57 protein-coding genes and 2 pseudogenes (2 of these 59 running past the window's edge) are annotated in these 54352 nt (G+C 69.5%); 24 read left to right on the top strand and 35 right to left on the bottom strand.

Features of this window, described 5'->3' with window-relative positions:
- The 3 genes in view from ACTWPT_RS14105 to ACTWPT_RS14095 are tightly spaced (at most 25 nt apart) and all read right to left on the bottom strand, a layout consistent with a single transcriptional unit that may run on beyond the window.
- Positions 1-230, bottom strand: the 5' portion of a protein-coding gene (locus ACTWPT_RS14105) for a glycoside hydrolase family 3 protein (protein WP_443177794.1). The gene continues 1255 nt to the left of window position 1, outside the view; 230 of the gene's 1485 nt are visible here — the first part of the coding sequence; it begins with the start codon at positions 228-230; its stop codon lies off the left edge, out of view.
- A gap of 25 nt (positions 231-255) precedes the next feature.
- Positions 256-1620, bottom strand: a complete 1365-nt coding sequence (locus ACTWPT_RS14100) for an alkaline phosphatase D family protein (protein WP_443177793.1) — start codon at positions 1618-1620, stop codon at positions 256-258.
- Positions 1621-1624: 4 nt separating this feature from the next.
- Complete coding sequence (locus ACTWPT_RS14095; RefSeq protein WP_443177792.1) at positions 1625-2788, bottom strand: acetyl-CoA C-acetyltransferase; 1164 nt, start codon at positions 2786-2788, stop codon at positions 1625-1627.
- Between the two features lie 97 nt (positions 2789-2885).
- On the opposite strand from ACTWPT_RS14095, the gene ACTWPT_RS14090 reads away from it, so the two are divergent.
- On the top strand, positions 2886-3554 hold the full coding sequence (locus tag ACTWPT_RS14090; protein ID WP_443177791.1) for a TetR/AcrR family transcriptional regulator: 669 nt from the start codon (positions 2886-2888) through the stop codon (positions 3552-3554).
- Complete coding sequence (locus ACTWPT_RS14085; protein ID WP_443177790.1) at positions 3551-4231, top strand: DNA alkylation repair protein; 681 nt, start codon at positions 3551-3553, stop codon at positions 4229-4231. Before ACTWPT_RS14090 ends, ACTWPT_RS14085 begins: the two co-directional genes overlap by 4 nt.
- Here ACTWPT_RS14085 and ACTWPT_RS14080 read toward each other — a convergent pair.
- A complete protein-coding gene (locus ACTWPT_RS14080; RefSeq protein ID WP_443177789.1) occupies positions 4224-5072 on the bottom strand; it encodes a LysR family transcriptional regulator in 849 nt (282 codons plus the stop codon). The two genes, ACTWPT_RS14085 and ACTWPT_RS14080, sit on opposite strands and share 8 nt — an antisense overlap.
- A 79-nt stretch (positions 5073-5151) precedes the next feature.
- Between ACTWPT_RS14080 and metE the strand changes: the two genes are divergently transcribed.
- Positions 5152-7299 carry a 5-methyltetrahydropteroyltriglutamate--homocysteine S-methyltransferase gene (gene metE, locus ACTWPT_RS14075; RefSeq protein ID WP_443177788.1) on the top strand — a complete coding sequence of 716 codons (2148 nt, stop codon included), beginning with the start codon at positions 5152-5154 and terminating at the stop codon, positions 7297-7299.
- Here the strand turns inward: metE and ACTWPT_RS14070 are convergent.
- The 7 genes from ACTWPT_RS14070 to ACTWPT_RS14040 form a co-directional block, all read right to left on the bottom strand.
- Positions 7290-7841, bottom strand: coding sequence for a GNAT family N-acetyltransferase (locus ACTWPT_RS14070; RefSeq protein WP_443177787.1), 552 nt, complete (start codon positions 7839-7841; stop codon positions 7290-7292). The genes metE and ACTWPT_RS14070 overlap by 10 nt on opposite strands.
- Before the next feature lie 60 nt (positions 7842-7901).
- Positions 7902-8159, bottom strand: a complete 258-nt coding sequence (locus ACTWPT_RS14065) for a hypothetical protein (RefSeq protein WP_443177786.1) — start codon at positions 8157-8159, stop codon at positions 7902-7904.
- An 80-nt stretch (positions 8160-8239) separates the two neighbouring features.
- Positions 8240-9157, bottom strand: coding sequence for a carbohydrate ABC transporter permease (locus ACTWPT_RS14060; protein ID WP_443177785.1), 918 nt, complete (start codon positions 9155-9157; stop codon positions 8240-8242).
- On the bottom strand, positions 9157-10068 hold the full coding sequence (locus tag ACTWPT_RS14055) for a carbohydrate ABC transporter permease (protein ID WP_443177784.1): 912 nt from the start codon (positions 10066-10068) through the stop codon (positions 9157-9159). The genes ACTWPT_RS14060 and ACTWPT_RS14055 overlap by 1 nt, the downstream gene beginning before the upstream one ends.
- Positions 10068-11480 (bottom strand): N-acetylglucosamine/diacetylchitobiose ABC transporter substrate-binding protein, encoded by a 1413-nt coding sequence (gene ngcE, locus ACTWPT_RS14050; protein ID WP_443177783.1) that lies wholly within the window; start codon positions 11478-11480, stop codon positions 10068-10070. The genes ACTWPT_RS14055 and ngcE overlap by 1 nt, the downstream gene beginning before the upstream one ends.
- Positions 11481-11497: 17 nt before the next feature.
- Complete coding sequence (locus tag ACTWPT_RS14045; protein ID WP_443177782.1) at positions 11498-12232, bottom strand: sugar isomerase domain-containing protein; 735 nt, start codon at positions 12230-12232, stop codon at positions 11498-11500.
- On the bottom strand, positions 12233-13102 hold the full coding sequence (locus ACTWPT_RS14040; RefSeq protein ID WP_443177781.1) for a MurR/RpiR family transcriptional regulator: 870 nt from the start codon (positions 13100-13102) through the stop codon (positions 12233-12235). It lies immediately after the preceding gene.
- Positions 13103-13181: 79 nt separating this feature from the next.
- Here ACTWPT_RS14040 and ACTWPT_RS14035 point away from each other — a divergent pair, with 79 nt between their 5' ends.
- Complete coding sequence (locus ACTWPT_RS14035; protein ID WP_443177780.1) at positions 13182-14210, top strand: N-acetylglucosamine kinase; 1029 nt, start codon at positions 13182-13184, stop codon at positions 14208-14210.
- Here ACTWPT_RS14035 and ACTWPT_RS14030 read toward each other — a convergent pair.
- The 8 genes from ACTWPT_RS14030 to ACTWPT_RS13995 form a co-directional block, all read right to left on the bottom strand.
- Complete coding sequence (locus ACTWPT_RS14030; protein ID WP_443177779.1) at positions 14207-15106, bottom strand: hypothetical protein; 900 nt, start codon at positions 15104-15106, stop codon at positions 14207-14209. The genes ACTWPT_RS14035 and ACTWPT_RS14030 overlap by 4 nt on opposite strands.
- The gene (locus ACTWPT_RS14025; protein ID WP_443177778.1) at positions 15103-15636 is read right to left on the bottom strand and encodes an RNA polymerase sigma factor; all 534 of its coding nucleotides are present in this window, start codon (positions 15634-15636) and stop codon (positions 15103-15105) included. Before ACTWPT_RS14025 ends, ACTWPT_RS14030 begins: the two co-directional genes overlap by 4 nt.
- 85 nt (positions 15637-15721) lie before the next feature.
- Positions 15722-16540 carry a carbohydrate ABC transporter permease gene (locus tag ACTWPT_RS14020; RefSeq protein WP_443177777.1) on the bottom strand — a complete coding sequence of 273 codons (819 nt, stop codon included), beginning with the start codon at positions 16538-16540 and terminating at the stop codon, positions 15722-15724.
- The gene (locus ACTWPT_RS14015) at positions 16537-17421 is read right to left on the bottom strand and encodes a carbohydrate ABC transporter permease (RefSeq protein ID WP_443177776.1); all 885 of its coding nucleotides are present in this window, start codon (positions 17419-17421) and stop codon (positions 16537-16539) included. The genes ACTWPT_RS14020 and ACTWPT_RS14015 overlap by 4 nt, the downstream gene beginning before the upstream one ends.
- Complete coding sequence (locus ACTWPT_RS14010) at positions 17422-18678, bottom strand: extracellular solute-binding protein (protein WP_443177775.1); 1257 nt, start codon at positions 18676-18678, stop codon at positions 17422-17424. It lies immediately after the preceding gene.
- 56 nt (positions 18679-18734) lie between these two features.
- Positions 18735-20090 carry a cellulose binding domain-containing protein gene (locus tag ACTWPT_RS14005; protein ID WP_443177774.1) on the bottom strand — a complete coding sequence of 452 codons (1356 nt, stop codon included), beginning with the start codon at positions 20088-20090 and terminating at the stop codon, positions 18735-18737.
- Positions 20091-20173: 83 nt separating this feature from the next.
- A complete protein-coding gene (locus ACTWPT_RS14000) occupies positions 20174-20920 on the bottom strand; it encodes a sugar isomerase domain-containing protein (RefSeq protein WP_443177773.1) in 747 nt (248 codons plus the stop codon).
- Positions 20917-21786 carry a MurR/RpiR family transcriptional regulator gene (locus ACTWPT_RS13995; protein ID WP_443177772.1) on the bottom strand — a complete coding sequence of 290 codons (870 nt, stop codon included), beginning with the start codon at positions 21784-21786 and terminating at the stop codon, positions 20917-20919. Before ACTWPT_RS13995 ends, ACTWPT_RS14000 begins: the two co-directional genes overlap by 4 nt.
- A gap of 60 nt (positions 21787-21846) precedes the next feature.
- On the opposite strand from ACTWPT_RS13995, the gene ACTWPT_RS13990 reads away from it, so the two are divergent.
- Entirely contained in the window at positions 21847-22857 is a 1011-nt protein-coding gene (locus tag ACTWPT_RS13990; RefSeq protein ID WP_443177771.1) for an N-acetylglucosamine kinase, read from the top strand.
- A 4-nt stretch (positions 22858-22861) separates the two neighbouring features.
- Here the strand turns inward: ACTWPT_RS13990 and ACTWPT_RS13985 are convergent, their stop codons facing one another.
- Positions 22862-23935 carry a thiolase C-terminal domain-containing protein gene (locus ACTWPT_RS13985; RefSeq protein WP_443177770.1) on the bottom strand — a complete coding sequence of 358 codons (1074 nt, stop codon included), beginning with the start codon at positions 23933-23935 and terminating at the stop codon, positions 22862-22864.
- Between the two features lie 138 nt (positions 23936-24073).
- On the opposite strand from ACTWPT_RS13985, the gene ACTWPT_RS13980 reads away from it, so the two are divergent.
- Positions 24074-24922 carry a LysR family transcriptional regulator gene (locus ACTWPT_RS13980; protein ID WP_443177769.1) on the top strand — a complete coding sequence of 283 codons (849 nt, stop codon included), beginning with the start codon at positions 24074-24076 and terminating at the stop codon, positions 24920-24922.
- Between the two features lie 15 nt (positions 24923-24937).
- Positions 24938-25555, top strand: a complete 618-nt coding sequence (locus ACTWPT_RS13975) for a MerR family transcriptional regulator (RefSeq protein WP_443177768.1) — start codon at positions 24938-24940, stop codon at positions 25553-25555.
- Positions 25556-25592: 37 nt separating this feature from the next.
- On the opposite strand, the gene ACTWPT_RS13970 is transcribed toward ACTWPT_RS13975, so the two are convergent.
- Complete coding sequence (locus ACTWPT_RS13970) at positions 25593-26480, bottom strand: hypothetical protein (protein ID WP_443177767.1); 888 nt, start codon at positions 26478-26480, stop codon at positions 25593-25595.
- Positions 26481-26553: 73 nt separating this feature from the next.
- On the opposite strand from ACTWPT_RS13970, the gene ACTWPT_RS13965 reads away from it, so the two are divergent.
- A complete protein-coding gene (locus ACTWPT_RS13965; protein WP_443177766.1) occupies positions 26554-26967 on the top strand; it encodes a TIGR03668 family PPOX class F420-dependent oxidoreductase in 414 nt (137 codons plus the stop codon).
- On the opposite strand, the gene ACTWPT_RS13960 is transcribed toward ACTWPT_RS13965, so the two are convergent.
- On the bottom strand, positions 26957-27631 hold the full coding sequence (locus ACTWPT_RS13960) for a ThuA domain-containing protein (RefSeq protein WP_443177765.1): 675 nt from the start codon (positions 27629-27631) through the stop codon (positions 26957-26959). The genes ACTWPT_RS13965 and ACTWPT_RS13960 overlap by 11 nt on opposite strands.
- Before the next feature lie 156 nt (positions 27632-27787).
- Here ACTWPT_RS13960 and ACTWPT_RS13955 point away from each other — a divergent pair, with 156 nt between their 5' ends.
- From ACTWPT_RS13955 to ACTWPT_RS13945, 3 genes are read left to right on the top strand one after another with little or no spacing between them, the layout of a single operon-like run.
- The gene (locus tag ACTWPT_RS13955) at positions 27788-27988 is read left to right on the top strand and encodes a hypothetical protein (protein ID WP_443177764.1); all 201 of its coding nucleotides are present in this window, start codon (positions 27788-27790) and stop codon (positions 27986-27988) included.
- Positions 27989-28006: 18 nt separating this feature from the next.
- Positions 28007-28852, top strand: a complete 846-nt coding sequence (locus ACTWPT_RS13950) for an RNA polymerase sigma-70 factor (RefSeq protein WP_443177763.1) — start codon at positions 28007-28009, stop codon at positions 28850-28852.
- A 25-nt stretch (positions 28853-28877) separates the two neighbouring features.
- The gene (locus ACTWPT_RS13945) at positions 28878-29639 is read left to right on the top strand and encodes an SDR family oxidoreductase (RefSeq protein ID WP_327584601.1); all 762 of its coding nucleotides are present in this window, start codon (positions 28878-28880) and stop codon (positions 29637-29639) included.
- Here ACTWPT_RS13945 and ACTWPT_RS13940 read toward each other — a convergent pair.
- Positions 29629-30201 (bottom strand): TetR/AcrR family transcriptional regulator, encoded by a 573-nt coding sequence (locus tag ACTWPT_RS13940; protein ID WP_443177762.1) that lies wholly within the window; start codon positions 30199-30201, stop codon positions 29629-29631. The genes ACTWPT_RS13945 and ACTWPT_RS13940 overlap by 11 nt on opposite strands.
- An 84-nt stretch (positions 30202-30285) precedes the next feature.
- Between ACTWPT_RS13940 and ACTWPT_RS13935 the strand changes: the two genes are divergently transcribed.
- Positions 30286-31935 (top strand): FAD-dependent oxidoreductase, encoded by a 1650-nt coding sequence (locus tag ACTWPT_RS13935; RefSeq protein ID WP_443177761.1) that lies wholly within the window; start codon positions 30286-30288, stop codon positions 31933-31935.
- A complete protein-coding gene (locus tag ACTWPT_RS13930; RefSeq protein WP_443177760.1) occupies positions 31932-33359 on the top strand; it encodes an ATP-binding protein in 1428 nt (475 codons plus the stop codon). Before ACTWPT_RS13935 ends, ACTWPT_RS13930 begins: the two co-directional genes overlap by 4 nt.
- 67 nt (positions 33360-33426) lie before the next feature.
- Here the strand turns inward: ACTWPT_RS13930 and ACTWPT_RS13925 are convergent, their stop codons facing one another.
- The 3 genes from ACTWPT_RS13925 to ACTWPT_RS13915 are packed head-to-tail and all read right to left on the bottom strand — an operon-like array spanning position 33427 to position 35333.
- Positions 33427-33810: a PPOX class F420-dependent oxidoreductase gene (locus ACTWPT_RS13925; protein ID WP_443177759.1), complete on the bottom strand. Its 384-nt coding sequence runs from the start codon at positions 33808-33810 to the stop codon at positions 33427-33429.
- Between the two features lie 12 nt (positions 33811-33822).
- Positions 33823-34743 carry an NAD-dependent epimerase/dehydratase family protein gene (locus ACTWPT_RS13920; RefSeq protein ID WP_443177758.1) on the bottom strand — a complete coding sequence of 307 codons (921 nt, stop codon included), beginning with the start codon at positions 34741-34743 and terminating at the stop codon, positions 33823-33825.
- Entirely contained in the window at positions 34740-35333 is a 594-nt protein-coding gene (locus tag ACTWPT_RS13915; protein ID WP_443177757.1) for a dihydrofolate reductase family protein, read from the bottom strand. The genes ACTWPT_RS13920 and ACTWPT_RS13915 overlap by 4 nt, the downstream gene beginning before the upstream one ends.
- A 90-nt stretch (positions 35334-35423) precedes the next feature.
- Between ACTWPT_RS13915 and ACTWPT_RS13910 the strand changes: the two genes are divergently transcribed.
- The gene (locus tag ACTWPT_RS13910) at positions 35424-35876 is read left to right on the top strand and encodes a winged helix-turn-helix transcriptional regulator (protein WP_443177756.1); all 453 of its coding nucleotides are present in this window, start codon (positions 35424-35426) and stop codon (positions 35874-35876) included.
- Between the two features lie 127 nt (positions 35877-36003).
- Here ACTWPT_RS13910 and ACTWPT_RS13905 read toward each other — a convergent pair whose 3' ends face one another.
- Positions 36004-36498 carry a hypothetical protein gene (locus tag ACTWPT_RS13905; RefSeq protein WP_443177755.1) on the bottom strand — a complete coding sequence of 165 codons (495 nt, stop codon included), beginning with the start codon at positions 36496-36498 and terminating at the stop codon, positions 36004-36006.
- 100 nt (positions 36499-36598) lie between these two features.
- Here ACTWPT_RS13905 and ACTWPT_RS13900 point away from each other — a divergent pair, with 100 nt between their 5' ends.
- The 3 genes and pseudogenes from ACTWPT_RS13900 to ACTWPT_RS13890 all read left to right on the top strand — a co-directional run bounded on the left by ACTWPT_RS13900 (position 36599) and on the right by ACTWPT_RS13890 (position 38944).
- On the top strand, positions 36599-36955 hold the full coding sequence (locus tag ACTWPT_RS13900) for a TetR/AcrR family transcriptional regulator (RefSeq protein ID WP_443177754.1): 357 nt from the start codon (positions 36599-36601) through the stop codon (positions 36953-36955).
- Positions 36956-37502: 547 nt separating this feature from the next.
- A pseudogene (locus tag ACTWPT_RS13895) lies at positions 37503-37791 on the top strand (AbgT family transporter).
- A 19-nt stretch (positions 37792-37810) separates the two neighbouring features.
- Complete coding sequence (locus tag ACTWPT_RS13890) at positions 37811-38944, top strand: M20 family metallopeptidase (protein WP_443177753.1); 1134 nt, start codon at positions 37811-37813, stop codon at positions 38942-38944.
- A 134-nt stretch (positions 38945-39078) separates the two neighbouring features.
- Here ACTWPT_RS13890 and ACTWPT_RS13885 read toward each other — a convergent pair whose 3' ends face one another.
- On the bottom strand, positions 39079-40095 hold the full coding sequence (locus tag ACTWPT_RS13885; protein WP_443177752.1) for an ROK family transcriptional regulator: 1017 nt from the start codon (positions 40093-40095) through the stop codon (positions 39079-39081).
- A gap of 73 nt (positions 40096-40168) precedes the next feature.
- Here ACTWPT_RS13885 and ACTWPT_RS13880 point away from each other — a divergent pair, with 73 nt between their 5' ends.
- Positions 40169-41407: an MFS transporter gene (locus tag ACTWPT_RS13880; RefSeq protein ID WP_443177751.1), complete on the top strand. Its 1239-nt coding sequence runs from the start codon at positions 40169-40171 to the stop codon at positions 41405-41407.
- 68 nt (positions 41408-41475) lie between these two features.
- Here the strand turns inward: ACTWPT_RS13880 and ACTWPT_RS13875 are convergent, their stop codons facing one another.
- Both ACTWPT_RS13875 and ACTWPT_RS13870 read right to left on the bottom strand, forming a co-directional pair.
- Positions 41476-42516, bottom strand: a complete 1041-nt coding sequence (locus ACTWPT_RS13875; protein ID WP_443177750.1) for a trypsin-like serine peptidase — start codon at positions 42514-42516, stop codon at positions 41476-41478.
- A gap of 450 nt (positions 42517-42966) precedes the next feature.
- Positions 42967-43629 carry a class I SAM-dependent methyltransferase gene (locus ACTWPT_RS13870; RefSeq protein WP_443177749.1) on the bottom strand — a complete coding sequence of 221 codons (663 nt, stop codon included), beginning with the start codon at positions 43627-43629 and terminating at the stop codon, positions 42967-42969.
- Between the two features lie 103 nt (positions 43630-43732).
- Between ACTWPT_RS13870 and ACTWPT_RS13865 the strand changes: the two are divergent.
- Positions 43733-43825, top strand: a pseudogene (locus ACTWPT_RS13865) (MerR family transcriptional regulator); the annotation flags it as partial.
- A 123-nt stretch (positions 43826-43948) separates the two neighbouring features.
- On the opposite strand, the gene hisD reads toward ACTWPT_RS13865, so the two are convergent.
- Positions 43949-45310: a histidinol dehydrogenase gene (gene hisD / locus ACTWPT_RS13860; RefSeq protein ID WP_443177748.1), complete on the bottom strand. Its 1362-nt coding sequence runs from the start codon at positions 45308-45310 to the stop codon at positions 43949-43951.
- A 103-nt stretch (positions 45311-45413) separates the two neighbouring features.
- Between hisD and ACTWPT_RS13855 the strand changes: the two genes are divergently transcribed.
- On the top strand, positions 45414-46061 hold the full coding sequence (locus ACTWPT_RS13855; RefSeq protein ID WP_443177747.1) for a TetR/AcrR family transcriptional regulator: 648 nt from the start codon (positions 45414-45416) through the stop codon (positions 46059-46061).
- A 188-nt stretch (positions 46062-46249) separates the two neighbouring features.
- Here the strand turns inward: ACTWPT_RS13855 and ACTWPT_RS13850 are convergent, their stop codons facing one another.
- A complete protein-coding gene (locus ACTWPT_RS13850) occupies positions 46250-46540 on the bottom strand; it encodes a VOC family protein (protein WP_443177746.1) in 291 nt (96 codons plus the stop codon).
- Positions 46541-46721: 181 nt separating this feature from the next.
- Between ACTWPT_RS13850 and ACTWPT_RS13845 the strand changes: the two genes are divergently transcribed.
- Together ACTWPT_RS13845 and ACTWPT_RS13840 are read left to right on the top strand one after the other, a co-directional pair.
- Complete coding sequence (locus tag ACTWPT_RS13845; protein WP_443177745.1) at positions 46722-47780, top strand: LLM class flavin-dependent oxidoreductase; 1059 nt, start codon at positions 46722-46724, stop codon at positions 47778-47780.
- Between the two features lie 2 nt (positions 47781-47782).
- Positions 47783-49351 (top strand): AMP-binding protein, encoded by a 1569-nt coding sequence (locus tag ACTWPT_RS13840; protein ID WP_443177744.1) that lies wholly within the window; start codon positions 47783-47785, stop codon positions 49349-49351.
- On the opposite strand, the gene ACTWPT_RS13835 is transcribed toward ACTWPT_RS13840, so the two are convergent.
- The gene (locus tag ACTWPT_RS13835) at positions 49336-49944 is read right to left on the bottom strand and encodes a TetR/AcrR family transcriptional regulator (protein ID WP_443177743.1); all 609 of its coding nucleotides are present in this window, start codon (positions 49942-49944) and stop codon (positions 49336-49338) included. The two genes, ACTWPT_RS13840 and ACTWPT_RS13835, sit on opposite strands and share 16 nt — an antisense overlap.
- A gap of 91 nt (positions 49945-50035) precedes the next feature.
- Between ACTWPT_RS13835 and ACTWPT_RS13830 the strand changes: the two genes are divergently transcribed.
- On the top strand, positions 50036-51175 hold the full coding sequence (locus ACTWPT_RS13830; protein WP_443177742.1) for a cytochrome P450: 1140 nt from the start codon (positions 50036-50038) through the stop codon (positions 51173-51175).
- Here the strand turns inward: ACTWPT_RS13830 and ACTWPT_RS13825 are convergent.
- Together ACTWPT_RS13825 and ACTWPT_RS13820 are read right to left on the bottom strand one after the other, a co-directional pair.
- Positions 51162-52313: a phosphatidylinositol-specific phospholipase C1-like protein gene (locus ACTWPT_RS13825; protein ID WP_443177741.1), complete on the bottom strand. Its 1152-nt coding sequence runs from the start codon at positions 52311-52313 to the stop codon at positions 51162-51164. The genes ACTWPT_RS13830 and ACTWPT_RS13825 overlap by 14 nt on opposite strands.
- 74 nt (positions 52314-52387) lie before the next feature.
- Positions 52388-53296, bottom strand: a complete 909-nt coding sequence (locus ACTWPT_RS13820; protein ID WP_443177740.1) for a cyclase family protein — start codon at positions 53294-53296, stop codon at positions 52388-52390.
- A gap of 29 nt (positions 53297-53325) precedes the next feature.
- Between ACTWPT_RS13820 and ACTWPT_RS13815 the strand changes: the two genes are divergently transcribed.
- Positions 53326-54352: the 5' portion of a serine hydrolase domain-containing protein gene (locus ACTWPT_RS13815; RefSeq protein WP_443177739.1), read on the top strand. Its footprint extends 188 nt past the window's final position; the window shows 1027 of its 1215 coding nt (coding positions 1-1027); its start codon is at positions 53326-53328; its stop codon lies beyond the right edge, outside the window.

Here is a 54352-nt window from a genome sequence, read left to right as displayed (position 1 = left end):
ACCTCGCCGGACTCCTCGTCGGTGCCGACGAGCACCGAGGGGTTCTCGGCACGCAGCGCGGCAGTCAGCCGGGCCACCTGGTCGGGGCCGGCGATGTTGCGGGAGAACAGCACCACGCCCGCCAGCCCGTCGCCGAGTCGGCGACGGAGCCAGTCGGGGGGCGTCTGTCCCGCGAAACCGGGGAAGAGGACGGCGTCGGCGAGGCGAAGCAGGTCACCGCTCTGGGGCATGCCCGCAATCTAATAGGAAAGTTTCCTATTTGCTAGGGGTATTTTCTGACGTCAGCCCGTCTCCCTTCGTGAGGAACTCCGCCACCGTCCGTATCGGTGCTCCTCTCCTGTCCACGAAGTCCACCGCACGCACCGCCACCCGCAGCTCGTCGGGGCCGGCGACGCACGACAGATAACCCCGGCGGTCGTCGAAGAACTTCAGGTGGGGGTTCGCGGCCAGCACGGCGGCGCCGTCGGTCTGTGGCGGCCGGCTGCTGATCGAGCTGCCCACGAACTCCACCCCTACCGTGGCCGACGCCGGATCGAGGAAGTCCGCCTTGAGCTCGCCCGCCCAGAAGTCGTGCACGTCCCCGCTGAAGACGACCAGCCCGGACGCGTTCGCGGCCAGGATGCGGGCCCGCTCGGCCTGGTGACCGTCCCAGGAGTCCGGGCGCAGGTTGGGCGGCGGACCGGGAACGAAGCGGCGGGCGAAGAACAGCGGCTGCACCAGCACCCGCCACCTGACCGGGCTGGTGAGCAGCCGGGACATCAACCACTGCTCCTGCGCGGCTCCGAGCATGGTGCCGGCGTCACGGTGCTGGCGTACGTCCAGGACCACGAAGTCGGCGACCAGCCCGTACGTCCGCCGCCGGTACATCTGCAGGTGCCCGTCCTGCGGCCGCACCCTGAGCGGCTGGTTCTCGTAGTAGGCCTGGTAAGCGGCACCCCTGCGGCGCAGGAACGCGGCCGACCCGTCGCCCCTGCCCCGGTAGTTGTCGAGTACCTCATGATCGTCCCACGTCGGCACCCAGGGCGCGGCGGCATGCGCGGCCTGCAGGTCGGGGTCGGTCCGGTAGCGGGCGTAGCGCAGGCGGTACTCGTGCAACCTGCTGATCTCGCCGGGCACCGGCCCCAGCGGCCGCACGACGGTGGCGGCCTGGCGCGACTCGTAGATGTAGTCGCCGACGTGGAAGACGACGTCGGGCCGCTCGTCGGCCAGATGCCGGTACGCGGTGTAGAAGCCGTGCTCGTACCGCTGGCAGTTGACGATCGCGAACCGCACGGGCCGCGCGGCGGCCGGGTCGTCCGCGGTCCGGGTGCGCCCGACGGGACTCAGGTTGCCGCCGGCCCTGAAGCGGTAGAAGTAGTCGGCGCCCGGCTTGAGCCCGGCCACCCTGACGTGCACGCTGTGCGCCCAGGTCGGCAGCGCCTGGATCGTCCCCTGGCGCAGGCCCTGGGTGAAGCGTTCGTCCTCGGCGAGTTGCCAGCGCACCTCGACGGCCCGCGGGGCCATGCCGCCGGGCCGCAGGGGGTCGGCGTTGAGTGGATCGAGGGCCAATCGGGTCCAGAGAACCACGCCGTCGGGCATCGGTTCGCCGGAGGCGACACCCAGGGTGAACGGGTTTGCCATACCGTCATGGTGACGCACCGAGCCGTTCGATGACGGTGACGTTCGCCTGTCCGCCGCCCTCGCACATGGTCTGCAGACCGTATCGGCCGCCGGTCCGCTCCAGCTCGTGCAGCAGCTTGACGGCCAGCACGGCGCCGGTCGCGCCGAGCGGGTGGCCCAGCGCGATCGCGCCGCCGTTCGGGTTCACCCTGGCCGGGTCGGCGCCGGTCTCCTTCAGCCAGGCCAGCACGACCGAGGCGAACGCCTCGTTGATCTCGATGGCGTCGAAGTCGTCGATCGACATGCCGGTCATGCCGAGTGCGTGGACGGTGGCGGGGATCGGGGCGTCGAGCATCGTGATCGGGTCCGCGCCGCGGGCCGACAGGTGGTGCACGCGGGCACGCGGGGTCAGGCCGTGCTCGCGTACGGCCCGGGGCGAGGCGATGAGCAGGGCGGCGGCGCCGTCGGAGATCTGCGAGGCCAGCGCGGCCGTCAGCCGGCCGTCCTCGACCAGGGGCTTGAGCGCGGCCATCTTGTCGAGCGTGGTGTCCCTGCGCGGGCCCTCGTCCGCGGCGACGCCTTCGCAGGGAACGATCTCCCGCCGGAAATATCCGGCGTCGATGGCGTGCAGGGCCCGCCGGTGCGACTCGTACGCGTACCGTTCCATCTCCTCCCGCGAGATGTCCCAGTGCGCGGCGATCCGCTCGGCGCCGGTGAACTGGGAGACCTCCTGCGTGCCGTACCGCTCGACCCAGCCCTTCGAGCCCCCGAAGGGGGTCTCGTGCCCGAGCGCGCGCCCGGCCAGCATCGCGGACGAGATCGGGATCATGCTCATGTTCTGCAGGCCGCCCGCGACCACCAGGTCGCTGGTGCCCGACAACACGGCCTGGGCGGCGAAGTGCAGTGCCTGCTGCGAGGAGCCGCACTGGCGGTCGACCGTGACGCCGGGCACCTCCTCGGGCAGCCCGGCGGCCAGCCAGCAGGTGCGGGCGACGTCGCCGGCCTGCGGCCCGATCGTGTCCACGCAGCCGAAGATCACATCCTCCACGGCCGACGGGTCGGCGCCCGTGCCGTCCATCAACTCCCTGAGCACGTGCGCCCCGAGATCGGCGGGGTGAATCCTGGCCAGGCCGCCGTTCCTGCGCCCGACGGGGGTGCGGACGGCGCCGACGATGTACGCCTCGCTCATCCTCGAATCGTAGCAAGCGCTTGGTCTCATCTGGAATGCCCGATGAGCTGGGCCGGTTAGGTGAGCAAGCGATTGTCCGTGGGCTCATAATGGTGACGTGACCACGCGAAAGAACTCCGGCACTGCCGCACCGGCGAAGCGCCAGCGCGCGACCTCCACCGGGTCGGCGTCCGAGCGCCGCGACCACCTCGTCAAGCTCGCCGCGGAGCTCTTCGCGCGCAAGGGCTTCCAGGCCACGACAGTACGCGAGATCGCCGACGAGGCGGGCATTCTCTCCGGGAGCCTCTACCACCACTTCGACTCCAAGGAGACGATCGTCGACGAGGTGCTGTCCACCTTCCTCGACGACCTCATCGCCCGCTACCGCGCCGCGGTCGAGACCAGCTCCGACCCGCGCACCGTGTTGTCGGAGATGGTCCGCATCGGGTTCGGCACACTGGAGCCGCACCGGGCCGCGATCACCGTCATGCAGAACGACTGGAACTACCTGCGGCAGTTCGAGCGCTTCAACTACCTCGTCAAGGCCGAGGACGAGGTCGAGCAGATCTGGGTGGCGCAGATCAAGGCCGGCCAGGCCGCCGGGCAGTTCCGCTCCGACGTCGACCCCAAGCTGACCTACCGCATGATCCGCGACACGATCTGGGTGGCGGTCCGCTGGTTCCGCCCCGGCGGCAGGCTCAACACGGGCGGGCTGGCCGAGCACTACATCACCGTGTTGTTCGATGGTCTCGCCACGGGCGAGCGCTCTACGCAGCGCAACGGATGAGCCTGGGTAAGGCGGTCCGGCTGGCGCTGCAGGCGGCGGCCGAGCCGGACAAGGCGCAGACGATGCGGGCGTACATGAAGTCCCCCATGCCGTTCCTGGGCGTCCAGGCGGTGCCCCGGCGGGTCGCGCTCAAACGGGTGTTCGCCGACCACCCTCTCGAGAGTGCGCCGGAGTGGCGGCGGGCCGTGTTGTCGCTCTGGCGCGAGGCCGAATACCGCGAGGAGCGGTACGCCGCCATCGAGTTGTCCGGATACCACCTCTATCGCAGCTTCCAGACCCTCTACACGGTGCCGATGTACGAGGAGATGATCGTCACGGGTGCCTGGTGGGATCTGGTGGACGAGCTGGCCACGCACCGGATGGGCGGGCTGCTGGCCGCATACCCGGACTCGATGCGGCCGCTCATGCTGGAGTGGGCGCACGATGCGGACCTGTGGAAACGCCGTACCGCGATCCTGTGCCAGAACCGGTTCAAGGGCCGCACGGACACGGCCTTGCTATACGCGTGCATCGAGCCGAGCCTGTCGGACAACGACTTCTTCGCCCGCAAGGCGATCGGGTGGGCGTTACGCGAATACGCCAAGACCAGGCCGAGCGAGGTCATCCGCTACGTGAAGGCCAAGGGCATCACGGGCCTGAGCCGCCGCGAGGCGCTGAAGAACCTGCCGGTCACCTAGTCCACAACGCGTCCTGGACCGCCTGGACCAGGGCCATCAGTTCGGGCGTGACCTGGTCCTTCGACCAGGCCAGCGCGTACGTGATGCGCAGGTCGCCCGCGTCCAGCGGCACGAAACGCACGTCGTCCCGCCTGATCGCCCGCACCAGCAGCTGCGGGATCGGCAGCAGGCCCGCGCCGGCGGCCACCAGGTCGAGTGCCGCGGCGAAGTCGTCGTCGGCCACCATGCGGGAGCGGCCGGGCAGGCCGGTCCACGGGCGGGTGCTCGGTGTGAGGAGGACCTGGCCGGCCAGGTCGGAGGCGGTGACCTTCTGAGCGGACGCCAGCCGGTGGACGGCGGGGACGGCGAGGTGGTCGACGGTCACGTGGAACCTGGCCGCCGTGACGAACTGGGCGGGCGCCGGAGTGGCCAGGATCGCGGCCGAGACCTCGCCGGCCGCGAGCGCCTGCGCGGCCGCGGCCCGTCCGGCCACCCGCAGCTCCACGCCGATCGGCGGATTGCGTCCCGCGAGGCGCCGGACGATCCGCGCCGCCAGTGTGCCGACGAGCGGTGGATAAGCAAGGTGAATACTCGGGCGGGCGAGCCTGGCCGCCTCGGCGGTGAACACCCTGGCCGATTCGAGCATCTGCTCCGCGTACGGCAGCAGCGCCTTGCCCTCGGCGGTGAGTCGCACCTCGCGGGCGGTGCGCTCGAAGAGCTTGACGCCGATGGCGCGTTCGAGGCGGGTGATGGCCTGGCTCATGGCAGGCTGCGACATGCCCAGGTCGGCGGCGGCGGCCGAGAAGCTGAGCCGGTCCGCGACCCGCGTGAAGCAGTGGATCTCCCTGAGCATAAGCAGCATCAATACATGGTGCACGACTCTGCGGGTACTCGGCACGATCACAACGATCTGTCGTCCCACGTCACAGGGAGTTGAGAAGATGTCGCCGTTCCCCAAGTCCACCGTGCTCGGATACCCGAGGATCGGGCCGCGGAGGGAGCTGAAGCGGGCGCTGGAGTCGTACTGGGACGGGCGTTCGAGCCGGGCCGAGCTCGACCGGGTTGGCGCCGGGATCCGGGAGCGGACCTGGCGCAGGCTGGCCGAGCTCGGTCTTGAGGGGCTGCCGTCGAACACGTTCTCGCTGTACGACCAGGTGCTGGACACGGCCGTGCTGCTCGGCGCGGTGCCCGAGCGGTATCACGCGGCCGAGGACCCTTACTTCGCGATGGCCCGCGGCACCGAGGGGCTGGCGCCGCTGCGGATGACGAAGTGGTTCGACACGAACTACCACTACATCGTCCCGGAGATCGGTCCTGACACCGTGTTCAAGCTGGACGCGGGCAAGCCGCTGGGCGAGGTGCGGGAGGCGCGGGCGCTCGGCTACGAGACGCGGCCGGTGGTGATCGGGCCCGTGACGTTCCTGCTGCTCGCCGGCGCGCTGGAGCGGCTGGACGACGTGCTGGGCTGCTACGAGGAGCTGCTCGGCGCGCTGGCCGCCGAGGGCGTCGCGTGGGTGCAGCTGGACGAGCCGGCGCTGGTGGCGGACCGGACGGCGGATGAGCTGGCCGCGGTGCGGACCGCTTACGAGCGGCTGGGAGCGGTGGGCGAGCGGCCGGGGTTGTTCGTGGCGTCCTACTTCGGTGATCTCGGGGAGGCGCTGCCGGTGCTGGCCGGCACGCCTGTGGAGGCCATCGGGGTCGACCTGGTGCGAGGCCGGGTCCCGGTCGTCGATCTGACCGGGAAGACCGTGGTCGCGGGTGTGGTGTCCGGGCGGGACGTGTGGCGGACCTCGCCTGAGCGGGCGCTGGCCGCGCTCGGCTCCGTACGGGCCTCGCAGGTGACGGTGAGCACCGCGTGCTCGCTCCTGCACGTGCCCTACGACGTGGAGGCCGAGCCGGAGCTGGATGCGACGCTGAGGTCGCGGCTGGCGTTCGCGGAGCAGAAGGTGGCCGAGGTCGTCGCGCTCGCGGCCGCCGATTTCCACGGGCCGGCGCCGGCCGAGCACTCGGTGGCGCTGGCGGGGCCGGTCATCGCGGAGGGGCGCAGCCCGTACGCGGTGCGGGCGGCGGCGCAGGCCGAGCACCTGCGGTTGCCGCCGCTGCCGATCACCACGATCGGGTCGTTCCCGCAGACCGGCGAGCTGCGCGCGGCCCGGGCGGCGGTGACGGCGGGCACGCTGACGCAGGAGGAGTACGAGCGGCGGGTCGAGGCCGAGATCGAACACGTCATCCGGGTGCAGGAGCGGCTCGGGCTCGACGTCCTCGTGCACGGCGAGCCGGAGCGCAACGACATGGTGCAGTACTTCGCCGAGCACCTCGACGGCTTCGCGGTCACCAGGAACGGCTGGGTCCAGTCCTACGGCTCGCGCTGCACCCGGCCGCCGATCCTGCACGGCGACGTCGGCCGGCCCGAGCCGATGACGGTGCGGTGGGCCACGTACGCGCAGTCGCTCACGGACAGAACGGTCAAGGGCATGCTCACCGGGCCGGTCACGATCGTGGCCTGGTCGTTCCTCCGCGACGACCTGCCGTTGCGCGACGTGGTGTTCCAGGTGGCGGACGCGGTGCGGGAGGAGGTCCGCGATCTGGAGGCGGCCGGGGTGTCGATCGTCCAGGTGGATGAGCCGGCGCTGCGTGAGCTGCTGCCGCTGCGCCGGGCCGCGCAGGACGAATACCTGGAGTGGGCGGTCGCGGCGTACCGGCGGGCCACCTCAGGGGCGGGGGATCGCACCCAGATTCACACTCACCTGTGCTACTCCGACGCCGACCAGATCCTGGCCGCCATCGACGGGCTGGACGCGGACGTGACCACGATCGAGTCCGCCCGGTCGGGGGCGCGGATCCTGGGGGCGGTGGAGTCGTTCGGGCGCGGGCTCGGGCCGGGCGTGTACGACATCCACTCGCCGCGGGTGCCGGGGGCCGAGGAGGTCGAGGACCTGCTGCGCCGGACGGTGCGGGCGCTGCCGGTCGAGCGGGTCTGGGTCAATCCGGACTGCGGGCTGAAGACGCGGACGTACGAGCAGGTGGAGGCGGCCCTGGCCAACGTGGTCACCGCCACCCGCAGGCTGCGTGCCGAGCTTCAGGCGTAACGCTCGGTGAACTCCTCGATCGTCATGCCGAACAGCACCTCGTCGTCATAGTGACCGGCGTGGTAGTGGCTCCTGCGCCGGCGGCCTTCCTCGACGAAGCCCAGCCGCTGGTGCAGGGCCAGTGACGCCTCGTTGGAGGCGTAGACCCACGCCTCGGCCTTCTGGAAGCGGCGCTCAAAGAACATGTAGCGCAGCAGGATCACGATGGCGTCGCCGGCGTAGCCCTTGCGCTGGTGCGGGGTGCCGACGCTGATCCCGTAGGCGAAGGTGCCGTGTTCGCGGGCGGTCCCGTGCGTGTTGAGCGACCCGACCGGGGCGTTGCCGTCCCTGGTGGCGATCACCAGCCTGAATTCGTCGAGATCCTTTTCCCGCTCGGCCTCCTCCGCGGCCCACTTCTTGGCGTAGGCGGCCGAGGAGGGCGGATGGAGGCGCCAGCCGTTCCTGACCGCGTCGGAGTCTTCCTCAAAGGCGTGGAACGCCTCCCAGTCCTCTGGCTCTACGGCGCGCAGGCGCACGCGCTCTCCCACCCATGCCGATCTCATGGGACGAAGGAAAGCAGATCACCGCCAGGGGTCGCGAGCCGTTTTTGCGCCGGCCCGCTCCTAGTGCCAGTGCGTCGCGGCCAGGTCGATCCACACCTTGGCGGCGCGGGCATAGCTTCCTCTGGCGGTCTCTTGGTAACACCCGTCATCGGTACGGCGCCGGACGAAGAATTCGGCGCCTTCTGAGCACAGGATGTATTCCTCGCAGCAGGACGCCTCGACCACCGCTGGGAGCCGGCTCCTTGGGGCGTGCGGCCTCCAGTCGCACATGTCGGCCCGCCACGAAGAGAAGCTGTCCGGATGCCTGAGCACGGTCAACGACCTACCTCCCGAAGTGCGTCCAGGACTATTCCGGCAGATGCGAGGTTGCCTCAAGGTAGCAGTCCGGTTGCGCTGCGTTATTTCAGGGCTCCAGATGTCAGGCCTGACTGGATCTGACGCTGGAAGACCGTGTAGACGACCAGCATGGGGAGGATGGCCAGGGTCAGGGCGGCGAACAGGGCCGACCAGTCCTGGTCGTATCCGGCGGCGGTGGAGATGTCGGCGATGCCCTGGGTCAGCACCCACTTGTCCCGTTCCTGGAGCAGCACCAAAGGAAGCTGGTACTGGTTCCACTGTCCCAGGATGTTGAAGATCGTGATGCTGATGATGCCCGGCCGGGCCATCGGCAGCATGATCTGGAAGAACACCCGCGTGTGCGACGCGCCGTCCACCATCGCGGCCTCCCCCACCGCGGTCGGCAGCGTGCGGAAGAAGGCCGACAGGAAGAAGACGGTGAACGGCATCGAGTACGCGATGTAGACCAGGACCAGGCCCGCGTGCGTGTTCAGGCCGATGAACGGGCCGATGAGCGGGACGTTCCCCATGTTCTGCACGACGAAGAACAGCGGGGTCAGCGCCAGATAGACAGGGAACGCCAGACCCGAGACGAACAGCACGTAGACCGCGCGGTTACCGCGAAAGGGGTAGCGGGCCAGCACGTACGCGGCCATCGAGCCGATGAGCATGGTGCCGAACGTGCTGAACGACACCACGATGACGCTGTTGAGCATGTACTGGCCGATGTGCGCCTGCTCCCAGGCCCTGGCGAAGTTGTCCCAGCGCAGCGCGGCAGGCAGAGACCAGGCGTCGCCGAAGATCTCGTCCTCGCTCTTGACCGAGGCCAGGAACGTCCACAGGATCGGCACCACCGTCAGCAGCGTCCACACCAGCAACGCCAGGTGTGTGAGCACTCCCAGCGGCCCGAGGCGCCGCCTGCGCTCTTGACGGGCGAGCTTGCGGGAGTTCGCCACCGTCCACGAGATCATCGTTGTCATCAGTACTCAATTCGTTCGCGTCGGGACAGGCGCAGCGAGAGGATCGCGAAGCCGACGGTGAAGAAGAACATCACGACGCCCAGAGCCGAGGCGTAGCCGAATCGGAAGTACTGGAACGCGTTGCGGTAGATCTCGGCCGCCATGACCGTGGTCGAGAAGTCGGGGCCGCCGTGCTGGTCGGTCATCACCCAGACGATCGCGAATACGTCCAGGGCGAGGATGCCCAGGTAGACCCAGGCCACCTGGACGGTGTCCCAGAGCAGCGGGAGCGTGATGCGGAAGAAGAGGCTGAGGCGGCCCGCTCCGTCGATCTGCGCGGCCTCGAACATGTCTCTGGGGATGGAGGCCAGGCCGGCGGAGAAGAGCACGACGTAGAAGCCGACCGCCTGCCACACCATGACGCCCAGCACCGACCAGAACGCCACGTCCGGGTCGGACAGGAAGCCGATCGGCGAGATGCCCAGAGCCATCAGCGGGCCGTTCAGCATGCCGCTGCCGTCCGGCCGGAACACCTGCTGGAACAGCACCGCCACCACCGCGACGGCCAGGACCTGCGGGAAGAAGAACACCACACGGTAGAACTTCGACCCGCGGATCCCCGTCAGGCCCTGCGGTCCGCCCACGTTGAGCAGGAAGGCGAAGAACAGGGCGACGACGATCGTGATCAGCGGCAACAGGAGCAGCAGGGCACCGTTGTGGCTGACGGCCTTCCAGAAAGTCCCGTCGCCGAACAGCCGCTCGAAGTTGTCCAGGCCGATGAACCGCGGCGTGGCCGTCACACCGCGCCAGTCCGTCATCGCGATGTAGAACGCCTGGATGTACGGCGAGATGACGTAAACCAGGTAGAGAATCACCGGGGCTGCCAGGAACGAGGTGATGAACAGCCCGCGGCGATACCTATTGAAGATCATTAGCGCTTGTACTTCTTGATCGAGGAATCGTTCTTGATCTCGTCGGCCTTCTTCTGGATGCGCTCCAGGTACTTGTCGGGCGTCAGGCCGCCGGACATGAGCTGGCCGGTGGCGGCGATGGCCTCGTCCTTGAGCGGGCCGTACCAGTTGAACCAGCGGTAGTAGACGGTGTTGGCGCCCGCGTCGGTGACGGCCTTGGAAGCGCTGGTAACGCCCGGGGAGATCTCCCGGCCCTCAGTGGCGCCCTTGACCACGGTCAGGGTGCGCACCAGCTCGCTGAAGTCGCCGGCCGCCTTCTTCGACAGCATGCCCCGCAGGTACTCCATGCCCGCCTGCGGGTGCGGGCTCTTGGCGGAGACGATGAAGTTCTCGCCCGGCTGGGTGTGCAGGGTGCCATAGGGCATCTTGTCGGACCCGGTGACGTCGGGAATCGGGAACATGCCGTACTCGAAGTCGGGCGGTGTGGTGGTCTTCTGCTCGTTCTCCAGCCAGGAGCCGGAGGGCAGCATGGCGACTTTGTACTTGTTCTGCGCGGTCTGCGTCTGGACGTGGTCGAGGCCGGTGGTGCCCTCCATGAGGTATTTGGCGCCGACCTCGGCCCAGGCGGTGGCCGCGGACTTCATGGCCTCGGTGGTCCAGGCGCCGTCCTCGAGGTTGTCGATGTTGACCAGCACCTCGTTGCCGCCGATCTTGGCGGCCATGGTGAGCAGCGGCTCGTAGAGGTACTGCGGGAACTTGCCGGCGTAGGTGAAGGGCGCCATCTTGCCGGACTTCTTGATCGTCTCGCAGAGCGCGATGAACTCGTCCCAGGTCTTCGGGATCTGCCAGCCGTTGTCCCTGAACACCTTCTGCGAGTACCAGATGCCGTGGATGTAGTTGACGTAGCCCAGCACGCTGAACTTGCCGTCGTAGGTGCCGATCTCGATGACCGACGGGTCGATGGTGTCCCTGACCTTGGTGTTCGGGTCGTCCCACGAGGGCGCGTCAAGCAGCGGGGTCAGGTCCTGGAGCTGGCCGTCCTGGGAGAGGGCGCCGAAGTCGATGAAGTTGGCGCCCGAGTTGTCGATCACCTCGGGCGGGTTGCCGCCGGCGAATCGCGGCTGCAGGACCTTGGTGATCTCCTTGGTCGCGTTGTGCTTGATCTCGACGTTCGCATATTTGCTCTTGAACAGCGGCTGGTGGATGTTCTTGGCGTAGTCCTGGCCGAAGCCGCCGTCGAAGATCCACACCTCCAGCGGCTTGTCGGCGGCCACGCCGAACGGGTTGGCCGCGCTGGTCGCGGCCGGCGCCGAGGAGGCCGTGGCGGTGGGCTGGGAGGCGGGTGTGGCACACGCGGCCAGCGCCCCTGCCACGGGGACAAGAGCAGCGCCGCGGAGAAGCTCACGCCTGCTGATATGGGGGGTGTTGGACATCGATAACTCCTGACTTTTCATGATCCGCGTCGGATGCGCCCCGCGTAGCGGCTCTCCAGGGATCTGTTGTGCTCGTCGCCGCCGGTCACGTTCGCCGACAGGTAGATGGGAGGCGTCTCGCCCATCGCCACGAGCTCGTCCACCGCCTCGGTGACCACCATCTGCGCCAGCAACGCGGAGGTGATCGTGGAAACCGCACCGTAACTGCCGCCGCCGGGCAGGTCGAGGATGGCGTCCCCGTACGGCGCGCCGTTGTCCAGCACGACGTCGGCCAGGTCGAGCAGCTTGCCGCCCGACGGGTGGCGCGAGGTCATCCTGCTGCTGTGCTTGACCGAGGTCAGCGCGATCAGCGGATGGCCGCGGTCCTTGACGATCGTGGCCAGCTCGACGACCGCGCCGTTCACGCCGGAGCTGGAGATCAGCACGAACACGTCCTGTGGCGCGACCGGCGCCAGGGCGTAGATCTCGTGCGCGATGGCCGGGTCCCGCTCCAGCTCCGGGGTCAGCACGCTCGGCGGGCGGCCGCCGTACAGGACGAGGTCCCGGGGCGTGAGGCGGTTGCTGGGCACGAGGCCGCCGGCCCGTCCGGCGATCTCCATGGCGATGGCCTCGGAATGCCCCGAGCCGAAAGCGTTTACCACGCCTCCCGCCCGGATCGAGGCCACGATCAGCGCGGCCGCCTGCTTGACCGGCTCGGCCTGGCTCTCTGCGACCTGGCCGGCCAAGTCGAGGACCTTGGATACGTACGTCATTCAGCCTCTCTCCACCCGATGGCTCTCCACGGCGCTGATCGTGCGCTCGAACGCCTCGTTGGTGCGCTCGTAGGTGCGTTGCGCGACCGCCACATAGACGGCGTCCAGCACGAACAGCTGCGAATGGACGGCGGCCAGCCCGCCGAGCCGGAACGTGGTCTCCCTGCTGGCCGTGGTCAGCACCAGGTCGGCCAGGTCGGCCAGCGGGGAGCGGGCGAAGGACGTGACCGCCACCGTCAGCGCGCCGTGGCTGCCCGCCTCGGCCAGCGCCTCCATGACCTCGCGGGTACGGCCCCGGTGGCTGATGCCGATGGCCACGTCGCCGTCCTTGAGCAGCGCCGCCTCCGACAGGGCCACATGCGCGTCGCCCGCGCTCCAGCCGGGGATGCCGATGCGGCGTAACCTGCCTTCGAACATAGTCGCCACGTTCCCGCTGGTGGAGACGCCAACCAGGAGCACCCGCGGGGCCGCCACGATGGCCGCGGCCACCCGGGCGACCATGCCGAGGTCGAGCTGCGCGGCGGTGTCCTGGATGAGCCTGGTGTCGGCGGCGGCCATGATCTCGATGGCGGTATCGAGCGGGTCGTCCGGGCCGATCTCGTGGCCGACGCCCGCGCCCCAGCCCGCCTGGGCGGCCCGGCCCGTCTCGGTGGCGAGCGCGACGCGCAACTCGGCGTAGCCGGAGAAGCCGAACGCCCGGCAGAACCTGGTCACGGTCGCGGGCGAGCTGCCCGCCCGCTCGGCCAGCGCGATGATGGTCGACCGCGCGGCCTCGGCCGGGTCGTCGAGTATTACCTCGCCGACCCTGCGCAACGCCTCCGGCAAACCGGGTAGTTCCGTTTCGACGCGCCCAAGCGCTCCTGAAGTCACGAATATTCCTTCCGGATACCCGGTCTTCTGGCGAAAATTATTCTTGCTTCTCGGCCACGTCAACCCCCAGACTCGGACCGTGACTCAATCGCTAGTCATCGGTGTCGATGCCGGGGCCACGTCCACGCGGGTCGCCGTGCACGCGCTCGACGGGACGCGGGTGGGGTACGCGCGGGCCGGCGCGGGCAATCCCACTGCTCATGGGCTGGCCAAGGCGGCGGCGGCGATCACGGACGCGCTGGGGGCGGCGCTCGGGCCGCACGACGGCGGCCGGGTGGTGGCCTCGCTGGCCGGGATCGCCGGGCAGGTCGCCGAAATGGTGCCCGAGCTGAGAAAAGTCTGGGCCGATCACGGGATCCCCGAGGGGCCGCGGTTCATGGGCGACGTGCCGATCGCCTACGCGGCCGGGTCCGCCGAGCCCGACGGCTCGCTGTTGCTCTCCGGCACGGGCGCGGTCGCGGCCAGGATCGAGGGCTACAAGCTGAGGAGGATCGCTGACGGGCTGGGGTGGCTGCTCGGGGACGCGGGGTCCGGTTTCTGGATCGGGCGCGCGGCGGCCAAGGCGGTCGTGGACGCCTTCGACCGAGGGCTGCCCGTGGAGGCCATCGACACAGCCTGGGCGGAGTTGGCGCACGGCCCTTCGGACGCAGCGAGAGCTCCCGGTCCCGTCGGCGGCCCGCTGGTGACCCTGGTCGCCCGGCACTTCCTCGGCGACGAGCGGCCGGCCGCGCCGCGCGACGTGGCGGACCGCATCGTCCGGCTGGCGCAAGCCGACCACATGTGCCTGGCCGCGCTGTCCTCTCTGGTCAGCCAGGCTGCCGCAGCAGGCGACGAGATGGCACTGAAGATCACGCACGAGGCCGCCGACCACCTGGTCGCCACGCTCAGGCGGGTGCACGTGTCCGGCCCCGTGGTGCTCGCCGGGAGCGTGCTCACCAGCGAAGGGCCGATCCGGCAGGCCGTGATGGAGCTGCTCGCCGGCGAGACCGTCACGACGGCACGCGACGCGGCGGGCGCGGCGGCCTGGCTGGCGGCCCGCGCCCTGCTGCCCGAGGCCGACGCGAAGGCCCGGCACACCGCCTTCACCGCCCCGCCGGTGGCCGCTTAGTCGTCCGTGTCCGCGGGCTTGGGGCCGCCGTAGATCGGGTTCTTCGGCAGACGGTCCTTGGTCACCAGCAGGCGGACGACGCCGGCCTGCTCGGACTCCGCCTCCCAGACGATCCAGTCGTCGCCGACCTCCGCCTGCTGCTTGTCCTGCTCCACCCCATAGCCGTCGAAGTCAGGAGCAGGGGTGATGACCTGGAAGACGGCCTTCAGCCCGCGCCTCCGGACCTCTGCGAGGACCTCGCCCACGGTCTTCTCGTCCACTTGGAAGCCCTCGAGCATCTCGCCCTTCCGCGTGGCACGGGCGAGGTTCCGGTACCTCTCCTCTGGCTCGGCCGCCCGGCCGACCCGGACGGCGGCCCAGCCGGTCCAGCCGCGGGGCACCGTGACGGTGATCGCGCAACCGTCCTGGCCGATCGTGCAGCCTTCGGGCGCCGTACCGCTGCCGATGGACTCGCCGTTGGGCGCCAGAGGGCCGCTCAGGCTCATCCCCGCGATCTTGCCCACCCAGGGCGGGGAGGCAGGCACCACCTCGAGATTCACGTTCAGGCCGACCGCCTTGAATCCCTCCGTGTACTTCGCGTGGTCGGCGAACGGGTCCTTGATGGTGGCGACGTACGTGTCGCCGCGCAGCTCGATGTCGATGGCCGAGTTGGCGTACGAGGTGGCCGTGCCGCGCTCGCCGAGGACAGTGGGTCCGACCACGGCCGCCGCCGCGAGCCCCCCCAGCGCTACGGCGCCGAGGACGAGACGGTGAACCCTCCGAGTCCCGCGCCGGGCCGGCTCCGGCATCGGCTCCTCGGCGGTGATCGAGGCGAGGAGCGCCCGCGCCCCCGCGCCGGACGCCTGCCCCGCGAGATCCTCGTCGTGGACCCTGGCGAGGCGCTTCAGCTCGTTCATGCGGACTCCATGACCACGTGGTTGACGGAGACGCCGGCCACGGCCAGCGCCTTGGACAAACGCTTGCGCGCGCGGTGCAGCCGGATGCGCACGGCGTTGCGTGAGCAGCCGAGCACCGAGGCGATCTGGGCTCGGTCCAGGCCCTCCCACGCGACCAGCATGATCAGCTCGCGGTCGTCCTCGGGCAACTCGCGTAACGCCCGAGCGATCGCGCTCAGCTCGATGCCGCTCTCTGGCGAGCGGGCGTAGAGGTCGGCGATCTCGGCGTCGAGCGCCATGTGCCGCTCCTGCCGCCGATGCCGGCTGCGACGGTGGTTGGCCAGCACGTTCCTGGCGATCCCGTACAGCCAGAGCCTGGCCTCGCCGCCCGCCGGCAGCGCGTCGACGCGGCGCCAGGCGATGGCGAACGCTTCGGCGACCACATCGGCCGCGTCCTCGGGGGAGTCGCAGCGGCGCATGGCGTACCCGAGTATGTGCTCGTATGTCTGCGTGTAGACGGCCTCGAACCGGTCTTTCCGGTCGTCATCCACGGGCGGTCCCCATGGTCGGCCTCCTCGTATCGGGGTTTGGGACACCCGGTACATGTCGGCGGCCCTATCAGCATTTCAGCCGATTTCAGCCCTTGACGGCACCCGCCGTCATCCCGGTGCCCACGCGCCGCTGCAGGAACAGGAAGAGCAGCAGCGCGGGCAGGGCGAACAGGCTGGCGGCGGCCATCGTGGCGCCCCAGTCCGTGCCGAACACGTCGCTGAACGACGACAGCCACACCGGCAGCGTCCGCTTCTCCTGATCCTTGATGATCAGCACGTTCACGAACGCGAACTCGTTCCACGCCGTGATGAACCCGAACAGCGACGTCGCCATCAGCCCCGGTGCCAGCAGCGGGAACACCACCCGCCGGAAGGCCACCATCCGGCTGCACCCATCCACCTGCGCCGCCTCCTCCAGCTCCAACGGGATGGCGGCCAGGAACCCGCGTAACGTCACGATCGTGAACGGCAGCGTGATCATGAAGTAGACCCCGGTCAGCATGGCCAGCGAGTCCAGCAGCTCAGTGTCCCTGGCGATGATGAACACCGGCACCAGCAGCGCCTCCCACGGCGCCATCTGCGCCGCGAACACCGCGATCACGAACGCCCCTCTCCCCCGCCACCGCATCCTGGCGACCGCGAACGCCGCCAGCAGCGCCACTACCAGAGCGACCAGCACCGCGACCACGGTGACGACGAGACTGTTGCGCCAGTAGGTCCAGAACCCCGGCGCGTTCACCGCCGTCACGAAGTGCTCCAGCGTCGGGTCCGCCGGCCAGAACGTCGGCGTGGCCGCCTGGATGTCCCTGGTCGGCTTGAACGCGGTCAGGAACATCCAGTAGACCGGGAAGATCGTCGTGATCAGCACGGCCACCGCGGCGGCGTTGAGCATCAGCCTCTTCACTGGCGGACCATCCTTCGCAGGTTGCTGACCAGGGCGACGGCGAGCACGACGACCGTGAGCAACGCGACCGCCGAGCCCAGGTCGTACCGGTGCAGCACGCGGGCGATCTTGAATGCGTACACCGGGAGTGTGGTGGTGGCGCCGTCCGGGCCGCCCTGGCTGAGCACCCAGATCTGCGGGAAGCACTTGGCCACCCAGATGACCTCCAGCGAGATGATCAGGGCGAACAGCTGCCTGAGTATCGGCAGGGTGACCTTCCAGAACACCTGCCATCCGGTGCCGCCGTCGATCCTGGCGGACTCGTACAGCTCCGCTGGGATCGTGGTAAGTCCGGCGTAGAGGGTGAGCGCGGCGAACGGCACCGACTGCCACACCACGAGGATCACGAGCACGGCGAACGTGGCCGTGCCGTTCGCGAACCATGTGTAGCCACGGAACGCGTCGAACCCCAGCGTGACCAGCAGCCAGTTGACCACCCCGAGCTCCGACTGGAACAGCCATTGGAAGACCGTGGTGGCCGCGATGATCGGAGTGGCCCAGGCCATGGCGAGGGCGCTCATCAGGGCCAAACGCAGGCCGCGGCGCAGGCGGACGAGCATGAGGGCGACGCCCGTGGACAGGACCACGATGAGCACCACGTTGATCGCGGTCCACATGATGGTGCGCCACATCACCTGCCAGAACTCCTCGCCGGCGAGCAGCTCGGCGTAGTTGTCCAGGCCGGCGAACGCGGCGCCGCCCCTGATCAGCTCGCCCATGCGGAAGTGCTGGAACGAGATCACCGCCGCCTTGAGCAGCGGATAGAGCAGGAGGAAGGCCCCGCCTGCCACCGTGGGCGCGATGAGCAGGTAGGGCCAGAGCGAGCGGCTCCTGGTCGGCATTCAGGATCCGCTGTTCAGCGTCGTGGTGATGGACTGCGAGACCTTCTTCGCCTCCGTCGCGGGGTCGGCGCCGGTGAGCACGGCGGTCATGTACTGCTTGATCACGGAGGTGGCCTCGACGGCCGCCCAGTTGGGCGTGTTCGGGGTGGCGCGGCCGTTGGCGGCGCCCACCGCCATGGCGGCGGTGCCCTCGTCGCCGGACAGCACGCCCGCCAGCGAGGTGCGGTTGGGCACGAAGGCCATGGCCTTGGCCAGCTCGGTCTGGAACTGCTCGCCCGTCAGGGCCTTGACCAGTTCGTACGCCTCCTCCTGGCGTCGGGACGCGGCTGGGACGATGAGGTCGGAGCCGCCGGTGAAGACCGCGCCCGGTTTGTCGGCCGACTTGCCCGGGATGGGGAAGAAGCCCATCTTGCCCTTCAGCTTCTGGTCCACTTCCAGGACGCGGGCGGCGATGCCGGGGACGGCGATGATCTGGGCGACCTTGCCCTGCGCGAACACCTCGTGCTGCGGCGGGCTGGCCTCGTCGGCGTCCTTGGGGCCCTTGCCGAGGGCCTGGAGGCGCTTGTAGTAGTCCATGCCGGCCAGGGCCTGCGGGGTGTCGAGGGCGCCCGTCCACTTGCCGCCCTCCTGGACGGCCAGGTCGCCGCCCTCGTCCCAGACGAAGCCGGCCAGGGCGTACCACGTCTGGCCGGTCAGGTAGATGCCCTGGTTGCCGCCCTTGTTGAGCTTGGCGGTGATCTCCAGCCACTCGTCGCGGGTCTTCGGCGGCTCCTTGATGCCGGCCGCGGCGAAGAGGTCCTTGTTGTAGACGACCACACGGTTGGCGGCGTACCAGGGGATTCCGTACTGCTTGCCGTCGATGTTGCCGGGCTGGGCCAGGCCCGGCAGCCAGTCCTCGCCCTTGAGGTCCGGCACCTTGGCGGTCAGGTCGGTGACGCCGCCGCTGGCGGAGTACTGGGCGACCTGGGTGTTGCCCACCTCGATCACGTCGGGGGCGTCGGTGCTGGCCAGGGCCGCGGTGACGCGTTCGCCGATGCCGTCCCACGGCTGGATCTGGATGTCGAGGTCCACGCCCTTGTGCGCGGCCTCGTACTCGGTCTCGAACTTCTTCAGCAGCTCCTGCGTGACGCTGCCGTCCATGATCCAGACGGTCAGCTTGGCAGGGGTGCCGGGTGTGGCCGCCTTGGGCTCCTCGGCGGCGGTGCCGCACGCGGCGAGCGCGAACACGGCCGCCAGGGCCAGGATGCGGTTCTTCATGGCGATCCTTCTGATGGGGGGTGCCGCGCCCGCGCTCGGGCGGGCGCGGGGCTTGCTCACGGGTTCGGGACGGTGTCCCTGAAGGCGGTGCCGGAGGCGCGCAGGGAGGCGACGCGGCTCTGCACGTCGGCGGGCGAGACGACCTCGTTCTTGCTGTAGTAGAGCCAGTCGACCTGCTGCCGGTACGTCCGGGTCCCGGTCGCGCCCTGCAGGTCGATGAACCATTGGTTGAACATGATCCACATGGGCGTCTCGGGGTAGTAGATGTCGCCGTGGTCGGCGAACAGGCGGCCGTCCACGTAGTACTTGATCCGGCCTCCGGAGACCTGGATCACGAGGTCGTGCCAGCCGGCGAAGCTGGTCCGCTCCTCGGTGTGCGTGTTGACCGCCTGCCAGGGGTCGCCCTGGTAGGTCTCCCAGCTGGTGGCGTACAGGATGTTGGACGGCTCGCCCCAGCCGCCGTTGGGCAGGTACTCGAAGTCGAGCTCGCCGTAGTCCGGATCCAGGTTGAAGCGCAGCGGGGTGATGGTGAAGAACGTCTGCACCACGTGCTCGCCGTCGGGGCCGCTGGTCGGCGCGTCACTGAAGCGGACGCGGGCCGCATAGGTGCCTTCGAAGAACTTGCGGTTCGCGGTGGACAGCTCGGTCTGGACGGTGCCGGAGGCGGTGCCGTTCGTGGAGGAGTCGAGCGTCAGCAGGCCGCCGGGGAACGAGACGCCCGCGGGCGACCAGGTGGCGCCGGGCACGCCGGGGCCTCCCGAGCTGGCGCGGACCGTCCAGCCGCGCTGGGCGAGGAGCGGATCGTTGGAGCCTGAGTACGTGAAGTCGTCGAACAGCACACCGCCCGAGCCCGTCGGGGTGACTGTGGGCGTGACGGTCGGGGTCGGCTCCGTGCCGGTCGGCTTGCCCCAGGCCAGCTCGCCGTTGACGTAGACCGTGACCTTGTCCCAGGTCGTGTAGGCGGTGTTGGGGCCGTAGGAGTAGTCGTCGCTCTGCGTGAACGTCTGCCAGTCGGCGCGGTAGAAGCGCAGCTGCATGTCGCTGGTGTCGGCGCCGGGGGCCAGACTGCCTGAGGTGAAGCCGACCTCCAGGTACTGGTCGGCGCCTGCCTGGCGGACGAACTGGCCGGTCACGGTCGAGCAGCTCACCACCGCCCAGGAGCAGGCGAAGCGGTAGGTCTCCGTGCCGGTCAGGTAATAGCGGATCTTGACCTGGTTGAGCGGGATCGTGGTGGTTCCGGTGTTGATGAGCCGGAACCAGGGCTCGGCCTGGGCGGTGGTGGCTCCTGGGGCGCTGGTGCGGTATTCGAGGCGTACCGACTGCTGGGCGTTGGCCGGGGCGACGAGGGCCACGACGACGAGGACGAGAGGGATGGCTAGGGAGAGCAGCACTTTTCCGAAATTTCGGGTCATGATTGGGGTTCTCCTTGGTTGTGCGGCCCCCGAATTTCGTGCATGCGGAACAGAGCTCGTGGCGGTGGGTGTGGGGTCTGGGGTCAGGCGCCGCGCCGGATGCGGCCGGCGTAAAGCGCCTCCAGCTTGAGGTTGTGGGCGTCGCCCTCGGGGACGTTGGCCGAGAGGTAGACCGGCGGCGTCTCGCCTGCTTCGAGCAGGTTGCGTACCGTCTGGGCCACGACGAGCTGGGCCAGCAGGGCGGAGGTGATCGTGGAGACGGCTCCGGTGGCGCCTCCGGCAGGCAAGGACAGGACGGCGTCGCCGTAGGGAGCGCGATTGTCCAGGACGACGTCGGCCAGGTCGGCGAGCTTGCGGCCCGAGGGGTGGCGGGACGGGACGGCTTCGCTGTGGGCTCGCGAGGTGATCGCGATCAGGTCGTGACCGCGCTCCTTGACGAGCGTGGCGAGCTCGACGACCACGCCATTGACGCCCGAGTTGGAGATGATGACGAACAGATCGCCCCGCTCGACGGGGGCGAGGTCGAGGATGGCGCGGGCGACGGAGGGATCGCGTTCGAGGTCGTAGCGGTCGAGCTCGGAGCGGGGGGCATCGCCGTAGAGGACGATGTCCCTGAGCGCGAGCCTGTTGGTCGGGACGAGGCCGCCGGCGCGACCGGCGATCTCCATCGCGACCGCCTCGGAGTGGCCGGAGCCGAACGCCTGGATGACGCCGCCTCCGGTCAGCGCCTTGGTGAAGAGATCGGCGGCCCGCTCGATCTCCGGGTCATCGGGGATGGTCCGGACGAGGTCGGCGACGTGACGAACGAATTCTGCCGGTTCTATCGTCATAGATCTCCTTCTGGTAGTCGGTGTCCGGCGACCGCCCGGACAGTGACGTCGAACGCCTGCTTGGTGCGCTCGTACGTGCGTTGCGCGACGGACACGTACACCACGTCGAGCACGAGCAGCTGCGAGTGGATCGCGGCGAACCCCTCCGACCGGAAGCTCGTCGCGCGGCTGGCCGTCGTCAGCACCAGCTCCGCCACCTCGGCCAGCGGGGAGCGGGGCTGCGAGGTCACCGCGACGGTGATCGCGCCGTGGCTGCTTGCCTCCGCGAGCACCTCGATGACCTCGCGCGTCCGGCCGCTGTGCGAGATTCCGATCGCCACGTCGCCCTGGCCCAGCAGCGCCGCGTCGGTGAGCGCGCTGTGGGCGTCGGACCTGCTCCAGGTCGGCACCCGCATCCGCTGCAGCCGATATTCCATCTCGCTGGCCACGGCGGCGCTGCTCGACACCCCGAACAACAGCACCCGCCCGGCCCTGGCCACCGCCTGCGCCACCTTCTCGACCACGGCCAGGTCGAGCTGGTCGGCGGTCTCCTGGATCAGGCGGATGTCGTTGCCGGACACGACGCCGAGCACCTTGTCGAGGCTGTCGTCGGGGAGGATCTCCTGGCCGATGTCGGTCTGCCAGGTCTGCTGGGCCTTGCGGCCGGTCTCGGTGGCGATGGCCACGCGCAGCTCGGCGTATCCGGCGAAGCCGAGGGCGCGGCAGAAGCGGGTGATGGTGGCCGTGGACGTCCTGCTCCGCTCGGCCAGGTCGACGATGGTCAGGCGGGCCGCCTCCGCGGGGGCGGCCAGGATCGACTCGGCCACCTTGCGCAGCGCCTCGGGCATGTCCTGCTGCTCGGCCTCGATGCGGTTCAGAAGTTCCACATGGCGAAAATTATGCTCAGGATCTAGTGCCGTCAAGGCAAATGGGCAATAATTTTTGACATGCACCTCGCCCTGGGCGTTGACGCCGGCGGAACGTCCTCTCGGGCCGGGCTGTTCACCGTGGACGGGGAGCCGGTGGGGAGGGGTCGGGCGGCCGGGGCCAATCCGGTGACGCTCGGCATGGACCGCGCCTGCGCCAACCTGACCGCCGCCGTCGACGGGGCCGTACCGAGGGCTCTCTTACCGCAGGTCGAAAGCGTGGTAGTCGGGCTCGCCGGGCATCCTGGCCGGTGCCGGGCGCTGGCCGAGCAGGTCTTTCGACGACTCCTTCCCGAGGGCCCGCCGGTGCGGGTGGTGGGGGACGTCGTCACCGCCTTCGCCGCCGGCATGGCCGCGCCGTCGGGCACCGTGCTGATCGCGGGGACCGGGGCCATCGCGGCAAAAATTACCAACCATGAGCGGACGGCGACCGCCGACGGGTACGGCTGGCTGCTCGGGGACGAGGGCTCGGCCTTCTGGATCGGCCACGCCGCCGCCCGCACGACCATCCGGGCCCTGAGCGCCGCAGGCCACGCCGCCGCCCCCGCCGAGCACGGCAAGCTCGTGGCGCTCGTCGTCCATCGCCTGTTGCCGCGACGGGCGGGCGAGGACGCGGTCGAGGAGCTGGCCGCGGCCGTGCACGCGGCGCCGCCGCTCGCGCTGGCCGAGCTGGCGCCCCTTGTCACCCAGGCCGCCGAGGCGGGTGACCCGGCCGCCGGGTCGATCGTCGCCGAGGCCGCTTCGCGCCTGGCGCGGACCGCCGCCGAGGTGCACGAGCCCGGCCTGCCCATTGTGCTGGCCGGAAGTGTGCTGACGGGCAGCGCGCCGGTGCGGCGATCGGTGACGGAACTGCTGACGGGCGAGACGGTCGCGATCGCGGGCGACCCGGCGGGGGCGGCGGCCTGGCTCGCGGCGGCCCCGCTGCTGGGCGCGGAGGAGGCGGCACGCGCCCATCACCGCTTCGTCGCGCCCACCGGTCACGGACCAGCCCGATCTCATTCGTCGCACCCGCCGGCGACGGAACCGGCGTGATCTCTCACCGCGCGAGCAGTGCGGCGCTCCCGAAACTGCCGCCGAAGCCCGTCACCAGCGCGACCTCGCGCTCCCCCGTCCGCAGCTCCCGCACGGCCTGGGCCACGTTGTTCAGGCCGTGCACGTAGCCCTCCGAGAGCAGGCCGCCGTGCGGGTTGACCCACGCGTGGCGGCGCTCCAGCAGGTACGCCCCCAGGTCCGCGCGCTCGACCAGCCCGAAGTCCTCCAGCTGCCGGGGCACCAGCCAGGAGTAGGCGTCATACGGCAACGCCACGTCCACATCGGACGGCCGCATGCCGGACGCCTCCCAGAGCATGGGCGCGACGTGCGCGGAGAAGATCGCGCTCACGTCGGGCGAGCGGTCCATCGAGGAACAACCGGGCCCTCCGCCCCGTACCACCGCCTGGACGCGCGGCCCGTCGAGCACCCGGCTGACGACGAGCGCGCAGGCCCCGTCGGTCTCCTGACAGCAGTCGACCGTGCGCAGCGGGGTGCAGACGTACGGCCGGGCGAGGTAGTCGGCGAGCTCCAACGGCTCGCGGCGCAGCGCCCGGGGGTTGGCCTTGGCGTTGTCCCTGGACTGGGCGACGACGGCGTGCAGATGCTCCTCGGTCAGCCCTGTGTCGTGCAGATAGCGGGTTGCGGCCAGGGCGAACAGCGGGATGGGGCCCGCCAGGCCGTACGTGAAACCCTCCTGAGGGCCGGTGGACACCGTGTTCATCCGTTTGCCTGAGCGGCCGTTGAGCGCCCGAAATATCAAGATATTTCGGGCCAAGCCCGCATGCACGAGCATCGCCGCGTCACCCAGGATCGACGCCGCCTGTGTGCCGCCTCCGGCGAGGTCGTTGTGCCAGCCGAGGCGCTCGATCCCCAGGGCCCTGGCGACCTGGACGACGGGCGCGGAATCGTTCATGTGATAGCTGAGCACCGCGTCCACGTCGCGCGGGCCGATGCCGGCGTCGGCGCAGGCCGCCCGGCACGCCTCGACCGCGAGCTCCAGCTCGGTGCGCCCGGATTGCCTGGTCAGCGCCGTCATCCCGATCCCAGCCACGGCCGCCCGCCCGGCGAAGGCCTGCATGCGCCACACGCTAACACAGGCAAGCGTTTGCTAGGTTGGCCTGCCAGGGTGACAATGCGTCTTCACGGGAACTGTCTCGTCTTGTAATACGGAGGTCCGATTCCCCGATAGCACATCATCATCACCCCGAGGTGAGCGATGGACTTACGCTACGTCAGATACGCCATGGCGATTGCACGGGCCGGCAGCCTCCGCCGGGCCGCCGCTGCGCTGCACATCGCCCAGCCCACGCTGTCCGAGCAGTTGAAGGCACTGGAGAAAGAGATCGGAGTCGAGCTGTTCAGCCGCTCCTCCAGCGGGGTGCAGCTCACCGAGGCAGGCGAGGTGTTCCTGGCCCAGGCCACCGTCGCGGTCGACGCCTTCGAGCGGGCCGTGGCCGCGGCGAGGAGCAAGGGCGCCACCTCGCGCCTGGGCGTGGCGGACGGGCTGGCCGACGTGGCCGCCCGGTTGCTCTCCCAGCTCCAGCACCTGCGGCTGCGGGTGGTGCCCATGGGCACGGCCGAGCAGATCGTCTCCATCGTGGACGGCACCCTGCAGGCCGGGCTGGGTTACGCGCCCGGCTCGCTGCCGAGGGGCGTGGCCAGGATGCTCATCCACCGGTTCCCCGTACGCGCGCTGGTCCACCGCGATCACCCCTTGTCGGCCTCCGAGGCGGTGTCGCTGGCAGATCTGACCTCGGAGCCGCTGGTCATGCCGGAGTCCGACGCGGTGGCGGGCGCTCGCCGTTTCCTGGAGGGCTTCGTACGCCACCGGCTCCACCCCCGGCTCGGCCCGGCGGCGGCCACGCACGATCTGGCCATCACCATGGTGGAGCGGGGCGCGGGCTATACGCTCAGCGTCCACGAGGGCACGCCGGTGCCGGAGACCCTGGCCTTCGTCCCGATCAAGGAGGACGTCCCTCCGCTGGAGGTAGTCTTCCTCTGGAACCGCCAGGCCGACGTGCCGGAGCTGGTCAGCGCCGCCCGCCATGTGGCGCGCGCTGGATAGCGCTATTATCTAGCGATGCGCATCTCCGAACTCAGCGCCCGGTCCGGGGTGGCCCTCCCCACGATCAAGTACTACCTGCGCGAGAACCTGCTGCACCAGGGCGAGCAGATAGCCGCGACCCGGGCCGAGTACGACGAGTCGCATCTTCGCCGGCTCCGCCTGATCCGGGCGCTGCTCGAGGTGGGCAAGCTCCCGGTGGCCTCGATCAAGCAGATCATCGCCGCCGTCGACGACGAGTCGCTGCCCATGCACGAGATGCTCGGCACCGCGCACTACGCGCTCGGCCCCACCGTCGAGCCGGAGCCTGGCGAGGAATGGCAGGCCGCTCGCGCCGAGGTCGACCGCCTCATCGCCGACCTGGGCTGGAGCGTGCAGCCCGAGGCCCCGACCCGGGACGAGCTGGCCCAGACGCTGATCAGGATGCGCCAGCTCAACGTGCCCGTCAACCTGGGTCCGTACGTGGAGGCGGTGCAGAAGCTGGTGTCCGAGGTCGAGATGGACACCATCCCGTTCCACGGGCCGCGCGACGCCGCCGTGGAGGCCATGGTGCTGGGCTCGGTCCTGTACGGCAAGGCGTTCGACGCGCTGCGCCGCATGGCCCAGGAGTCCGAGTCCGGCCGCCGCCTCACATGACGCAGGCCCAAATGACGCAGGCGCCAATGACGCCGCCTCAAATGACGCTGTTCGCCCGCAGGGTCTGGACGGCGTACACGGTGATCGCGCCGCGCCAGTCGAGCGACCCGGCAGGCGAGATCCGCGCGTAGTCCACGGTCCACCCGCCGTCGTCCTGCTGGCCGCCGGCCAGCCGCATGAGGTCGGTCGCGATCACCTCGGCATCGAACAGGTCGCGGACCGGCCGGCCGGGGAGCGGCGCGAAGTCCAGTGGCCGCAGCGCCTCGTCCGCGGTGCCGCCCTCGACCGGCACCCGCCCGTCGTCCGGGATGTAGGCGCCGAGCCTCTTGAGCAGGTCGGCGGCCCGCGGCTGGGTGTCGTACACGGCGTCGAGGAAATGCACGGCGAACGACAACACATACGCGTGCGGCCGCCCCTCCAGCTCCTGGATGGCGTCGAAGCAGTACTGCGTGGCCTTCTCCAGCCAGGGGTGTGCGGCGACGGCGGGATCGTGGGCGGCGACGCGGTGGGCGGCGGCCGCGGACACGGCGGTGATCTGCAGCGACGAGGCAGCCGTGTCGGCGCCGGCCCACCAGGGGGCGGTGCCGTGGGAGACGGTGACCGGCAGGGCGAACGGCAGGCCGCCGTCGGGCAGCGTGATCGTGTCCAGGTAGTCGCACAGCTCTGCGGCCCGCGGGGAGGTCTCCGGCGCGACGTCCTCGAACACCCCGAAGGCGTGCAGCGCCGCGCCTGGCTGGCTCTCTGGGGAACGCAGGTCGGACTCCAGGCCCCACCCGTATCCGCCGTCGGGATTGCGGTAGGCCTCCAGGGCCGCCAGCACAGCGGCCGGGTCGCCGTCGCCCATGATCAGGTCATAGCGGCGGCGGTCGAGCACGCGGGCATGGGTGGCCATGAAGCCGGGGATCGCCGAAAGGTTTACGTTCATGGGGCCATCGTGCCCAGAGCGCTCAAGCGCAGTCTTGTAGGTTCCGGACATCTGGCCCGGACATACTGACTGGGTGGACGAAGGTATGGCCCGCGCGAGATTCGCCAAGGCACGCGTGGCCCGGCTCGGCACCGTGGGCGGCAGCGGGGCGCCGCACCTGGCGCCGGTCGTGTTCGCCGTGGTCGCCGAGACGGTGGTCACCGCGGTCGACCACAAGCCCAAGACCACCGCGAACCTCCGCAGGCTTCGCAACATCCGGGAGAATCCCCAGGTCAGCCTGCTGGTCGATCACTATGAGGACGATTGGGCGCAGTTGTGGTGGGTGCGGGCCGACGGCCTGGCCCGCGTGGTGGAGGGCGGGACCGAGCGTGAGGCGGCGCTCGACGCGCTGGCGGCCAAATATCCCCAGTATCGCGAGCGCCGCCCCGCAGGCCCGGTGATCGTCGTGACCGTGACCCGCTGGACCGGGTGGTCCGCTACTCCCTGATCGTGACCGGCCGCTTGAGCAGCCAGAGCGCGGCTCGCTGGAGCAGCGTCCGGTGGACCTCGTTGTCGTACGACCTGGTGTCGTGGCCGAGCGCGTCGTAGAGCACCCGGCCCCGCCGGACCGGCCGCGCCCAGATCAGCGGCTGCCCGTTGGACGAGGCCAGCGGCTCGACGTCCGGCAGGATGTCCAGGTCGCTGTAGACCTCGTCCACCACGTCGAAGTCGCGCAGGCCGTCCACCACCGGGTGCTTGCCGTGCACGCGCACGCCTGTCCACCCCAGCGGCGGGTGGTGGGACTTGGGCCAGGTCCAGCAGCCGCCCAGCACCCGCGGCCAGCCCTGCCAGTCGTCGAAGCAGATCGACGCCGAGTGCATGCACAGCAGCCCGCCACCCCGGTCCAGGTGGTCGAGGAGTGTCGTGCGGGCTTCGGCCGGTAAGCCGAAGCGCCACTCGCCGCGCAGGTCGGCGAACCGGTCCTGGGTCATCTGCCAGCGCAGCGCGTTGACGGTGATGAGCTGGACCTCCGACGGTTCGCTGAGCGCGCCCGCGATGTCCTCGGTGATCTCGGACTCGACCCCCACCTCGGCGAGCACCTGCGCGAGCGCGGCCGACGTGGCGGCGAAGTCGTGGAACAGGCCTCCTGACAGGATCAGATTTCTCGCCACTTGCCCAGCTCATCATGGTTAACGCGGCATTTCCAGCCATGAGCTGTCACATCCGGCGCAGGTGTCCCGGTCTCCGGGTGACGGCCTGGTCGTCGCATCGCGCGCACGGTCGCTTCCCGGTCGAGTGCGACGCCCCGCGCGCCAGGTTCATCGCCCATGCTGATCGTGGGCGACGGCGGGTCGGTGTTGTCGTTCACCCACGTGCACGACGCCGCCACCGCCGTGGTGGCCGCGCTCGGCCGGGACGTCACCGGGGCGCTGGACGTCGTGGACGACACGCCGATCACGATGGCCGACTGGCTGCCGGGCACGGCTGCGGCTCGATTGGCGTCCCCGGTACGCCTCCTTCTTCGGTGAGGGGGCATGATTTCTGCCGTGGACTTCGAGGAGTACCGCCCGCTGTTGCTCGGGCTCGCCTACCGCCTGCTCGGCAGCATGTGGGACGCCGAAGACGTCGTACAGGAGGCGTGGCTGCGCTGGGAGGGCACCGATCAGAGTCAGATCAGGGAGCCGCGGGCCTTCCTGGTGACCGTGGTCTCGCGGCTGGCGCTCGACCAGTTGCGCTCGGCCAGGGTGAAGCGGGAGGCGTACACCGGGCCCTGGTTGCCCGAGCCGGTGCTGACGTCAGAGGCGGGGCCGCTGGACACGGCCGAGCTGCGCGACACCGTCTCGTTCGCGACCCTGCACATGATGGAGCGGCTCACGCCGCCGGAGCGGGCGGTGTTCGTGTTGCGGGAGGCGTTCGAGCTGCCGTACGACCAGATCGCGGAGATCGTCGGCACGTCGGTGGCCAACGCCAGGCAGATGCACCACCGGGCATCCGCGCGGGTGACCGAGGGGCGCGACAAGTTCCAGCCGTCGTCGGAGGACCACTCCAAGCTGCTGATGAAGTTCATGGACGCGGCGGCGGGCGGCGACCTGGCCGCGCTCACCGAGTTGTTCCACGAAGACGTCGTGAACTGGAACGACGGCGGCGGCAAGGTCAGGGCGGCGCTGCGGCCGATCATCGGCAGGCAGAAGGTGCTGGCGTTCCTGGGCGGGCTGCTGTCGCGTTACGACTTCTCGGACACGCGGCTGCTGGACGTCAACGGCCAGCAGGCGATCTGGACGCATGTCGCGGGCGACCAGCAGCTCACCATGATCGACATTCACGAGGGCCGGATCAGGGGGATCTACGTGGTGCGAAACCCGGACAAGCTGGGCCACGTGCACCTCGGCTGAGCCCGGTCACTCTATAGTCGCCCCTATGGATCTCGGCATCTCGGGCAAGGTCGCCCTCGTCACCGGAGGCAGCGCGGGCATCGGATTGGCCGCGGCCAAGAGCCTGGCGCGGGAAGGGTGCGACGTGTGCGTCACCGCCCGCAACCCGGAGCGGCTCGCGGACGCGGTGGTGGAACTGCAGGAGTTCGGCAAGGTCGTGCACGCGATCCTGGCGGACGTGGAGGATCCGGCCGCCGCGCGGCGGGTGGTCGAGGAGACGCGTGGCGTGCTCGGCCCGGTGGACATCCTCGTGGCCAACGCGGGCGGCCCGCCGGCCGGGCGTTTCGACGAGACGACCCTGGCGGACTGGGACGTCGCCGTGCAGCGCAACCTGCTCGGCACCGTACGGCTGATCCACGCGGTGCTGCCCGAGATGCGCTCGCGTGGCTGGGGCCGGATCGTGACGATCACCAGCCGGTCGGCCCGCGAGGCGCTGGACGGCCTGGCGCTGTCCAACGCCACCCGGTCGGCCGTGGCCGGCGTCGTGCGCACTCTGGCCAGAGAGGTCGCCGGCGACGGCGTGCTGGTCAACAACGTGATGCCGGGGCCCATCGACACCGAGCGGCTGCGTGAGCTGTCCGGGGGCGAGGAGGTGCTGGCCGAGCGGGGCAAGGCGGTGCCGGTCGGCCGCATCGGGCGCGCGGAGGAGGTGGGTGACGTGGTGGCGTTCCTGGCCAGCGAGCGGGCCTCGTACGTGAACGGGATCTCGATGCTGGTGGACGGCGGCGAGAGCCGCGTCATCGCCTGAGGAGGATGGCGACGACACCGGCCGCCCAGGTCCTGGTGTCGTCGGGCAGGTCCACGAAATGGGACAGGTTCGCCCGGTGGAAGCAGGCGCCCATCAGCATGGCGGCGGCCGCCTGCGCGTCCATGTCGGCGTCGATCCTGCCGCCGCGCTGCTCGGCCTTGATGATCTCGGCCAGGGCCAGGACCGGAATGTGCGGGCCCCCGCCGGTCTTGGCCAGCATGTTCTTGAAGCCCGCCATGAGCGGCGGGTCGGCCAGCACGCCCGAGGCGATGCCCGCCGCCTTGGTGTAGAACTCCACGGCCGCGACCGTGAAGTCGGTGAGGCCGGCGGCCAGATGGCCCTGGCCCACGCTCAGCCGCAGCCGGGTCAGGGCATGGGCGAGCGTGGGCTGCCGCTCCAGCAGCACCGCGAGGAGCAGCGTCTCCTTGCCGGGGAAGTGTTTGTAGAGCAGGGCCTCGGAGCAGCCGGCCTGGCGCGCGATCCGCTTCGTCGTCGCACCTACGACGCCGTAGTCGCGCAGGGCCTGCTCGGCGGCGTCGAGGATACGATCCCGGGTGCTCATCCGGTCATGATATGAGCGAGTACTCACCCACTTGGCGACGCATGACATGCTTCCAGATAGGGACCACTGGGAGAAGGTAGGGGCATGGACAAGCCGGTCATCGTGACGGTGGACGACGACCCGGGCGTCTCGCGGGCGGTCGCCCGTGACCTGAGACGCCGCTATGGCCAGGAATACCGGATTGTTCGCGCTGAGACGGCCAGGGACGGCATCGAGGCGGTCAGGGAGATGCGGCTGCGCGGCGACGACGTGGCGGCCATCCTGGCCGACTACCGCATGCCGCAGATGAACGGGGTGCAGTTTCTCGAGGCCGCCATGGATATGTATCCGTACGCGCGACGCGTGCTGCTGACCGCCTATGCCGACACGGACGCGGCGATCCAGGCGATCAATGTGGTGGATTTGGACCATTATTTGCTGAAGCCGTGGGATCCGCCGGAGGAGAAGTTCTATCCGGTGATCGACGGGCAGCTGGACGCGTGGCTGCGTACCGACCGGATCGAACGGTCGGAGCTGCGGGTGGTGGGCGACCGGTGGTCGGCGCAGTCCTACAAGGTGCGCGACTTCCTGGCCCGCAACCACGTGCCGTACCAGTGGATGCTGGCCGAGGACCCGGAGGGTGAGCAGCTGGTGAAGGCGGCGGGCGAGAACTGCCACCTGCCGCTGGTCGTGACGGCCGACGGCACCACGCTTGAGTCGCCCGACCAGGCCACGCTGGCCATGGCGGTGGGCCTGTCGACGACCCCGGCCACCGACTTCTACGACCTGATCGTGGTGGGCGGCGGCCCGGCCGGGCTGGGCGCGGCCGTCTACGGCGCCTCTGAGGGGCTCAATACCGTGCTGGTCGAGGCCTACTCGTCCGGCGGCCAGGCGGGCCAGAGCTCCAGGATCGAGAACTACCTGGGCTTCCCCGACGGGGTCTCCGGCCAGCAGCTGGCCGACCGGGCGCGCAGGCAGGCGCTGAAGTTCGGGGCCGAGCTGCTGACGGCACGCAAGGTGACCATGCTGGAGCCGCGCGGGCAGGCACGCGTGATCGGGTTCAAGGACGGCGGGGAGATCGCGGCGCACGCGGTGATCCTGGCGACCGGCGTCACCTACCGCCGCCTGGAGGCGCCGGGACTGGACGAGTTCGTCGGGCGGGGCGTCTTCTACGGCGCGGCGCTGACCGAGGCGCCGGCGTGCAAGGACACCGAGGTGCACATCGTCGGCGCGGCCAACTCGGCCGGGCAGGCGGCCGTCTACCTGGCGGGATTCGCGAGCAAGGTCCACTTGTTGGTGAGGAGTGATGGTTTGGAGAAGTCCATGTCTCACTACCTCATCGAGCAGATCGCCGCGCTCCCCAACGTCGAAGTGCACCTCCAGACGGAGGTCGTCGGCGGTGGCGGCACGGGTCATCTGGAACGGCTGACGCTGTCGACCAAAGGCGAGGAGCGTACGGTCGACGCCCAGTGGCTGTTCGTGTTCATCGGCGCGGAGCCGTACACGTCGTGGCTGGGCGAGACGATCGAGCGGGACGCGAAGGGGTTCGTCCTGACGGGCCCCGACCTGGTCCAGGGTGGGAAGCGGCCGCGTAACTGGCCGTTGCGGCGCGAGCCGTACTACCTGGAGACCAACGTGCCGGGAGTGCTGGCCGCGGGCGACGTGCGCGCGGAATCGATCAAGAGGGTGGCCTCCGCCGTCGGAGAAGGCGCGATGGCCGTCGCGCTCGTGCATCGTTACCTGGAGAAGCAGTGAGCATCATCGACATTGACGAACTGCGCAAGCTCTTCCTTTTCGAGCGGCTTACCGACGAGCAGCTCACCAAGCTGGCCAGCAGCGGCCAGGTGAAGACGTTCCAGGCGGGCGAGGACATCGTCTGCCAGGGCGAGCCGGCCGAGTGCTTCGCGGTCCTGATCGAGGGCGAGGTGCAGATGCTCAACGAGACGGTGAGCGCCGGCACCGTCGCGATGCCCCGCGCGTCCCAGCCCGGCGTGTACGGCGGCGCCACCTCCGCCTACCTCGGCGACCGGGCGCCGCAGACCTACCAGCACACGCTGCGCGCGACCGCGCCGTCGCGGATCTTCCTGCTGCCGGCCAAGAAGTTCGCCTACATCGTGGCCGAGTGGTTCCCGATGGCCATGCACCTGCTCGACGGCCTGCTGTCGGGCGGCCGCATGCAGCGGGAGATGATCGACCGGCGGCAGCGGCTGACCGCGCTCGGCACGATCACCGCGGGGCTCACGCACGAGCTGAACAACCCGGCCGCGGCCGCGGTGCGGGCGGTCGGCGAGCTGCGTTCGCTGATCAAGGCCACCCGTCTCCATCTCGCCCAGCTGGCCGAGGACGGCATCCCGCCGGAGAAGCTGCGCACGCTCATCGAGGCGCAGGAGGCGTGCACGAGCAAGCTGGGCACCCTGCCGCCGCGCTCGCCGCTGGCAATCTCCGACGCCGAGGACGAGCTGGGCGAGGCGCTGGACGAGCTGGGCGTGGAGGACGCGTGGGACTTGGCGCCCGCGCTGGTCAACGCCAGCTTCTCCGGCAAGGACCTGGAGAAGATCCGCGCCAAGGTGGGCGAGCAGCACGCCCCGGCGGCGGTGCGCTGGCTGGCCGAGGCGATCGAGATCTCGCAGATGCTGAGCGAGGTGACCGAGGCGACCGAGCGCATCACCTCGCTGATCCGCTCGGCCAAGCAGTACTCCCAGATGGACCGCGCCCCGTTCCAGGAGCTGGACGTGCACGACCTGCTCGACAGCACGGTCGCGATCTTCCGGGGCAAGATCGCGCCGGGCATCAGCGTGGTCACCGACTACGACCGCACGTTGCCGGCGATCCCCTGCTACGGCGGCGAGCTCAACCAGGTCTGGACGAACCTCATCCACAACGCGCTCGACGCGATGGGCGACACCGGCACGCTGACCATCCGCACCGCGCACGACGAGGACGAGGCGATCGTCGAGATCGGCGACACCGGCCCCGGCGTGCCCGACGCGATCAAGGACCGGATCTTCGAGCCGTTCTTCACCACCAAGAGCGTGGGTGAGGGCACGGGCCTCGGCCTCGACATCTCCTACCGGATCGTGGCCGGCCGGCACGGCGGCGAGATCAAGGTCCGCTCGGTGCCCGGCGACACCTGGTTCGAGGTACGCCTGCCGCTGAGGGAACCCACCCCGACCGCCTGAGCCGGGGCAGCCATCCCGATGTGGCTCGGCGGCGGGCAAGCTCTTCTCGGGATGGACTCGCGGCTGCTCAGCCGACGCCGACGGTCTGCCGCTCGGGCTCGATCACGGCCACGACGCGCTCTTGCCCTCGGGGGTAGGGCGCACCGGTGTACTTCGTGGCCAGCTGGTCGATGATCTCCCACGCCGCGTCGCCCTCGAGCCATGAGACGACCCGCCCACGGACGACAACGGGCTCGAACGGGTTGTCAACGGGCGCGATGGACAGCGCCATCCGAGGGTCGCGGCGCAGGTTGCGTGCTTTGCGCATGCCCGGACCGGTGAAGAAGACGATTCGGTCGCCGTGGGCGCCGACGTAGACGGGAGCGGTGTGGGGCGAGCCGTCCGGCAGGACGGTGGCGAGGTGCGCGATCGAAGTGCCATCCAGTACGCGGCGCACGTCGGGGTCAAGCATGGGTGTACTCCTTCAGCGGGGGTTGTCGGCGCGCCAGGCGACGTAGTCGGCGACTGCCGCGGCGACGTCGAAGGCCGGAGTGAAGCCGGTGTCGTGGGTGAGCCGGGTGATGTCGAGGTAGGGGTCGTCGCCGGGGCCGTTCTGCCGTCCGGGCAGCAGGTCGAGCCGCAGGCCGGGGGTGATCGCCTGCAGGGCGTCGGCGAGCTCGCGGTTGGTGGCCGGTCGGCCGCTGGAGACGTTGTAGGTGTTGTGCCGCAGGGTTTCCGCGGTCATCAGGAGGGCGATCGCGCGCCCGGCGTCGGGTGCGTAGCAGCTGTCGCCGCCGTCGTCGGCGTACAACGGTCGCGGCTGCTCACTGCGGAGCACGGCGTTGATGTACGGCGGGATGGGGTTGAACGGTGATTCCGGGTCCATCAGCGGTCCCCAGATGCTCCCGATCCGGAGCATGACCGGCTGGACGCCGCTGCCCTGCAGGCCGTGCGTGGTCAGCGGCTCGACCGCCTTCTTGAAGGCGACGATCAGATGTGGCAGCGGCGCGGCGGGCAGCGCGAGCTCCTCGTGCCAGCGACTCTCGCTCCGGCCGATGTAGACACCGAGGCTGCCGGCCACGGCGAACCTGCGCACGCCCCAGGCACGGGCAGCCTCCAACGCGTTGAGCAGGCCGATCGTCTCCGTGCGGAAGAAGCCGACCGGGTCTTTGTCGGGAATGCTGCCGGCGAGGTGGACGATGTCGCTGATGTCGTGGCGACCGGCGAGGGCCAGGAAGGCGTCCCGGTCGGTCACGTCGAGAGCCTCCACGGTGACCCGGCTGGCGAGGAACGACGGGACCTCGGTCCGGCGATGCGTGGTGACGACGACCTCGTGTCCGAGGTCGACGAGCGCGCGGGCGGTGTGGGCGCCGATCATGCCCAGCCCTCCGGTGACGAGGATCATCGCGCCACCTCGTAGTGGAGGTGGGTCACGCCGGGCGCCGGGACGGCCTCCACCAGACGCAGGTGCACGTGCTCGGGCAGCGCCTGGAAGAAGGGGCGGCCGCCGCCGAGCAGGATCGGCACCTGGTGAAGGATCACCTCGTCGACGAGCCCCGCCTTCAAGGCCTCGGTCGCGACGCCGCCGCCCATCAGGCCGATGTCCTTGTCGCCGGCGGCCTCGCGGGCTGCGGCGATGGCGTCCTCGATGCCGGTGGTGATGAGGGTCTGCCGCTCGCTGATCTCGGGCGCGGGCCGGTGGCTCAGGACGAACAGCCGGGCCGTCGGGTGCGGGCTGCCGCCTCCGAAATGCTCGGAGTCCTCATAGGTGTTGCGCCCCGCCACAACCGTGCCCACGCGTCCGGCGAGAGCGTCGAAGACCCGCGCGCTGGGCTCGCTCAGCTTGAATCCGTCGAACACCTGGCTGGGTGTGTTGCCGTCGAAGTACCAGTCGAACAGCATCGCCCCGTCCCCCAGCCCTCGCCCAGCGCCCGGGTCGCGCCCGGTGATGTACCCGTCAACCGACACCGCGTGGGCGCTGATGACCTTACTCATCTGCGTGATCCTTTCAGAGTTCCTTCAAGAGACGCCACGACCGTAACACTCCGAGTTCCGTAAAGGAACCCCAATTGCTAGACTGTTTTCATGCAACGCACGAAGTTCGGGGAGATGGCCTGCTCCATCGCGCGCACCCTCGACGTGATCGGAGAGCCCTGGTCGCCGCTGATCCTGCGCGACGTGTGGGCCGGCATGAGTCGGTTCGACCAGCTCCAGGCCGACCTCGGAATCTCGCGCAAGGTGCTGACCGAGCGCCTCAACCACCTCGTCGACCAGGGCGTGCTCGAACGCCACCCCTACGACAGGCGGCCACGCTACGAGTACGTCCTGACGGCCAAGGGCGCCGAGCTGGTCGACCTGCTCATGGTCATGACCAGCTGGGGAGACAGGTGGCTCGCCGGCGAGTCCGGGCCACCAGCGCTCTACCGCCACCACGCATGCGGCGAGATCAGCAGCGTCGACCTGCGCTGCGCCCACTGCGGCGAGACGATGCACGCTGGCGACGTCGACCTGCTGCCGGGCCCTGGCGCAGCCGCGTGATCGAGACTGGCTCCACAGCTCCCCGGCAAGGCGACCTGGCCATATCTTCGGGGTCGGGCGCGCCCCGGCGACGGTGCGACTGCCGTCAAGATGGCATGATGCCCCAGCCCGCCGGCCCTCGGAGTCGTCACTCAGTCGGTGAAGGCGCAAGGGACCCCTCACAGGCGGCGAAGGCGTTGCTGAGCGCCTTGCCGTCGACGCCTTCTTTCCAGCCGCTCCCAGCAGGCGTCTTGCCTTGGAGGATCTGCTCGAGTGCCTCGGGAGTGGCGTACTTGATTTCCACGTCAGCCATACACTCCACCTGCTTGTCGGAGTACTCCTTATATGCAGGGTCCGACCTCATGTCCTGAACGAGCCGCTCCCGCAACGACGGCTCCTGCGCTGTACACCCGGCGCCTCCAAGCAGCCCTCCAACAACCACAACCGCAACCAGACCAACTCTGCGACGCATCACCGCCACCTTCCACGTCCTCGCGGTGGCCGGCCGCGCGCACCGCTCCCCCGCCTGTGCACCGGTGATCTGCCCGCCGAACTTCGCGCGGTCGATCCAGCCGTCCGCCGCCTGCCGCTCCGCCTGGGTCACCGGCGTCTGTTCGGGTCTGAGTAGGCGGTTCAGCACCATCCCCGCGCTTTCTGAGCCACTCACTTGTAGCCTCCCCGTAGTGATCAATATAAATTAGTGTAAGGCATGAACAGTTTCTGTGTCGATAGGACGATGCCCTGTGGCTGACGACAAGGGACAGGCGGACCTGCCGCCTGGCATCGCACTGGCGTGGGGACTCAACCCGGCTGGACCCAACAAGGGCACGCGACGACGCGGCCCCAAACCGGCCCACAGCGTGGAACGGATCGTCGAGGTCGCGATCGAGGTCGCCGACACCGAAGGCTTCGCCGGACTGTCGATGCCCAAGATCGCCGGATGTCTCGGCATCACCGCCAACGCCCTCTACCGCTATGTCCGCTCCAAGGAGGAACTGCTCGTGCTGCTTGCCGAAGCCGGCTGGGGCCCGCCCCCGGAATCAGTACGGCAGGCCGCGAACTGGCGGGCCGCCAACGCCACAGCGATCCATGAGAAATAGACAGCTAGATCGCTGTGCGAGATACCCCCTAGTGGGTGAGCCAGGTGCACCTCGGCCCCTGCCTGTTCCAGCACATCGGCCGCCAAGCACCAACCGTAAGTGACCTCCGAAGACCACCTGCGGGCTCATCCCCGCCCGCGCCAGCAGCCGCCGCAACCCCTGCGGGCTGTTGTCAGTGCATTTGGTCAACAACCGGCGGCCATCCACGCTCATGAACGCCAGCACGCTACGCATGCGATGCAGATCCATTCCCGCGATCTAGCGACCGGCATACCCTGCATTCATCAGGGGGCCTCCTCTGTCCGTGAGGACATTCGCGCTGCAGTTGGGCACGGTGCCGACGACCTGGTGCCGACGACCTGGTGCCGACGACCTCGACTGGCCCGCGCCCATGTGCGGCGTGATGGGCGCGTGGCGTTACCGAAGGCTTACTCCCCAGCCAGTGCAGGCTTTCGAAGCCGTCGCCGTGCCGAGGTCTTGAAGCGGTTCACGGTGAGTTGCCGGACGGATCCGACTTGTCAGGAGCGGTCACGAGCCCATGTAATGGATGACCGTAACCTCGAAAGGAGGCGGGCCGGTGGTCTTCCCGGGCATCCTCCTCGTCGTGACCTTGATCAACCTGGTGGTGACCAGCGGGTCGGCGCAGTGGGCGTTGGTGGGCCCGGTGTTCGTGCCGATGCTGCTTCCTGAAGCGCTACCGCCGCGAGGCCGGGATCGGCACGCCGGCCTCCATGACCATCCCCATCGCCTGCACCTTGCTCGTCGACTGGACGTTGCCGTTCCTCGTGTTCTGGTGGCTCGGCATCCCGCTCGGGCCTGGGGCGCCCGTTGCCTAGTTCCCCCGGAAGGATTCCCGTGTTGATCACTGACTGGACCAGGCAGGCACTCCCGGCCATGCTCGACGATCTCAAGGCCGTGGTGGAGCTGGAAACCCACAGCTATGACAAGGCCATGCTGGTCAAGGGGCTGCGCTCGATCCGCGCCCGAGCCGTCGATCTGCTCGGGATGCCGGACGAGGAGGTCCTGCACGACTGCGGCCAGTACGGCGACGTCCTGGAACTGACCTATCAGGGCACCGCGCCGGGGACCGTGCTCATGCTGAGCCACTACGACACGGTCTGGCCCACGGGAACGCTGGCCGGATGGCCGTTCGCGGTGGTGGAAGGCAAGGTCACGGGGCCCGGCGTGTTCGACATGAAGACGGGGCTGGTGCAGTCGATCTGGGCGCTGCGCGGGCTACGGGAGCTGGAGCTGCCGCATCCGAGCGTGCGGTTCCTGTTCAACGGGGACGAGGAGATCGGCAGCCCGGCCTCGCGCGAGCACATCGAGGCGGCCAGCTCGGACGTGCTGGCGAGCCTGGTGTTCGAGGCGTCGCTGGACGGGGCGCTCAAGACGGCCCGGAAGGGGGTTGGGCTGTTCAACGTACGCGTGACCGGGGTGGAGGCGCACGCGGGGCTGGACCCGTACGCGGGGGCGAGCGCCATTCACGCGCTCGCCGAGATCGTCACCACCCTGGCCGGGGCCGCCTCCCGGGAGCGCGGCACCACCGTGAACGTCGGCCTGATCAGCGGCGGCACCGGGCGGAACGTGGCGGCCGGGCACGCCAGCTGCGGCGTGGACGTACGGGTGGCCGAGCCGTCGGAGATGGGGCGGATCGACGACGTGCTCGCCGGCCTACGCGCCTCCGATCCGCGCATCACGATCTCCGTGACCGGCGAATGGAACCGGCCACCCATGATCCCCAATCCCGCCTCGCAGCGGCTGCTCAAGGAGGCGCAGGAGGTGGCGGCGGAGTTCGGGTGGCTGCTGGACGAGGCGTCGGTGGGCGGCGCCAGCGACGGCAACTTCATCTCAGCGCTGGAGCGGGCGATCCTGGACGGGATGGGGGCGGTGGGCGACGGGGCGCACGCCCGCCACGAACACGTCCTCCTCGACCAGATCCCGGAACGCACAGCACTGACGATCGGCTTGCTCACCGCCCTGGCCTGACACCCCCTGACGCCGCGCTCGCCTGACATCCCCTCACGGCGGCCAGGCGGCACACGGGACGCAGGCGGACGGGTGGCCGGCCGAAGACGCGGTCGCGGACCGAGGGCCGGCCTGCCCAAGACGCGGACAAATCATCAGCCGAAGACGCGGTCGCGGGTCAGGTCCAGGGCCGTGAGGACGGCGCCCTGGAGGACGGCGTTGCCCGTGACCGTGCTCACGCGGATCTCCGTCTGTGCCGGTGACCGCTCATGTACGCGTTCGGACACCAACATGGCCAGCTCGTCGCCACCCTCGTGCAACGTCTTGCCGCCGAGCACGATGAGCCCCGGGTCCAGAAGCGCGACGAAGGCGAATGCACCCTTGGCGATCCGCTCGGCCAGTTCCGCTCGCCCGAGCCCGCGGACGACGCCGGCCTCCAGTTGGTAGCAGTACCGCGCGCCGTCCACTTCCAAGAATCCGATCTCCCCCGCCCCACCGGAGACCCCGCGGCGCAGGCGCCCGCCAAGCACCACGGCCGCCCCCACACCGTCGTCCAGCCAGAGCAGCACGAAGTCGTCGCTCCCCCGCGCCGCACCGATTCGCAGCTCGGCGATGGCGGCGAGGTTCACCTCGTTCTCCAGGACCACGGGCACGCCCAGTCGCTGACGAACCGACCCCACCACGCCCCGCCGCCACCCCGGCACGTCGGTCTGCGACATCACATCGCCGTCACGTGGATCCACCAGGCCCGGCGCGCCGATCACCACCGTGTCCAGCGCCAGCCCCCCGGCGGCCTCCAGGATCACACCCTCGATCAGGGTCTCCAGCGAACCGTCGAGCTTGCAGGTGGCCGAGCCGACGACCTGCCCGGTGATATCGGCGATCGTGACGTGGACGGCGGCGCGCCGCACATCCACGCCGGCGACGTGAGCGCGGTCCGCGACCAGCCCGTACAGCCGGGCGTTCGGCCCGCGCCGATCCTCCCCGTACTCCCCTGTGACCTCGATGAGCCCCGCCTCCCTGAGCCGCTCGATCAGGTCGGACACGGTTGGCCTGGACAGCCCCGTCAACGCGCGGAGCTGAGGAGCGGTGAGAGGTCCGCGCTCCAACAGCAAGTCGAGGGCCAGCCGGTCGTTGATGGCACGGGCCATGGCCGGGGTCGCGGTCTTCACGGTCCTCATAATAATCAGGGTCCCTGCCTAAAACGTCTTTCCATCAGGAAGCCTACCTGTTAATTTCTTGGGCATGAGAAGACTGAGCCCTCATCACGCGATCGCTGCCGTGTTCGCCGCACACGGCGCTGTCGCCGGCAGCCTGTTCACCCGCATCCCCTGGATCCAGGACAGTCTGGACCTCAGCCCCGGCGCCCTCGGCCTGGCGCTCTTATGCCCGCCAATCGGCGCCTTCGTCGGCATGCCGACAGCCAGCCGCCTGGCCTACCGCTTCGGCAGCCGGGCCGCCACCCGCGTCCTACTCGCGCTGTGGTGCACGGGACTGGCCCTTCCAGCGCTCGCGCCGTCGCCCACGTGGCTATTCGTGGTGTTCCTGCTGTTCGGGGCTGCCGCGGGCATGTCGGACGTGGTGATGAACGCTCACGCCGTCGTCCTGGAACGACACCTGGGCCGCTCGATCATGTCCGGCCTGCACGGCATGTGGTCCGTCGGCAGCCTGGCCGCCGGCGGCCTCGGCGCCCTGGCCGCCAGCGCGGACATCGACGCGAGAGTGCATCTCGGGGCCGTGTCGATCGCCTTGCTGGCCCTCGGCGCAGCAGCCGGCCATGGCCTCCTCCGCGACCACGCGAGCATTCCTGACGGCGGGGCAACCGAGCACAAGGCCGCCGACGCACCACTCCCGCCGCCACGGCGCTTCGCACTGCCCACGCGCGGGATCCTGGCCATCGGCCTGGTCGGATTCTGCGCGACCTTCGCCGAGGGCGCCAGCTCCAACTGGTCCGCCGTCTACCTCACCGACGTCGCCGACGCCGGCCCCGGGCTGGCCGCCGCCGGATACACCGTCTTCATGTTCTGCATGGCGGGCATGAGGCTGACGGGCGACCGTCTCATCCGGTGGCTCGGTCCCGTGGCAGCGGTCAGGACAAGCGGAATCGTGGCGGCCGCCGGTGGCATCGTCGTGGTCACGGCACGTACCCCCGCGCTCGTCATAGCCGGATTCGCGATGATCGGGCTGGGCTTGGCGGTGATCGTACCGCTGGTGTTCACGACAGCGGGCAACGTGGGAGCGACCCCGGGCGAGGGTGTGGCGGGCGTGGCCACGATCACGTACCTGTCAGGCATGATCGCCCCGGCCGTCACAGGCTGGCTCGCCGACACGCTCGGCTACCCCGCGGCATTCGCCCTGATCACCGGCGTGATCGCGCTCCTGATCCTGCTCGCCCCCGCCCTACGCCACCCCTCACCAGACGCGCCTGCACCCTTCGCCCTCAAGGACCATGAGGAACCCGTGGACAGATGCCTCCCTGCGTGACTTCCTGCCTGCTTCGGCGGATGAGCACCCGCCGCACCCGCCTGGATGGCGGGTGCGGCGTGAGCGGCCTATATGAGGATGGAACCAGACCAGACGGCGCCGGCAGCCTTGTAGATCGCGGCCGTCTGGCTGTCGAAGTACGGCGAGACGCCGGTGTCGTATCGGTTGTCGCCGTCGGTGTCGGCGACGCTGACGGTGATGCCGTTGAGGTAGCCGTTGCGCACGTCGTTGTTGTAGTGCTCCAGCCAGGAGGAGCCGAGGGAGCCTGTGCCGGGGAACGGGGAGTCGACGCCGATGAGCTGGTCCGCGGGGAGATCGGAGATCGTCATGGTGAACGTCGGCCCGCTGGCCCTTTCGAGGGTCTCACCCGTGTAGGGCCTGGTTCCGTCGGGGTTGGAGCCTGCCGGGTAACCGATGACGTCCCTCGAGGAACCTATCGGCTGGTTCCAGGAGAAGCCTTGCGCGCCGACGTTGTCGACGAGCCTTCCCTTGTTGGTCAGCACGCCGTCAGAGGACAAGACGACGCCGTTGTGCACGTTCACGAAGGCGAAGTCGCGGTCGTAGTCCCTGAACAGGTCGAAGTCGGAATGGGCGGCGACCTGCTTTCCGACGTACAGGCCCCACGGGGTCGTGCCCTCGGAGTAGCCGGGGACGAAGACCCACTTGTCGAACGTGGCATCAGAGCGCTCGACGTCGAGTACGCAGTGACCGGCCGTGGCGACGAGGTTGCGATATTGCGAGTGTACGGCGGTGCCCGTACACCAGTGCGGCTGACCGTCGGCGCCGACGAAGAACACCTTGCCCGACGTGGTGGGGAGATTCCCTGGTGCCGAGACCGGACTGGCCAGCGGCGCGACGCTGCCGGACTTGCCGTCTGGCACGACGGAGTTGGACGAGCGTTGTCCTTGAACCACGGTCTGCACCGCATAGGGGGTGGCATTCTTCAGGTTGGCGGCCCCGTCGGCGAGCCAGAAGTTCGCGACCTCTCGAGCGACCGTCGTGGTGGCCAAAGGGGTCATCACCACGTTCGCGGCGTGAGCCGGCGCCGTGACGACGGTTGATCCCAGCAGACCCAACCCGATGCCTAACGCGATCACTGTGCGCCTCATATTGATCTCCCCATTCAGGCAGGGGCGTCCTGCACGACGCCCTCGTCAGCATGAAAAATCGACCCGAGTGATCAACCCGGCTGTTCCGAGCATGATCGTAACTGGCATGGGACGCGAGGTACAGGCATTTCTCGATCATATGTTCGATATGAAGATCACCAACGACGGGCACGCGATCACCGGTGACTGTCGAACTGCTGGTCGGCGACGTGGTGACGCAATAGTTGACCGGTCATGCTGATTGCTGTGAGTTTGCTGGTAATTGCGCCGATGTACTGGGAGATGATCTCCCACCCTGCTTCCAGCCCCAGACAAGCCCGCCCATGAACAGCATGAGCACCGCGAGGGATGTCAGGAAGCCGGAGGAACGAGACAGCAGCCACTAGATCATGTGAGGTCTGCGACGACGTTGTCCCGGGTGGCAACGCGGACATCGGCCGGGTCTCGCAGTCAACTGGTGTGTGGTCGGCCGTGGACGGGGTCCGGATCGTTGACGGCGAGGACGCAGACGACGGGAGGGTCGAGGTCCAGGATTTCTGTTCTCGTCTTCGTGAACCCGGCGTCCTGGAGCAGAGTTGTGATGTTGCGGGCGGCCTCGAGTGAGGTGCTCCTCGTGGCTCCGAGGCAGCGGGGTTGGGAGACGATGGCGATGCGTCCGCCGGGCGTCAGTCGCCGGCGCAGGTCGTCGAGCCGCTCGACCGGCGCCGTCCAGAACCCGAGAGAGTTGACGGCCAGGATGATGTCGAAGGGGCCGTCGAGAGCGGGCGGCAGTTGTTCGACGCTGCCCAGGGTGAGCGTGACGCGTCCGGCCTGGACAGCGACGGCGTTGCGCTTGGTCGCCTGCCGGAGCATCACGTCGGAGCGGTCGACGCCATAGACGTGCCCCGAGGGGCCGACGCGGCGGCTCAGCTCGGCGATGGCGAGGCCGGGGCCGAAGCCGATCTCCAGAACCCGGTCGGTGGGCCGCACGTCGAGCAGAGAGACGACCCAGCTGTTGCGCTGCCGGTTGGAGGCGCGATGTGCCATCACCCAGCCGGCTACGTTCCCGGCCGCGCCACGGGGGTGACCGAACTGGCGGACGAGGGTCGCGAGGATGGACCGCTTCACCGGCATGGCGTACTCACCGTTCCCCGCATTTCTGTCTCCACGGGCGACAGTCAACGCCTTCAAGTACGCTTGAGGTCAAGCCGTCCGAGCTCGAGGTGGTGGAGAGCGATTGCTGACCATCGGGGAGTTGGCGCGTCGCGCCGGTGTCGCCACCTCGGCGCTGCGCTACTGGGAAGAGCTCGGCCTGCTTCCCGCGCCCGCGAGGCCATCGAACACGGTCTGCGCTGTGGCCATGAGGACATCGTGCAGTGCCCCAACTTCCGCAGCCTCATCACCGCCCGCCTGGCCGGCCAGTCACTCATGGAAGCTCACTCGCACTAGCAAGCTAGCGGTGCCGCGCCGGGGTGCGCCCCTCGCGGATGGAGACCGAATTGGCGTGAGCGGGAAAGCCCTCGTGCTCGGCCAACGTGCGGATCGTGGGGGCGAGCCGCCAGAACTCCTCCTCCCCCAGCCTGGCGACCGCTATGCGCGTCAGGTACGTGTGGACGGAGACGCCGCTGACCGCTTTCGCGAACCCCGTGGTGGGGAGCGTCGCCGGGGTGCCGATCGCGAAGTTGGAAGCGGCCATCGTGGCCCACTGGCCGAGCAGGACCGTGCCCGCATGCCGTACCAGCGCAAGCCAGGCGTCCGGATCGGCCACGGCAAGTTGAAGGTGCTCGGGTGCGTAGCTGTTGGCGATGTCCATCGCCTCTTGCGGCGACCGGGCGAGCACGATGCCGCCGTTGTCGTGGATCGAGGCCCGGGCGTAGTCACGCCGAGGGGCGGGCAGGACCGCGATCTGCTTGGCGACCTCCTCGGCGGCACGTCGCAGCACGCCGAGGTCGGTGCCCACAAGGACGGCGGAGGAGTCGGAGCCGTGCTCGGCCTCGTTGACCAGATCCGCTGCCAGCAGCACAGGATCGGCTTGCGCGTCACAGACGATCAGCGAATCCGTCGGGCCGTATCCGACTTCGACCACGCAGCCGAGGCGCTGGACTTCGGTCATGGCGGCGGTCACGGCCGGGCTGCCGGGGCCGACGATCTTCCGGACCGGGGGGATCGTCTCGGTCCCACAGGCGAGGGCCGCGATCCCCGCAGGGCCGTTGCTGCGGTAGATCTCGGTGATCCCCAACGCCTCGGCCGCGGCGAGCACAGCCGGATCGACACGGCCACCGGTGCCCGGAGTCGGCGGTACGACCAGCGCGATGCGCCGCACTCCCGCCACCACGGCGGGCGTCGCCACCATGATCAGCACTGAGGGGAACGATCCCTTGCCCGCGGGAACGTAGAGTCCGGTGCTTTCCACCGGTTTGGCGAGCTCGCCGAGCCGGATGCCGCCTACCTCGTCAAGCCACTCCGCTCGGGCCAGCGCAGCCTCATTGAACGCCCGGACCTGCGCGATGGCAACCTTGATCGCCTCGATGGTCCGGTTGGGCAGCGAAGTCGCGGCCTGCCGAATCTCCTGCTCGCTCACCCGCAACCCCGCAGGGTCGACGTCGACGCCGTCGAACTCCGCGAGCGCCTCCACCAACGCCCTGTCACCTTCGGACCGCACCCGCTCCACCAGCTCCGCGATGGCCATGGCCAGGGCCGGCTCCGCACGCGGACCGAGGCCGTCGGCGACGCCACCCCGGCTGAACAGCCTGTGGCGCTCGTCATCGTCGGCCTCTCGCCAGTCGATGACGGCGGGGGACGTGATGGAGGTCATAGCTGGGGCTCCTGTCGCTCGACTCTCGTTTGAACGAGTGTGCAAATAACATCGGGCCAGTGTCAATCTTCCACACGCGACCGACCTCCGCCATGATGGCAACGTGAACACACGCAGCCGATCGGATCACCGTCGCGCCGAGATGGTCGCGGCCGCACATGAAACGATCTCGGAGCTAGGCCTCTCCGCGCTCTCCATCAGGGGAATCGCAGCCAAGATCGGCATGTCGCCGGGCTCCGTGCTGTACCACTACCCCGGCATAGACGACCTGCTGTACGACGTGCATCGCACGTTGGTCGACCGCTACGTGACCCGCCGCGCGCACACCACGGCGGCCATCCCCGAGCCTCCACGAATGCTTGTGCACGCGTTCAATTCCGGACTGCCGGCCGGGCCTGACGACCAGGTGTGCAAGGCGCTTTACGAACTGCACGACCTCGGCGCCCGCCACGACCGCCACGCCGCTCTGATGACGTCCCTATGGGATCGGGAGAAACTGCTCTTCGAGTCGATCGTGGTGGCCGGAATCGCCTCCGGCGACTTCCACCCCCGCAGGCCTCCGGACGAGCTGGCCGCCTCATTCCTGGCCATGGAGGACGGGCTCGGCCTGCACATCGTCAGCCGCAACGCCTCCCTGTCCGTCTCGATGGCGCTCGATCTCCTCGTCTCGTTCGCCTCGGCGGAGCTGGGGTCGGACCTGCCCCGCCCCGCCCCCACCGCCCAGACGCGCCGCCAAGCGGGTTCGCGGTAATCGGACGGGTGCGATACGCCATCGATGATGCCGCCCGTACACTTTGGGTGGTTTATGCTTCGCCCCGGCACCCGAAGGACACCAAGTAGCTGACGATTGGGTACGGCCGTGCATGCGGGGCTCCACTTCCCCCTGCTGGAGGCCGTGCCTTGGCCGGGGACGTGCGGCTGGATGCGTGCGCGAAAACGTCAGTGCAGGCAAAACTCGTTGCCCTCAGGGTCGCGCATGACATACGTCAAGGGCCCGCGATCGCTGTGCGTCTCGATCAGCTGCGCGCCGAGTGCCACCAAGCGCTCGACCTCGGCGGCCTTCCGGTCGGCGTCGACATGGATATCGAGATGCACTCTGTTCTTCGCGATCTTCCCCTCGGGAACGCGCTGGAAGAAAAGCCGGGGCTCGAGACCCGCCAGGTCGCGGCACGCCGCCACATCCCGGAACGCCGACCGGCCGTCGATCATGATCCTGTCGTCCGCGGGCATGCGTCCGTCAGCGATCAACTGGTCGACCAGTGCTGAGTGGTCTTTCACAGCAGTGCCGAAGACCCGTAGTCAGCAGTGGAGCGCCCCGTTGTGGAAGTCCGTGCTTTGGCCTGGGGCTGCCCCGGGTCCTCATGGTACGCTCCCAAGCGAGCGCTTGGTTTTCCGCCTGAGGGGCCGCCGCATGAAGTTCTCGACCTTCCACCTCTTCCACCGTTTCGACGGGCAGAGCTTCAAGGACGTCTACGACTACCACCTGGAGCTCGTCGAGCTGGCCGAGGAGCTGGGGTTCGACGGGATACGGCTGGCCGAGCACCACTTCCGGGACTACGGCGTCGTCCCCAACCTGTTCACCATGCTCGCCCACGTCGCCGCCCGCACCTCCCGCATCCGGCTGGGCACAGGCATCGTCGTGCTGCCCCTGCACAACCCGATTCACGTGGCCGAGGAGGCTGCGCAGGTGGACGTGTTGTCCGGGGGACGGCTGGATCTGGGGATCGGGCGGGGGTATCAGAGTTTCGAGTTCGAGGGGTTCGGCGTCGATCTGGCGGAGGCGCGGGATCGGTTCAACGAGGCGCTCGAGGTGATTGTCGGGCTCTGGACGCAGGAGGCGTACCAGCACGAGGGGAAGTTCTACAAGACCGGGGCCGAGGTTTCGCTCGTCCCACGGCCCTTGCAGACTCCGCATCCGCCGCTGCACGTGGCGGCCGTCTCTCCCGAGACCGTCACCATGTACGCCGAGCGCGGGCTGCCCATCCTCGCCGATCCGGCGGCCACGTTCCGGAAGGTCGTCAAGGCGGCCGAGACCTGGCGGGAGACCGCGGCGCGGGCGGGGCATCCGGACGGGGCCGACCTGGTGGTGGCACGCAGCGTATACGTGGCCCCGACGCTGGAGCAGGCCCGCGAGGACCAGGCGCGGTTCGAGGCGTCGTTCGACCGGTCGCGCATCTTCAACGAGAAGAGCGCGCCCATCGACCCCAAGACCGGCCGGGCCGCCCAGGGCTTCGAGTTCTACCAGGACCGCTATCTCAAGGGCGGCACGGTGTCGGCCGACTTCCGGTGGGAGCAGCTGGAGGTCATCGGGGACCCGGCCCGCGTCGTCGAGCAGATCTCGTTGCTCAAGGACGCCGGCTTCACCAACCTTCTGTGCGACTTCGGCAGCACCAGGCCGATGCCGCTGGAGGACATGAAGCGGGTCATGCGCTTCTTCGCGACCGAAGTCATGCCGGCCTTTGGAGACTGACGATGATCCACAGCCTCTCCCTCTCAGACGTCCTCGCCGAGCACGCCCGCAGCCGTCCCCAGGTGACCGCGGTGGTGGACGGGGACGTGCGGCTCACATACCCGGAGCTGGACGCCCGGGTGACCCGGCTGGCCTCCGCCCTCGCCGACCAGGGGGTCTCATCGGGCGATCGGGTTCTATGGCTCGGGCAGAACGCGCATGCGGTGCTGGAGTTGCTGCTGGCCTGTTCTCGGCTGGGCGCGATCTTCTGTCCGGCTAACTGGCGGCAGTCGGAGGACGAGCTGCGGTTCATCCTCACCGACCTGACTCCGGCCGCGGTTGTCTGGGAGCCGTCGGACGCCACGACTTCCCTGCACGCTCAGAGCACCGCCGCGCCGGCGTCGTCTGAAGGGAGCGGTGAGGGCCAGGCTCCCTCGGGCGCCGGTGCGGCGGAGGGCGGCACGACGGTGTGGGTGCAGGCGGGCGAGGACTACGAGGAGCTGGTGGCGAGCGGGTCCATCAGGGATTTCCCGCAGGTCGCCGATACGGAGCCGACGCTCGCCCTGTACACCGCCGCCTTCGCGGGGCGGCCCAACGCGGCCCTGCTCAGCAGCGCCGCGCTGGTCGCCCACAGCACGTCGCTCCTCGTCGTCCGGCAGATGGAGCCGGGCTTCACCTTCCTCAACAACGGGCCGCTCTTCCATGTCGGCACGATGATGTTCTGCCTGGCCACGCTCCAGATCGGCGGCACGAACGTCTTCACGCCCGCCTTCGACGCGGAGGAGGTCTGCCGGCTGATCGACGCCGAACGGGTGACGCAGGCGTTCCTGTTCGGCCAGATGATCGACGCGGTGGTGAAGGCGAACGCGGGCGGCAAGTACGACCTGTCGTCGCTCAGGTTCGTCTCCCACTCGGCCGAGTGGGACAGCATGATCACGGTGGATGACTCGCCCTGGTGCCGCTCCAAGATGGGGGGGTACGGGCAGACGGAAGTGGGCGGCATGCTCACCTTCCTGGGTTTGGCCGAGGGCGGGGCCGGGTTCGCGGGGCGGCCGTCGCCGCTGGTCCAGGTACGCATCCTGGGCCCGGACGGCAGCGAGATGCCGCCCGGCGAGGTGGGCGAGATCTGCGCGCGTGGCAAGTCCCTCTTTTCCGGATATTTCGCCCGGCCCGCCTTAAATGCGGAGAAGTCGCGGAACGGCTGGCATCACACCGGCGACCTCGGCCGCCGCGAGCCCGACGGCACGATCACCTTCATCGGACCCAAGCTTCGCATGATCAAGTCCGGCGCCGAGAACATCTACCCGGCCGAGGTGGAACGCGCGCTGAAGTCCCACCCCGCCGTGGCCGACGCCGCGGTGATCGGGATCCCGGACGCGACCTGGCACCAGGCGGTCAAGGCCGTGGTGGCTCTCAAGGCTGACGGCGTGGCGACTGCCGACGAGCTGATCGAGCACGTCAAGAAGCAGGTGGCGTCGTACAAAAAGCCGCGGGAGGTGGCATTCGTGGACACGATTCCCAAGCGCGGGTTCGCCCCGGACTACGACGCCCTGGACGCCGCCCACGGCGGAGGCGACTATCCCGGCCTCTGATCCTTCCGACTGATCGGCAGGCCCGAGTCCAGGTGGGCGAGGGCCTTGTCGAACTCGGCGGCGATCTCCTTCGAAGGATCCTTCGCCCAGTCGAACCAGAGCGCCCACATCACCCCCACGATCGCCCCGGTGACGTTGCGGATCTCCGGATCGCCGGCGTCGCGACCCTCGCGTGCCGCCAGCTCGTCTCGCAGGGTGGTGATGACTCCGCGGATGTTCTCCAGGCTCGCCGCCCACAGCTCTGGGACGGTGAGCATGAGCTTCTCCCGCTCCACGCTGTCGGCGCGCTCCTCGGGCGTCTGCGCCTCCAGCGTCTGCAGCACGGCGACACGTACGGCCTGCACGGGGTTGAGCTCGGGCGGTGCCGCCCTGAGCGCGTCGAGGACGGACGGGAGCTGGTCCACCAGCACCAGATCCTCTTTCGTCTGGAAATAGCGGAAGACGGTGCTGGGGGCCACTTCCGCCGCCTCGGCGATCTGCTCGACCGTCGTCGCGGCGTACCCCTGCTCGCGGAAGAGCCGCAGCGCCTCCTTCTGGATCAACGCCCTGGTCTTGGCCTTCTTCCGCTCCCGCAGGCCGGGTCGCTCGCTCATGACACCGCATTCTCCGGCTTCGACGGTCCACTCACAAGAGATCACCATTTTTCGCTATACAACTCCGATTTAGGAGTCTACTTTCACAATTATGCGACTTCCCATCGAACGAGACCCGAAGTGCCCCTTCGACCCGCCGTCCGCTCTCCGGGGCCTGCCGCCGATGAGCCGCCTGGAGTTCGCCGACGGCCATCTGGGCTGGCTGGCCACCACGCTGGAAGCGGCCCGCACGGTGCTGGCCGATCCGCGGTTCAGCGCGCGCACGGAGCTCAAGCACTCCGCCGTACGCTCCACGATGCCCGGCGGGGCCGGACGTCCAGCGCCGCCGGGCTTCTTCGCGGCCACCGATCCACCCGGGCACACGCGCTACCGCCGCCTGCTCACCGGCCAGTTCACGCTGCGCAGGATGCGCGTGCTGGAGCCGCGCATCGAGCGGATCGCCGCCGACCACCTCGACGCCATGGCCGCGGCCGGGCCGCCGGCCGATCTCGTGAGCGCGTACGCGCTGCCGATCCCCTCGATGGTCATCTGCGAGCTGCTCGGCGTGCCGTACGAGGACCACGACTTCTTCCAGGACCGCAGCCTCCAGATCGTCGCGCCGGGCGGCGACGTGGCCAGGGCGAGCGCCGACCTGGCCGGCTACCTGGGCGAGCTGGTGCGTCGCAAGCGGGCCGAGCCCGGCGACGACCTGATCAGCGGTCTCGCCGACGAGCTCACCGACGAGGAGCTCGTCAACGTCGCGATGATCCTGCTCGTCGCAGGCCACGAGACCACGGCGAACATGCTGGCGCTCGGCGTGTTCGCGCTGCTGGCGGAGGGGCGGCCGTACGAGGAGGGCATGGAGGAGGAGCTGCTGCGCTGGCTGTCCATCCTGCATCTCGGCGCGCCCAGCAGGGCCGCGCTGGAGGACGTCGAGGTGGCGGGCACGCTGGTCAGGAAGGGCGAGACGGTGGCGCTGTCACTTCCGATGATCAACCGGGACCCGGCGGTGTTCGAGGACCCGGACGCGCTCGACCCCGGCCGCCAAGAGGCGCGGCGGCATCTGGCCTTCGGGCACGGTGTGCATCAGTGCCTCGGGCAGCAGCTGGCCAGGATCGAGCTGCGCATCGGCTACCGGGCGCTGTTCGAGCGCTTGCCCCGGCTGCGGCTGGCCGTCCCCGCCTCCGAGGTGCCGCTGAGGCACGACGCCGCGGTGTACGGGGTCGGCAGCCTGCCGGTCACTTGGACGTGATCCGCTCCAGGTTGTGGTCCCGGCAGCCGGTGGGCGCGTTCACCGGGTTGCAGCGGACGGTCGCACCGCCCGGCAGCTCGGCCGTGTAGTCGCTGCCGTGCCTGGCCGACAGCCCGATCACCGGGAAGTCGGTGCTGATCATCTGCGCGCCGCTGTCCAGAGCTGCCTTCAGCCGGCCCGTGTCGCCCGACCTGGCCTCGGTGAACGGCACGTCCGACCGCGTGCGTACGTAGTACCCCTTCCGCACGAGGTCCTGGATCTGGGCGGTGTTGGCGCCCTGGGGCTCGTTCCAGCCGACGAAGGCGGCGTCGGGCCGGCCGGGACGGGAGTTCGTGAACAACACGCGGCCTTCCAGGCTGGGCCGGCCCGCCAGGTAGGGCTGCTGGATGGCGGTCGCCTGGTTGTCCATGAAGAACATGATCTTGCCGCGGGACGCGTTCAGCTCCGGCCAGCCGTGCTTGAGCACCGACTGCTCCAGGGTGAGGCCGGGCTTGCGGACGTCGTCCGGCGTGATGAGCCGGTCGTCGGGGAAGACCGAGCGGATCTCGGCGTCCAGGCCGTCCATGAGCGCGGTGTCCCAGGCCGGGCTCTTGGCCCCGCCCATGGCCTCCTTCTTCGGGTCGGTGCTCTTGAACTCGGTCAGCACGGTCAGCGGCACGTGGCCGGGGTTCTTGTCGGACCACTCGCGTACCTGGCGCAGGCAGGTGACCCAGGTCGAGCAGTTGGTGCCGTAGTCGTGGTCGGCCCAGTGCAGCACCTTGATGCCGGGCTGGGCGAGCGCCGGGTCGTTGAGTGCCGGCAGCCCGGCGTCGCGACGGACCAGCGGGTTGGTGTACAGGCCGCCCTTGGGGTCGGGGAAGACGTCCAGTTCGATGCCGCGCACGCGCTGGGCGCCGAACTGGTTGGGCAGGGCGGTGTGCGAGTACTGCAGGTTCCACCAGTTGGCGTCGGTCCTGCGCTGCACGTCTTTCTCGGCGTCGGTCAGCTCGCGGTGGTAGCTGTTGTGGGTGGCGATGGTCTGGACGTGGTTGATCCGCAGGGTGCCGGAGCTCGCGCGACCGGCCGTGGCGGCGTCAGCGGCGGGTACGGCGGCGAGCGCGGCCACGGCGGTGGCGGCGATGAGGGCGAGGGGACGCATGGGACCGACCTTCGAGGAGGCGGTTAACGGATCATCGCAAAATATCCAAACAGGCCGGGAAAAGTGCGCGAACCTCAAAGGATGGCAAGCGGGGTGATCGGGCTCCCCGTGCCGCCTTCGATCCTGAGCGGCGCCGCCACGAACACGAACTCGGTCCGCCCGGCCGCCCCCAGTCCCTCCAGCCACAACATCTCGATCAGGTGGATGCCGTGCCGGTGCAGCAGGATGAGGTGCAGGTCGTCCGGCAGGCCTTCATCGGCCAGCCCTCGCACGTTGAGACCGCCGATCGCGGCGTTGTCGCAGGCCACCACGGAGACATCGTGTGCCGCCAGCCAGCGGCCCGCGTCGGCCGACAGCCCAGGCTGGCCCGACCAGTACTCCTCCTTCGAGCGCTCCCACACCAACGGCCATCCGGTACGGATCACCGCCACGTCCCCCGGCCGCGGCGTGGCGATCTCCTCCAGCAACTCGGGAGGGATACGGAAATCGGCCGGCAGGTGATCGAGGCCGAGCCGCCGCGGCACGTCGAACAGCACACCCCTCGCCACCACGCCGCCCACGTGCTCGATGCCGCACCGGGTGGCGCCATAAGAGCGGACCCGGGCCGCCGGGTGGCCGTTGTAGACCTGGTCGCCCGACCACATGTGACACAGCGCGTCCATGTGGGTCGTGGTGCCGTGCGGGGTGACGACCAGTGCGTCGTCGGCCACGCACAGGCCCTCGCCGATGGGCCGGGCGCCGGCCGCGTAGTCGCCGCCGTCGACGGACATGAAGTGCTGCGGCAGCGGGCGGCCGCGCAGGTGCGGCACGGTCGTGGGGGCGGGTGAGGAGGTGGCGCCCCTGATGGGCATGGCCAGGCTGAGCACCTCACCGGTGGTGGCGGCGCGCAGGGCGGCGAGGACCACGTCCGGGGTGAGGAGGTTCAGGGTGCCACGCTGATCGTCTGGGCCGAATCGTCCCCAGTTGTTAGGCTCGTGAACCAAGTAAGCGCTTCCTTTCTTGCGGAGGTCTGATGCACTGCGACCCTCGGTTCTCCCGCGTCCGTGAGGTGTTCGAGCGGCATTTCGCCGACGGCGAGGAACTCGGTGCGGCCTTCGCCGTCTACCTGGACGGCGAGCTGGTCGTGGACCTGTGGGACGGGATCGCCGACCGGCACACGGGGCGGCGCTGGGAGCACGACACGCCGGCCTTCGCCTACTCCTGCACCAAGGCGATCACCGCTGCCGTTCTGCTGCGGCTGGTGGAGCGGGGGCTGGTGGACGTGACCGCGCCGGTCGCGGACGTGTGGCCGGAGTTCGCCGCGCACGGCAAGGGCGCGATCATCCTCGAGCACCTGCTCACCCACCAGTGCGGGCTGCCGGTGCTTGAGGATCCCGTGCCGGTGGAGGAGTTCGAGGACCAGGCGGCGATCGCGGCCAGGCTCGCCGACCAGACGCCGCTGTGGGAGCCGGGGACGGCGCACGGCTATCACGCGCTGACGTACGGGTTCCTGGTGGGCGAGGTGATCAGGCGGGTGACAGGAAAGTCGGTGGGAGAGCTGGTGGCCGCGGAGATCACTGGTCCGCTGAACCTGGAGTTGTGGGTTGGTGCGCCGGACACGGTGATCGACCGCGCGGCCCGGCTCAAGGCCGCCGACCGCCCGCAGCCCCTGGCCCCCACTGAGGCCGTCCCAGGCCTGGCCCCCACTGAGGCCGTCACTGGCCAGGGCCCGGCCGACGGCGGGACGGCCGGCCGGAGTCCGGATGCGCTGGCCGAGATGGCCAAGGCGGCGCTCGACCCCCAGAGCCTCATGAACCGGGCGCTCGGCAACCCCGGCATGCACCTTCTCAAGGGCGGCGCCAACCACCCGGTCGTCCTGCGAGCCGGCTGGCCGGCGGCCGGGGTGGTCACCACGGCCAGGGGCCTGGCGGGCTTCTACCGCTCGTTGATCGCCGGCGACCTTCTCGACCACGGCACGCTGCGGGACGCCATGCGCACCCGCGTGAACGGGCCGGACCGGGTCTTGTTCCTGGACACCGCGTTCGGGCTCGGCTTCATGC

Origin of the sequence: Nonomuraea sp. 3N208, assembly GCF_052245935.1 — a bacterium.
Lineage (GTDB): Bacteria > Actinomycetota > Actinomycetes > Streptosporangiales > Streptosporangiaceae > Nonomuraea.
This window is presented reverse-complemented; position numbering and strand designations above follow the sequence as displayed.

Bases quoted from the DNA above. Each gene is read 5' to 3' on its own strand.
- ACTWPT_RS13975 (WP_443177768.1), top strand. From the start codon at position 24,938: ATGCGCATCTCCGAACTCAGCGCCCGGTCCGGGGTGGCCCTCCCCACG.
- ACTWPT_RS14030 (WP_443177779.1), bottom strand. From the start codon at position 15,106: ATGAACGAGCTGAAGCGCCTCGCCAGGGTCCACGACGAGGATCTCGCG.
- ACTWPT_RS13990 (WP_443177771.1), top strand. From the start codon at position 21,847: ATGCACCTCGCCCTGGGCGTTGACGCCGGCGGAACGTCCTCTCGGGCC.
- ACTWPT_RS14085 (WP_443177790.1), top strand. From the start codon at position 3,551: ATGAGCCTGGGTAAGGCGGTCCGGCTGGCGCTGCAGGCGGCGGCCGAG.
- ACTWPT_RS14080 (WP_443177789.1), bottom strand. From the start codon at position 5,072: ATGCTGCTTATGCTCAGGGAGATCCACTGCTTCACGCGGGTCGCGGAC.
- ACTWPT_RS14010 (WP_443177775.1), bottom strand. From the start codon at position 18,678: ATGAAGAACCGCATCCTGGCCCTGGCGGCCGTGTTCGCGCTCGCCGCG.
- ACTWPT_RS13970 (WP_443177767.1), bottom strand. From the start codon at position 26,480: ATGAACGTAAACCTTTCGGCGATCCCCGGCTTCATGGCCACCCATGCC.
- ACTWPT_RS13935 (WP_443177761.1), top strand. From the start codon at position 30,286: ATGGACAAGCCGGTCATCGTGACGGTGGACGACGACCCGGGCGTCTCG.
- ACTWPT_RS13940 (WP_443177762.1), bottom strand. From the start codon at position 30,201: ATGAGCACCCGGGATCGTATCCTCGACGCCGCCGAGCAGGCCCTGCGC.
- ACTWPT_RS13880 (WP_443177751.1), top strand. From the start codon at position 40,169: ATGAGAAGACTGAGCCCTCATCACGCGATCGCTGCCGTGTTCGCCGCA.
- ACTWPT_RS14055 (WP_443177784.1), bottom strand. From the start codon at position 10,068: ATGATCTTCAATAGGTATCGCCGCGGGCTGTTCATCACCTCGTTCCTG.
- ACTWPT_RS14060 (WP_443177785.1), bottom strand. From the start codon at position 9,157: ATGACAACGATGATCTCGTGGACGGTGGCGAACTCCCGCAAGCTCGCC.
- ACTWPT_RS14100 (WP_443177793.1), bottom strand. From the start codon at position 1,620: ATGGCAAACCCGTTCACCCTGGGTGTCGCCTCCGGCGAACCGATGCCC.
- ACTWPT_RS13985 (WP_443177770.1), bottom strand. From the start codon at position 23,935: ATGCAGGCCTTCGCCGGGCGGGCGGCCGTGGCTGGGATCGGGATGACG.
- ACTWPT_RS13915 (WP_443177757.1), bottom strand. From the start codon at position 35,333: ATGAGTAAGGTCATCAGCGCCCACGCGGTGTCGGTTGACGGGTACATC.
- ACTWPT_RS13905 (WP_443177755.1), bottom strand. From the start codon at position 36,498: ATGGTGCTGAACCGCCTACTCAGACCCGAACAGACGCCGGTGACCCAG.
- ACTWPT_RS13825 (WP_443177741.1), bottom strand. From the start codon at position 52,313: ATGCGTCCCCTCGCCCTCATCGCCGCCACCGCCGTGGCCGCGCTCGCC.
- metE (WP_443177788.1), top strand. From the start codon at position 5,152: ATGTCGCCGTTCCCCAAGTCCACCGTGCTCGGATACCCGAGGATCGGG.
- ACTWPT_RS14070 (WP_443177787.1), bottom strand. From the start codon at position 7,841: ATGAGATCGGCATGGGTGGGAGAGCGCGTGCGCCTGCGCGCCGTAGAG.
- ACTWPT_RS13925 (WP_443177759.1), bottom strand. From the start codon at position 33,810: ATGCTTGACCCCGACGTGCGCCGCGTACTGGATGGCACTTCGATCGCG.
- ACTWPT_RS14095 (WP_443177792.1), bottom strand. From the start codon at position 2,788: ATGAGCGAGGCGTACATCGTCGGCGCCGTCCGCACCCCCGTCGGGCGC.
- ngcE (WP_443177783.1), bottom strand. From the start codon at position 11,480: ATGTCCAACACCCCCCATATCAGCAGGCGTGAGCTTCTCCGCGGCGCT.
- ACTWPT_RS14000 (WP_443177773.1), bottom strand. From the start codon at position 20,920: ATGACGATAGAACCGGCAGAATTCGTTCGTCACGTCGCCGACCTCGTC.
- ACTWPT_RS13920 (WP_443177758.1), bottom strand. From the start codon at position 34,743: ATGATCCTCGTCACCGGAGGGCTGGGCATGATCGGCGCCCACACCGCC.
- ACTWPT_RS13875 (WP_443177750.1), bottom strand. From the start codon at position 42,516: ATGAGGCGCACAGTGATCGCGTTAGGCATCGGGTTGGGTCTGCTGGGA.
- ACTWPT_RS14005 (WP_443177774.1), bottom strand. From the start codon at position 20,090: ATGACCCGAAATTTCGGAAAAGTGCTGCTCTCCCTAGCCATCCCTCTC.
- ACTWPT_RS13850 (WP_443177746.1), bottom strand. From the start codon at position 46,540: ATGCCCGCGGACGACAGGATCATGATCGACGGCCGGTCGGCGTTCCGG.
- ACTWPT_RS13840 (WP_443177744.1), top strand. From the start codon at position 47,783: ATGATCCACAGCCTCTCCCTCTCAGACGTCCTCGCCGAGCACGCCCGC.
- ACTWPT_RS14015 (WP_443177776.1), bottom strand. From the start codon at position 17,421: ATGCCGACCAGGAGCCGCTCGCTCTGGCCCTACCTGCTCATCGCGCCC.
- ACTWPT_RS13945 (WP_327584601.1), top strand. From the start codon at position 28,878: ATGGATCTCGGCATCTCGGGCAAGGTCGCCCTCGTCACCGGAGGCAGC.
- ACTWPT_RS13980 (WP_443177769.1), top strand. From the start codon at position 24,074: ATGGACTTACGCTACGTCAGATACGCCATGGCGATTGCACGGGCCGGC.
- ACTWPT_RS13955 (WP_443177764.1), top strand. From the start codon at position 27,788: ATGCTGATCGTGGGCGACGGCGGGTCGGTGTTGTCGTTCACCCACGTG.
- ACTWPT_RS13830 (WP_443177742.1), top strand. From the start codon at position 50,036: ATGCGACTTCCCATCGAACGAGACCCGAAGTGCCCCTTCGACCCGCCG.
- ACTWPT_RS14045 (WP_443177782.1), bottom strand. From the start codon at position 12,232: ATGACGTACGTATCCAAGGTCCTCGACTTGGCCGGCCAGGTCGCAGAG.
- ACTWPT_RS13910 (WP_443177756.1), top strand. From the start codon at position 35,424: ATGCAACGCACGAAGTTCGGGGAGATGGCCTGCTCCATCGCGCGCACC.
- ACTWPT_RS13835 (WP_443177743.1), bottom strand. From the start codon at position 49,944: ATGAGCGAGCGACCCGGCCTGCGGGAGCGGAAGAAGGCCAAGACCAGG.
- ACTWPT_RS13845 (WP_443177745.1), top strand. From the start codon at position 46,722: ATGAAGTTCTCGACCTTCCACCTCTTCCACCGTTTCGACGGGCAGAGC.
- ACTWPT_RS13870 (WP_443177749.1), bottom strand. From the start codon at position 43,629: ATGCCGGTGAAGCGGTCCATCCTCGCGACCCTCGTCCGCCAGTTCGGT.
- hisD (WP_443177748.1), bottom strand. From the start codon at position 45,310: ATGACCTCCATCACGTCCCCCGCCGTCATCGACTGGCGAGAGGCCGAC.